The 57671-nt window shown below is 50.2% G+C and carries 45 protein-coding genes (2 of these 45 cut by a window edge); 32 read left to right on the top strand and 13 right to left on the bottom strand.

Annotation, left to right across the window (positions count from 1 at the left end; all coding sequences use genetic code 11):
- From C7U56_RS14075 to C7U56_RS13995, 17 genes are all read left to right on the top strand, one after another.
- Positions 1-848: the 3' portion of a DUF5711 family protein gene (locus C7U56_RS14075; protein WP_107001745.1), read on the top strand. Its footprint begins 436 nt before the window's first position; the window shows 848 of its 1284 coding nt (coding positions 437-1284); its start codon lies off the left edge, out of view; the stop codon is at positions 846-848.
- Positions 849-894: 46 nt separating this feature from the next.
- Complete coding sequence (gene tkt, locus C7U56_RS14070) at positions 895-2880, top strand: transketolase (protein ID WP_022360014.1); 1986 nt, start codon at positions 895-897, stop codon at positions 2878-2880.
- A gap of 229 nt (positions 2881-3109) precedes the next feature.
- Complete coding sequence (locus C7U56_RS14065) at positions 3110-4054, top strand: ROK family glucokinase (protein WP_107001744.1); 945 nt, start codon at positions 3110-3112, stop codon at positions 4052-4054.
- Between the two features lie 330 nt (positions 4055-4384).
- Positions 4385-6091, top strand: coding sequence for a putative manganese-dependent inorganic diphosphatase (locus C7U56_RS14060; protein WP_370824217.1), 1707 nt, complete (start codon positions 4385-4387; stop codon positions 6089-6091).
- A gap of 94 nt (positions 6092-6185) precedes the next feature.
- Positions 6186-6461, top strand: coding sequence for a type II toxin-antitoxin system HicB family antitoxin (locus tag C7U56_RS14055; protein ID WP_107001743.1), 276 nt, complete (start codon positions 6186-6188; stop codon positions 6459-6461).
- Positions 6462-6473: 12 nt separating this feature from the next.
- Positions 6474-7160 (top strand): flavin reductase family protein, encoded by a 687-nt coding sequence (locus C7U56_RS14050; protein ID WP_333489860.1) that lies wholly within the window; start codon positions 6474-6476, stop codon positions 7158-7160.
- Positions 7157-7693, top strand: coding sequence for a shikimate kinase (locus C7U56_RS14045; RefSeq protein ID WP_022360009.1), 537 nt, complete (start codon positions 7157-7159; stop codon positions 7691-7693). Before C7U56_RS14050 ends, C7U56_RS14045 begins: the two co-directional genes overlap by 4 nt.
- Positions 7694-7889: 196 nt before the next feature.
- Positions 7890-9170 carry a DUF1576 domain-containing protein gene (locus C7U56_RS14040; protein WP_107001742.1) on the top strand — a complete coding sequence of 427 codons (1281 nt, stop codon included), beginning with the start codon at positions 7890-7892 and terminating at the stop codon, positions 9168-9170.
- A gap of 101 nt (positions 9171-9271) precedes the next feature.
- Positions 9272-10951, top strand: coding sequence for a potassium/proton antiporter (locus tag C7U56_RS14035; RefSeq protein WP_107001741.1), 1680 nt, complete (start codon positions 9272-9274; stop codon positions 10949-10951).
- Between the two features lie 263 nt (positions 10952-11214).
- Complete coding sequence (locus C7U56_RS14030) at positions 11215-11766, top strand: TetR/AcrR family transcriptional regulator (RefSeq protein WP_181357261.1); 552 nt, start codon at positions 11215-11217, stop codon at positions 11764-11766.
- A gap of 360 nt (positions 11767-12126) precedes the next feature.
- A complete protein-coding gene (locus C7U56_RS14025) occupies positions 12127-13248 on the top strand; it encodes an efflux RND transporter periplasmic adaptor subunit (RefSeq protein WP_227589701.1) in 1122 nt (373 codons plus the stop codon).
- Positions 13245-16295, top strand: a complete 3051-nt coding sequence (locus C7U56_RS14020; RefSeq protein WP_107001739.1) for an efflux RND transporter permease subunit — start codon at positions 13245-13247, stop codon at positions 16293-16295. The genes C7U56_RS14025 and C7U56_RS14020 overlap by 4 nt, the downstream gene beginning before the upstream one ends.
- Before the next feature lie 88 nt (positions 16296-16383).
- Positions 16384-17043, top strand: coding sequence for a TetR/AcrR family transcriptional regulator (locus tag C7U56_RS14015; RefSeq protein WP_107001738.1), 660 nt, complete (start codon positions 16384-16386; stop codon positions 17041-17043).
- A gap of 2 nt (positions 17044-17045) precedes the next feature.
- Entirely contained in the window at positions 17046-18287 is a 1242-nt protein-coding gene (locus tag C7U56_RS14010; RefSeq protein WP_181357260.1) for a TolC family protein, read from the top strand.
- Positions 18288-18398: 111 nt separating this feature from the next.
- Positions 18399-19607 (top strand): TolC family protein, encoded by a 1209-nt coding sequence (locus C7U56_RS14005; protein ID WP_107001736.1) that lies wholly within the window; start codon positions 18399-18401, stop codon positions 19605-19607.
- A gap of 316 nt (positions 19608-19923) precedes the next feature.
- Positions 19924-21351: an APC family permease gene (locus C7U56_RS14000; protein WP_107001735.1), complete on the top strand. Its 1428-nt coding sequence runs from the start codon at positions 19924-19926 to the stop codon at positions 21349-21351.
- A complete protein-coding gene (locus C7U56_RS13995; protein WP_107001783.1) occupies positions 21351-22661 on the top strand; it encodes a M18 family aminopeptidase in 1311 nt (436 codons plus the stop codon). The genes C7U56_RS14000 and C7U56_RS13995 overlap by 1 nt, the downstream gene beginning before the upstream one ends.
- A 146-nt stretch (positions 22662-22807) precedes the next feature.
- Here the strand turns inward: C7U56_RS13995 and C7U56_RS13990 are convergent, their stop codons facing one another.
- Positions 22808-23728 (bottom strand): LysR family transcriptional regulator, encoded by a 921-nt coding sequence (locus tag C7U56_RS13990; RefSeq protein ID WP_107001734.1) that lies wholly within the window; start codon positions 23726-23728, stop codon positions 22808-22810.
- A gap of 211 nt (positions 23729-23939) precedes the next feature.
- On the opposite strand from C7U56_RS13990, the gene C7U56_RS13985 reads away from it, so the two are divergent.
- The 3 genes from C7U56_RS13985 (at position 23940) to C7U56_RS13975 (ending at position 27302) form a co-directional block, all read left to right on the top strand.
- A complete protein-coding gene (locus C7U56_RS13985) occupies positions 23940-24803 on the top strand; it encodes a DUF6282 family protein (protein WP_107001733.1) in 864 nt (287 codons plus the stop codon).
- A 13-nt stretch (positions 24804-24816) separates the two neighbouring features.
- Positions 24817-26130, top strand: coding sequence for an SLC13 family permease (locus tag C7U56_RS13980; protein WP_107001732.1), 1314 nt, complete (start codon positions 24817-24819; stop codon positions 26128-26130).
- Positions 26131-26303: 173 nt separating this feature from the next.
- On the top strand, positions 26304-27302 hold the full coding sequence (locus C7U56_RS13975; RefSeq protein ID WP_107001731.1) for an isocitrate/isopropylmalate dehydrogenase family protein: 999 nt from the start codon (positions 26304-26306) through the stop codon (positions 27300-27302).
- Between the two features lie 141 nt (positions 27303-27443).
- On the opposite strand, the gene C7U56_RS13970 is transcribed toward C7U56_RS13975, so the two are convergent.
- Both C7U56_RS13970 and C7U56_RS13965 read right to left on the bottom strand, forming a co-directional pair.
- Positions 27444-29117 (bottom strand): AAA family ATPase, encoded by a 1674-nt coding sequence (locus C7U56_RS13970; RefSeq protein ID WP_107001730.1) that lies wholly within the window; start codon positions 29115-29117, stop codon positions 27444-27446.
- A gap of 136 nt (positions 29118-29253) precedes the next feature.
- A complete protein-coding gene (locus tag C7U56_RS13965; RefSeq protein WP_107001729.1) occupies positions 29254-31251 on the bottom strand; it encodes a LacI family DNA-binding transcriptional regulator in 1998 nt (665 codons plus the stop codon).
- 377 nt (positions 31252-31628) lie between these two features.
- Between C7U56_RS13965 and C7U56_RS13960 the strand changes: the two genes are divergently transcribed.
- The 5 genes from C7U56_RS13960 (at position 31629) to C7U56_RS13940 (ending at position 37823) form a co-directional block, all read left to right on the top strand.
- Positions 31629-32657 carry a sugar ABC transporter substrate-binding protein gene (locus C7U56_RS13960; RefSeq protein ID WP_107001728.1) on the top strand — a complete coding sequence of 343 codons (1029 nt, stop codon included), beginning with the start codon at positions 31629-31631 and terminating at the stop codon, positions 32655-32657.
- Positions 32658-32756: 99 nt separating this feature from the next.
- Complete coding sequence (locus tag C7U56_RS13955) at positions 32757-34265, top strand: sugar ABC transporter ATP-binding protein (protein ID WP_107001727.1); 1509 nt, start codon at positions 32757-32759, stop codon at positions 34263-34265.
- Positions 34265-35251 carry an ABC transporter permease gene (locus C7U56_RS13950; RefSeq protein WP_107001726.1) on the top strand — a complete coding sequence of 329 codons (987 nt, stop codon included), beginning with the start codon at positions 34265-34267 and terminating at the stop codon, positions 35249-35251. Before C7U56_RS13955 ends, C7U56_RS13950 begins: the two co-directional genes overlap by 1 nt.
- A gap of 36 nt (positions 35252-35287) precedes the next feature.
- Positions 35288-36763 (top strand): glycoside hydrolase family 32 protein, encoded by a 1476-nt coding sequence (locus C7U56_RS13945; RefSeq protein ID WP_107001725.1) that lies wholly within the window; start codon positions 35288-35290, stop codon positions 36761-36763.
- A 97-nt stretch (positions 36764-36860) separates the two neighbouring features.
- Entirely contained in the window at positions 36861-37823 is a 963-nt protein-coding gene (locus tag C7U56_RS13940; RefSeq protein WP_181357259.1) for a carbohydrate kinase family protein, read from the top strand.
- 116 nt (positions 37824-37939) lie between these two features.
- Here the strand turns inward: C7U56_RS13940 and C7U56_RS13935 are convergent, their stop codons facing one another.
- From C7U56_RS13935 to bsh, 8 genes are all read right to left on the bottom strand, one after another.
- The gene (locus tag C7U56_RS13935; protein WP_107001724.1) at positions 37940-39694 is read right to left on the bottom strand and encodes a [FeFe] hydrogenase, group A; all 1755 of its coding nucleotides are present in this window, start codon (positions 39692-39694) and stop codon (positions 37940-37942) included.
- Positions 39688-41529, bottom strand: coding sequence for an NAD(P)-binding protein (locus tag C7U56_RS13930; protein WP_107001723.1), 1842 nt, complete (start codon positions 41527-41529; stop codon positions 39688-39690). Before C7U56_RS13930 ends, C7U56_RS13935 begins: the two co-directional genes overlap by 7 nt.
- Before the next feature lie 366 nt (positions 41530-41895).
- On the bottom strand, positions 41896-43083 hold the full coding sequence (locus tag C7U56_RS13925; RefSeq protein WP_107001722.1) for a DnaJ C-terminal domain-containing protein: 1188 nt from the start codon (positions 43081-43083) through the stop codon (positions 41896-41898).
- A 158-nt stretch (positions 43084-43241) separates the two neighbouring features.
- Positions 43242-43760: an Hsp20/alpha crystallin family protein gene (locus C7U56_RS13920; protein ID WP_022360671.1), complete on the bottom strand. Its 519-nt coding sequence runs from the start codon at positions 43758-43760 to the stop codon at positions 43242-43244.
- A 294-nt stretch (positions 43761-44054) separates the two neighbouring features.
- Entirely contained in the window at positions 44055-45413 is a 1359-nt protein-coding gene (locus tag C7U56_RS13915) for an MATE family efflux transporter (RefSeq protein ID WP_107001721.1), read from the bottom strand.
- Entirely contained in the window at positions 45403-45855 is a 453-nt protein-coding gene (locus C7U56_RS13910; protein ID WP_107001720.1) for a MarR family winged helix-turn-helix transcriptional regulator, read from the bottom strand. The genes C7U56_RS13915 and C7U56_RS13910 overlap by 11 nt, the downstream gene beginning before the upstream one ends.
- A 284-nt stretch (positions 45856-46139) precedes the next feature.
- A complete protein-coding gene (locus C7U56_RS13905) occupies positions 46140-46580 on the bottom strand; it encodes an FKBP-type peptidyl-prolyl cis-trans isomerase (RefSeq protein WP_022359593.1) in 441 nt (146 codons plus the stop codon).
- A 193-nt stretch (positions 46581-46773) separates the two neighbouring features.
- Positions 46774-47748 (bottom strand): choloylglycine hydrolase, encoded by a 975-nt coding sequence (gene bsh, locus C7U56_RS13900; RefSeq protein WP_107001719.1) that lies wholly within the window; start codon positions 47746-47748, stop codon positions 46774-46776.
- 333 nt (positions 47749-48081) lie between these two features.
- Here bsh and C7U56_RS13895 point away from each other — a divergent pair, with 333 nt between their 5' ends.
- From C7U56_RS13895 to C7U56_RS13885, 3 genes are all read left to right on the top strand, one after another.
- Entirely contained in the window at positions 48082-49233 is a 1152-nt protein-coding gene (locus C7U56_RS13895) for a M20/M25/M40 family metallo-hydrolase (protein ID WP_107001718.1), read from the top strand.
- Positions 49234-49641: 408 nt separating this feature from the next.
- Positions 49642-49911: a hypothetical protein gene (locus C7U56_RS13890; protein ID WP_022359590.1), complete on the top strand. Its 270-nt coding sequence runs from the start codon at positions 49642-49644 to the stop codon at positions 49909-49911.
- A 59-nt stretch (positions 49912-49970) separates the two neighbouring features.
- Positions 49971-50246: a hypothetical protein gene (locus C7U56_RS13885; protein WP_107001717.1), complete on the top strand. Its 276-nt coding sequence runs from the start codon at positions 49971-49973 to the stop codon at positions 50244-50246.
- A 109-nt stretch (positions 50247-50355) separates the two neighbouring features.
- On the opposite strand, the gene coaBC is transcribed toward C7U56_RS13885, so the two are convergent.
- The gene (gene coaBC, locus C7U56_RS13880; protein ID WP_107001716.1) at positions 50356-51549 is read right to left on the bottom strand and encodes a bifunctional phosphopantothenoylcysteine decarboxylase/phosphopantothenate--cysteine ligase CoaBC; all 1194 of its coding nucleotides are present in this window, start codon (positions 51547-51549) and stop codon (positions 50356-50358) included.
- A gap of 602 nt (positions 51550-52151) precedes the next feature.
- On the opposite strand from coaBC, the gene C7U56_RS13875 reads away from it, so the two are divergent.
- Positions 52152-52775: an ECF transporter S component gene (locus C7U56_RS13875; protein ID WP_107001715.1), complete on the top strand. Its 624-nt coding sequence runs from the start codon at positions 52152-52154 to the stop codon at positions 52773-52775.
- 6 nt (positions 52776-52781) lie between these two features.
- Positions 52782-53546 (top strand): type III pantothenate kinase, encoded by a 765-nt coding sequence (locus C7U56_RS13870; RefSeq protein ID WP_107001714.1) that lies wholly within the window; start codon positions 52782-52784, stop codon positions 53544-53546.
- 389 nt (positions 53547-53935) lie between these two features.
- Here C7U56_RS13870 and sstT read toward each other — a convergent pair whose 3' ends face one another.
- Positions 53936-55159 carry a serine/threonine transporter SstT gene (sstT, locus tag C7U56_RS13865; protein ID WP_107001713.1) on the bottom strand — a complete coding sequence of 408 codons (1224 nt, stop codon included), beginning with the start codon at positions 55157-55159 and terminating at the stop codon, positions 53936-53938.
- Positions 55160-55576: 417 nt separating this feature from the next.
- Between sstT and C7U56_RS13860 the strand changes: the two genes are divergently transcribed.
- Together C7U56_RS13860 and murC are read left to right on the top strand one after the other, a co-directional pair.
- Positions 55577-56086: a QueT transporter family protein gene (locus C7U56_RS13860; RefSeq protein ID WP_107001712.1), complete on the top strand. Its 510-nt coding sequence runs from the start codon at positions 55577-55579 to the stop codon at positions 56084-56086.
- A 225-nt stretch (positions 56087-56311) separates the two neighbouring features.
- Positions 56312-57671: the 5' portion of a UDP-N-acetylmuramate--L-alanine ligase gene (gene murC / locus C7U56_RS13855; protein WP_107001711.1), read on the top strand. Its footprint extends 32 nt past the window's final position; the window shows 1360 of its 1392 coding nt (coding positions 1-1360); it begins with the start codon at positions 56312-56314; the stop codon falls past the right edge of the window.

Raw genomic sequence — 57671 nt, 5'->3', positions numbered from 1 at the left:
ATGCCGTGATCGGGGACCAGCAGGGCAATGATATTTATATTGTGGACAAGACCGGAAGCCAGGGACAGGCGACGACGCTTCTGCCGATCCTGCGCGTCAGCGTATCGGCATACGGCATCGTGGCGGCGCTGGTGGAGGACAGCAATGCTTCGTATGTGACCTTTTTCAAGAAAGACGGCAGCGAGCTTGACTGGGCGATCAAGACGGTTATGTCGGGAAATGGTTACCTGATGGACGTTTCCTTATCGCCGGATGGTACGCAGGTCATGCTTTCCGACCTGTATCTGCAGGACGGGGCACTCAAAAACCGGATTGTATTTTACAATTTCTCCGAATATGGAAAGAATTATCCAGACCGTCTGGTCGGAGGTTTTGATGAGCTGGGAGACAGCATCTGTCCGCGCGTCCGGTTTCTCGACGAGGATCACGCGTGTGCATTTGCGGATGATCAGGTGGCATTTTTCTCTTTGGAAAATGTAACAAGCCCGGCGCTGGTGCGCCAGGCGGAGATCGACGGGGAAGTCCGTGGCGTGGCATGGTCGAAGGACTATGTGGCGGTCATCTCGGACAACACCGAGGGCGGAAGTGAGAGCCGTTTGAGCATGTTTAAATCCGATGGAACCGCTATGGGTACGGCAGATTTCTCGTATTCGTGGCGTAACATAAATATACAGGGCGATTTCGTCATCCTAAATAACGAAAATTCCTGTCGGGTCTACAGTCTGTCCGGCAAGGAGCGGTTTGCCGGGGAGTTTGATTTCTCTGTGGCGCAGGTAACACGCGGCCGCGCGTTCAATTCATTGATTATCAGCGGCGGCGACCGGATGCGCGAGATCCGCCTCAAATAACACACGTTTAGTTTTTAAAATTAAGATACATAGCAGGAGGTTACTTATGAATCAGATTGACACATTATCCGTAAACGCGATCCGGATTTTATCCGCAGACGCAATCCAGAAGGCAAATTCCGGTCATCCGGGACTTCCGCTGGGATGTGCAGCAGCGGCTTATGAACTGTGGGCACATCATATGAACCATAACCCAGCTAACCCGAAGTGGGAGAACAGAGACCGTTTCATCTTATCCGGCGGTCATGGTTCCATGCTGCTGTACTCTCTGCTGCACCTGTTTGGCTACGGAAATCTTTCCAAAGAAGATCTGATGAACTTCCGCCAGTTAGATTCCAAGACTCCGGGACATCCGGAATATGGTCATACCGTTGGCGTTGAGGCGACGACCGGTCCGCTGGGCGCAGGTATGGGTATGGCAGTCGGCATGGCGATGGCTGAGGCACATCTGGAAAGCGTATTCAACAAAGAAAATTATCCGGTAGTTGACCATTACACCTATGTATTGGGCGGCGACGGATGTATGATGGAAGGCATTTCCTCTGAGGCATTCTCTCTGGCAGGTACCCTGGGACTTTCCAAGCTGATTGTTCTCTATGATTCCAACCGCATTTCCATCGAGGGAAGCACCGACATCGCATTCCGTGAGAATGTACAGGAGCGTATGCAGGCATTTGGTTTCCAGACGATCACTGTAGAAGACGGCAATGATATCGACGCGATCGGCAAGGCGATCGAGGCTGCAAAGGCAGATACCGAGCATCCGTCCTTTATCACCATCAAGACGCAGATCGGCTTCGGCTGCCCGGCAAAACAGGGCAAGGCGAGCGCACACGGCGAGCCGCTGGGCGTGGAGAATGTGGAAGCACTCAGAAAGAACTTAAACTGGCCGAGCGAAGAGCCGTTCTTCGTACCGGAAGAGGTATACAAAAACTACTCCGAGATCGCAGAGCAGAAGGCAGAGGTAGAAGCTGCATGGAACGTGATGTTTGCCGCTTACTGCGAGGAATATCCGGAGATGGAAGCGCTCTGGAACCAGTATCACAATGCAAAGGCGGGCGAGGCGCTGAAAGATGACGCCGGATTCTGGGCAAAACAGGAGAAACCGGAAGCAAGCCGTGCGATCTCCGGACGCCTGATCAACTACATCAAGGATGTTCTGCCGAACCTGTTTGGCGGTTCTGCTGACCTAGCACCGTCCAACAAGACTAACATGAAGGATGCGGGCGACTTCTCCAAGGAGGACAGAGCTGGACGTAACCTGCACTTCGGTGTCCGCGAGCTTGCGATGGCAGCGATCGGAAATGGCATCATGCTGCACGGCGGTCTGCGTGCGTATGTATCGACCTTCTTTGTATTCAGTGATTACTGCAAACCGATGGCAAGACTGTCTGCACTGATGGGCGTGCCGCTGACCTATGTATTTACGCATGACAGTATCGGCGTTGGTGAGGATGGACCGACCCATGAGCCGATCGAGCAGATGGCAGCGCTGCGTGCGATGCCGAACTTCCATGTATTCCGCCCGTGCGATGCGACCGAGACAGAGGCAGCTTGGTACAGTGCTGTTACTTCCGAGCACACACCGACCGCACTGGTGCTGACCAGACAGAATCTGGAGCCGATGGCAGGCAGCAGCCGTGAGGCATTAAAGGGCGGCTACATCATCGACGACTGCGAAGGCACACCGGAGTTAATTCTGATTGCCAGCGGTTCCGAGGTAGCTCTGGCGGTTCATGCAAAAGAGACTCTGGCAGCAGAAGGTCAGAAAGTCCGCGTTGTCTCCATGCCGTGTATGGATCTGTTCGAGGAGCAGAGCGAGGAGTACAAGGAGTCCGTACTTCCGAGAGAAGTACGCCGCCGTGTAGCAGTAGAGGCGCTTGGAAGCTTCGGCTGGGACAAGTACACCGGCTTAGACGGCAAGATCATCGCGATGGAAAGTTTCGGCGCCAGCGCACCGGCAGGGCTTCTGTTCAAGAAGTTCGGCTTTACCGTTGAGCATGTGGTAGAGGTGGCTAAGAGCCTGAAATAATGCTGATTTTGGTAAAAAAATAAGATAAAAGACAGGCACCTGTCTGTCGGCAGAAAAGAATGCGGTACCGCTTAAGCAGAAATGCGCCTTTCTCCGGCAGGCAGGTGTATTTTGCTTTCCAAACCTTGCAAAACGGGGATGCATTGCGTATAATAAGAGCCAGCGCAGAAAAAAGATGAGGGCATAGAAGAAAGGCTGCCGGTGCAGCCGTAAGGGAAGGGATCCAGACATGGAAAAAAAATGTATTGGGATAGACGTCGGCGGAACGACGGTTAAGATTGGTATTTTTGAGACGGACGGAACGCTTGTTTATAAGTGGGAGGTTCCGAGCCGCAAGGAAGAGAATGGGGCGTACATTCTTCCGGATGTAGCCGCTTCGATCAGGAAGAAATTGAACGAGCAGGGAATCCCGATGGACGCCGTGATCGGCGCAGGTATGGGATTTCCGGGTCCGGTGCAGCCGGACGGCTATGTGGAGGTCTGCGTCAACTTGGGATGGCGCGATCTGAACCCGCAGAAGATTTTGAGTGAGTTATTAGATGGAATGCCGGTCCGCTCCGGTAATGATGCTAATGTGGCGGCGCTCGGCGAGATGTGGCAGGGCGGCGGCAAGGGCTGCCATGATATCGTGATGGTGACGCTGGGAACCGGTGTCGGCGGCGGCGTGGTACACGATCAGAAGATCGTTGCAGGACGCCACGGACTGGGCGGCGAGATCGGTCATATCCATATCCGCGAGGGCGAGAAAGAAACCTGCAACTGCGGCGGACACGGCTGTCTGGAACAGGTAGCGTCCGCGACCGGTATCGCCAGGGAAGCGAGGCGGAAGATGGCGGCAAAGCCGGATGCGTCGGTGATGCGTGCCTACGGTGATGCGATCACCGCAAAAGATGTGCTGGATGCGGCAAAAGCCGGGGATGCACTGGCGCTGGAGGTTATGGACACCGTGTGCTATTATCTCGGATGGGCGCTGGCGACTATTTCGATGACCGTGGATCCGGAGATTTTTGTCATCGGAGGCGGCGTGTCAAAGGCGGGGACTTTTTTAACGGATTGGATTGACCGCTATTACCGTGAATTGACCCCGATCTCTGAGAATAAGGGCGAGGTTCGCCTGGCAACATTGGGAAATGACGCAGGTATCTATGGGGCGGCGAGACTGATCTTAGATTAGGCGCCTTGTTTTGAGTGACAGAGTGCAGGGTAAAGGGTCTGGACGTTTGAAGGAAATAGAGATAGAAAAGCGTTCAGATATGCCGAAAATATGCTGTAGACAAGAGGAGACCCCGGAGCGGTCAAGCATCCGGGGCAATTATGAAAAATCTATGTGCAAAATCACTATAAAACAAATTTGAAAAGTGAAATCTTTTATGCTTTTAGTATAAAAATAAGATATGAATAAAATATGAACACCGTGTAAACAGATTATGAAAATTGGAGATTTTGTACAAAAAAGTTTCACGAATCAGAGGTTTCTCTATCAAAACAGAGGATAGAAAGAAAAATGGCAGAATTTGCAGCGCACGGTGCGAATCAGGAGGAAAAAATGGCAGCGGAAAAAGCAAAGAAAACGATTGTAATTGGACATAAAAACCCGGATACGGATTCGATTTGTTCTGCAATCGGCTATGCGAATTTCAAAACACTTCAGACGGGCGGCGAATATGTACCGTGCCGTGCCGGAGAACTGAACCCGGAGACAACCTTCGTACTGGATTACTTTAAGGTAGATGTGCCGAAACTGATTAAATCCGTCAAAACGCAGGTCAAGGATATTGAGATCCGCGAGACTCCAGGTGTTTCCAAGAATATTTCCCTGAGAAAAGCATGGAACCTGATGCAGGAGGATGGTCTGGTAACACTTCCGGCTGTTACCGATAAGAATATACTGGAAGGTCTGATCACAGTCGGCGATATTACCCGTTCTTATATGAATGTATACGACAGCAGCATTCTTTCCAAGGCATGCACTCAGTATGCAAATATCATCGAGACCCTGGAGGGCGCGATTTTTGTTGGCGATGAGAAAGCGTACTTTGATAAAGGAAAAGTCCTGATTGCGGCAGCTAATCCGGATATGATGGAATATTATATTGAAAAGAACGACCTGGTTATCCTCGGCAACCGCTATGAGTCGCAGCTGTGCGCGATCGAGATGGGTGCAAGCTGTATCATCGTGTGTGAGGGCGCTGGCGTTTCCATGACGATCAAAAAACTGGCACAGGAGCGCGGCTGTACCGTCATCACAACTCCGTATGATACCTACACGGCAGCCCGTCTCATTAACCAGAGTATGCCGATCAGCTATTTCATGAAGACTGAGAAGCTGATCACCTTCGATACAGATGATTTCATCGATGATATTAAGGATGTGATGGCAAGCAAGCGTTTCCGTCATTTCCCGGTACTCGATAAAGAAGGCAAATACAAAGGCCTGATTTCCCGCCGTAACTTACTGGGTGCGCGCGGCAAGAACGTGATTCTGGTCGATCACAATGAGCGCGGCCAGGCGGTAGACGGCATCGAGAATGCCAATATCCTGGAGCTGATTGACCACCATCGTCTGGGTACTGTGGAGACAGTCGGACCGGTCTTCTTCCGTAACCAGCCGCTCGGCTGTACGGCAACAATCATCTTCCAGATGTACCGCGAACAGGGGCTGGAGATCGACAAGACCATCGCAGGTCTGCTCTGCAGTGCGATCATCTCCGATACGCTTCTGTTCCGTTCTCCGACCTGCACACCGATGGATCGGGCGGCAGCGGTTTCTCTGGCTGAGATGGCAGGCATCAAGCTGGATGAGTTCGCAAACCAGATGTTTGAGGCAGGCAGCGAGTTAAAGGGCAAGAGCGATGCAGAGATTCTGTATCTGGATTTCAAGAAATTCTCAGCTGGAAAGACAAACTTCGGCGTCGGTCAGATCAACTCCCTGAATGCAGAGGAGCTTGGAAAGCTGAAGAACCGTATGCTGCCGTTTATGGAGAAGGCGCGTGAGGACGAAGGTCTGGATATGCTCTTCTTCATGCTGACGAATATCCTGACGGAGACGACCGAACTTCTCTGTGTTGGACAGGGGGCGGCACAGGTTGTGGCAGATGCGTTCCACGTAGGTGATGCAAATGAAGAGCTGAAGCAGACGGCAACACTGCCGGGCGTTGTTTCCAGAAAGAAACAGCTGATTCCGGCACTGACAGTGACACTGGAGCAGTAAATCAGGTGACAGTGCGCGGACGGGATTGTTTCATACGGAAAATCCAGTGATAGTTCGTGCAGGGCAGGAAGGTCGGACGGAAAGGAAGGATACCATGACATTTGTATATCCGGCGGTTTTTACGCCTAAGAAAGATGGAAAAGGGTATGATGCATATTTCCCGGATTTGGAGTGCTGCGAGGCGGAAGGTCCGGATCTGGAGGATGCGGTGGAAAATGCGCGGGAGGCAGCGTACAACTGGATCAGCCTGGAGCTGGAGGAAGAGGGCGATCTGCCGGCACAGACGCATATCGATGATATGAGCCTGCCGGAAGGAAGCATGGTGAAACAGATCATGGTCCGGATCAAACTTCTCCCGGACAACGATTAAGAGGATATAGGGATGGCACAGAAGAGAGCGGCTGGAAAGCCAGAAGAGCGTCGCCGGGGAGGAGCAAGGCAGAACCCGGAAGGACAGTTGAAAAAACGGATGGAGACCCGGAACACTCCGGGACCGCGCGCCCAGTGGAAGCCGGGCAATATGATTTATCCGGTTCCGGCGGTGCTGGTCACAGTGGCGGACTGCGAAGGAAACAGCAACATCATCACGATTGCCTGGACGGGCACGATCTGTACGAACCCGCCGATGGCGTACATTTCGGTGCGCCCGGAGCGCTATTCTTACCATATGCTGCGGGAGAGCGGTGAGTTTGTCATCAACCTGGCGACGGAGTCGATGGCGTATGCGACCGATTACTGCGGCGTCCGCTCCGGCAGGAATGTGGATAAATGGAAGGAGACAGGGCTCACACCGGTTCCGGCGCAGACGGTGAAGGCGCCGGTGATCGCCGAAAGCCCGGTCGCGATCGAGTGCCGGGTGACCGAAGTCAAGGAACTGGGGTCACATCATATGTTTCTGGCAGAGGTAACGGGTGTCAGCGTGGACGAGCAGTGGCTCAACGAGCGCGGCAGCCTGGAGCTTGCAAAGGCGGAACCGATTGTGTATTCGCATGGCGGCTATTATGGGCTTTCAGAGCTTCTTGGAACATTTGGATGGAGTGTAAAGAAAAAGAAGAGGTGCCAAAGATGAAAAATAATGTAACCTTGATTGGTATGCCGTCCGCAGGAAAGAGCACGGTCGGAGTGCTTTTAGCAAAGAGACTGGGCTATTCCTTTATAGATGTGGATCTGCTGATTCAGGAACAGGAAGGTAAGCGTCTGCGCGAGATCATCGAAGAACAGGGACTGGACGGATTTCTCGATGTGGAGAACCGCGTCAACGCGGGGGTGGAAGCCGAGCAGGCGGTCATCGCACCGGGTGGCAGCGTGATCTACGGAAAGGAAGCGATGGAACATTTAAAATCCATCGGACTGGTTGTCTATCTGAAAATCACCTATGACGAGCTGGTAAAACGCGTCGGCGATGTCAAGGACCGCGGCGTGGCGCTGAAAGACGGCATGACACTTCTGGATCTCTACCATGAGAGGATCTCGTATTTTGAGAAATACGCGGACATCACGATCGACGAGGAAGGTAAAGAGCTGGGGGCGGTGGTTGATGAGCTGCGCGAAATATTGGAAGAGCGCGGTTATGTGCTGGGAAGTGCGCCGGAGGAAGAGTAACAATTTCACATGAGAATGGGGGCAGCCGGTTCTGTCGGACGGGTTTCATAACGGGTTACAGTGAGAAAAAAATCAGTTGCAAAACAGTTGAAAATCCAATACAATAGAATAGTAACCATTTTTATAGAATGTTAACAGTCGGGGGTGCAAAGATGCGGAATCTTTTTTGCATCCCTTTTTTGAAAGGTGTGCGTATATGACTACAGTGAAATCTCTGTCCAGAGAGATGAAATTCTTTCTTCTGGCACTGATTCCGATCTATTTCATTTCAGTGGGGCTGATTATACAGCCGTTTGACTCCATTGTGACTGGTATCTATGAAATCATAAGGGAACCGGATTTCCTGATCACCGATTATATTGCGGTCGGCGGCATGGGAGCCGCGTTTGTCAATGCCGGGATGATGGCGCTTATCAGCATCTACTTTGTCTATAGTCTTGGGATGGAGATGGACGGGCATACGATCACATCCTGCTGTCTGATGTTTGGATTCTCTTTGTTCGGAAAAAATCTGATGAATATCTGGGCGATTTTTCTGGGTGTATTTCTCTATGCAAAATATCATAAAATGCACTTATCCAACTATATTTATGTCGGCATCTACGGAACGAGCCTGTCTCCGATCATCACACAGCTGATGCACGTGGTGGAGCTGCCGCTCTGGCAGCGCTTCTGTGTGACGATTCTGGTGGGAATCTGTATCGGATTCGTGCTTCCACCGCTCGCGACGCATTCCCACTATGCCCATAAGGGATATTCCCTTTATAATGTGGGATTTGCCTCTGGTATCATTGCGACGGTCCTGGTCTCCACGTTTAAGTCCTTTGGAATTGAGACGGAGGCGCGTCTTATCTGGTCCTCCGGCAATGATGCGATGCTTTTAGGGCTGCTATTTGTCCTGTTTGCAGGCATGTCGGTGGTGGCAGTGCTGTGGCGCGGAAAAGATACGCTTTTAGGCTATGAAAAACTCCTTGCGACAACGGGAATCGGCGGTACCGATTACCTGCTGGAATTGGGCGGTGCGGTGACGCTTCTCAACATGGGACTCAATGGTCTGTTTGCGACCTTCTTTGTGCTGGCAGTCGGCGGAAACCTAAATGGACCGACGATCGGCGGAATCTTTACCATCGTCGGATTCAGTGCGACTGGAAAACATTTGCGGAATATTTTCCCGATCATGGCGGGCGTCTGCATTGCGAGTACCGTCCGGGCGTGGGATATCACGAATCCGTCGGCACTTCTGGCGCTGCTCTTTTCCACGACGCTGGCGCCGATCGCCGGAGAGTTTGGAATTTTATGCGGCGTGTTAGCCGGTTTTCTGCACGCGTCGGTGGCGCTCAATGTCGGGATCGTGTATGGGGGCATGAACCTCTATAACAATGGATTTGCGGGCGGTATCGTCGCAATGTTCCTGGTGCCGGTGATCCAGTCGATCCGCGACCGGAGGGCGCGGGCGAAGGGAGATCTGTCGCTGTAAGATTTCCTCTTTTTAATGGAATCTTAACACGAAAGAGGCATAGAGATATTGTATCATTATAAAAACACCACATTTATGATACCTACTAAACATAGAAAGGAATGATACATATTTCAACTTCATTTGCGCTTCTGGTCGTAGCGATTATTATCCTTGTCTGCATCGCGGGAAGCCGTCTTTCGGGGCGGCTGGGGGTGCCGACGTTGTTTATTTTTATTATGCTGGGAATGCTGTTTGGATCGGACGGTATTTTTAAGATTCCATTCGGCAATTTTGCACTGGCGGAACAGGTCTGCTCGGTGGCACTGATTTTTATCATGTTTTACGGCGGGTTCGGCACGCGCTGGAGTGAGGCGAAGCCGGTCGCGGGGCGGTCGATTTTGTTATCCTCGGTGGGTGTAGTGCTGACGGCGCTTTTGACCGGCCTGTTCTGTCATCTGGTGCTTAAGATGGCACTGATGGAAGGAATGCTTCTCGGCGCAGTTCTTGGATCGACCGATGCGGCATCCGTGTTCTCGATCCTGCGTTCGCGCAAGCTGAACCTCAAATACGGCACGGCATCCATGCTGGAGTTAGAGAGCGGAAGCAACGACCCGTTTGCGTACATGATGACGGTGATTCTGCTGTCTGCGATGACGGGGAGTGTGAGCGGCGGTTCGGCGGTTCTGCTTTTGATCCGCCAGCTCGCATTCGGGCTTTTGACCGGCGCGGCGATCGCGTTTCTGGTGACATGGCTTTTAAAGCGGTATGCCTTTTATGGCGAGGGATTTGACACGATCTTTGTCTTTGCGGCGGCAATCATTTCCTACGCGCTTGCATCCCAGATTGGCGGAAATGGCTACTTAAGTGTGTATTTGACCGGTATTATCCTCGGAAATCAGGAGCTGAAGAACCAGAAAGCGCTGGTTGGCTTCTTTGATGCGTTTACCGGTATGATGCAGATGCTTCTGTTTTTCTTACTGGGACTTCTGGCGTTTCCTTCGCAGATGCCGTCGATCGTGCTTCCGTCGATCGCAATCGCATTGTTTTTAACATTTGTGGCGCGTCCGGCGGCGGTTGGCTTGCTGCTCGCGCCGTCGAAACCGCCGATCGGGCAGTATCTGGTTATTTCCTGGGCGGGTCTGCGCGGTGCGGCATCAATCGTATTTGCGATCATGGCGACGCTCAGTGAGGGATATATGAAATATGATATATTCCACATTGTGTTCTGCGTTGTTTTATTTTCCATCATTTTTCAGGGTTCGCTGCTTCCGAAGGTGGCAGAAAAATGTGACATGATCGACAACTCGACCGATGTCATGCGGACGTTCTCGGACTATACGGGCGATATGCAGATTCAGTTCGTGCAGCTTCCGATCGGGGACAATCATCCGTGGAAAAACCGTAAAATCTGTGAGATCGAGATGCTTCCGGGTATGTTAATCACAGTGATCCGGCGCGGCGCGCAGACGATTGTGCCCAAAGGACAGACTGTAATTCAGGAAGGGGATACCGTCGTCTTGGGTGCAGAGGGCTTTACGGACAGCCAGGGAATCCTTTTAAAAGAGATTTTGATGACACCAGATCACCGCTGGTGTGGTAAGAAGATCGCGGAGGCGCGCTTCTATAAGAATACGATCATTGTGATGATAAAGCGGGGCAGCCAGATCATCATTCCAGACGGCGGTACGCAGATACTGGAAGGCGACCGGGTGGTTGTATACTCGCAGAAACTGCCGCAGGTGGAAGGGCGTGTGAAACACGAAATCGGACCGGCCGTATCGGCTGCTGTTCACAAGTAAGCACGTTTGCGTGAACAGTAACGCGGATTCATCGTTACTGTTCACGGGTAGGCACTTTTGGAACCGAAAGTGCCGTAAGAAAACGTGGTGGCAGCAGGAATTTGCCGTATTTGAATGCGAAGCCACGGCAAATTCCGTTACTGGGCACGCATGCGTGAACAGTAACGATTCATCGCAGGAACATGGAAATTTCAGGCAATACTTGCAGTTTGTTGAATTATAAACTATACTTAAACAACAACGGTTTGCCGGAGGAAAAGAGTATGCAGCAGGGAAATACGAAGGAACGGATTGTAGAGGCTTATATCGAGCTGGAGTCGGAAAGACCGGTCGAGAAGATCACGGTCACGGCGCTGGTCGAGCGGAGCCGGATCACAAGAAAAACATTTTATTATTACTTTAAAGATATATATGATTTGATGGAATACCGGATGGAACGCGAGATGAAGCGCGTCATGGAAGAGACGATGAGCCAGCCAGATCCGGAGAAGGCGCTGACACAGCTGTATATGTATATCATGGAAAATCAGAAGCATATCAGGGCATTGTCCGAGTCGGTACAGTTCATGGCGCTGCGCCGTCAGATGGGAGAAAAGGTGTACCAGTATTTTTATAACCATCTGGAGCGGATTGGTATGTTTAAGAACCTGACGATGCCGGAGGCGGCGATGGCGGTGCAGATCATCATTTTCTCGGTTATGGGAGTTGCGTTTGACGCGCCGTTTAAGGATGAGGCGGATGTGAAGGAGCGCGTCGCCACGTTCATGAGCGTGATCCGCAAATGCACCGGGCGTGACCCTATGCAGGTCCGTTAGGAAAGCAGGTTTCCGGCAGTTTTGAGAATTATTGTAACTGTTCAGTAGGTCTGCGCGTGACTGTGAAGGTACTGAACAGTTACGAATTATTATCAATTAGAAAATGGAACAAGGAAACGCAGGAGGAATCAGCGGTATTTGGTTGGTTTTTTCTGCGTTTTTGCTGTCATGTACCCGGAAAAAACGGTCAGCGGCAGGAGAATTCGGGTGCCATGAAAAAAAGATGAACATGGATAGATACATTTTGGCGAATTTGTGTACACACCTGTCCGAACTTGGGAGTGGCAAAGTGTATACGAGATGAGTAAAATATAGACTGAGAAAAATTTTTACCAAGAACAAGCATAGATGGAGGAAATTATGAAAAAAAGAGGAAAGATTCTGGCGCTGGCTGCGATTGTAGTTGTTGGCGCTGTCGTTTTGTCCCGATGCGGTCATAAGAATACGGCGGTGGAATATGAATCCCGTCCAACCGTAAGAGTAGAAAATCCGGTTCGTCAGGACATCAGCTTGTACACGGATCTGACCGGACTGGTAGAGCCGCAGTCCCGCGCGAGCGTCATGCCGAAGATGAGCGGCGAGGTGCTGGAGGTTTACTTCCAGGCGGGTGATACGGTCCAGGCAGGGCAGGCGCTGTGCAAGATCGATTCCGACGCGTTGACAGCGTTAAAGCTACAGGTGGATGCGGCTTCCGTTGCCTTAAAGAATGCGGACAGCAATTTAAGCCGTACCCAGGCGCTCTTTGCTGATGGTTTTGTCTCCCAGGAGGCGATGGAGCAGGCACAAAACAGCGCACAGAATGCGAAGATTTCCTATGAATCTGCGAAGAACCAGTACGATCTGCAGGTGAAATACACGACCGTGACGGCGCCGATCGACGGTGTGATCGAGTCCCGGAGCGTCGAGCCGCATGATCATGTATCTCCGGCAGGCGAGATCTGCACGATCTCCGGTGCCAGCCAGTTACAGGTTAAATTCGGCATCACCGAGAAGATCCACCAGACGATGGAGTTGGGCGACAGCGTGACGCTGGAGAAAAATGGTGCGGATTACACCGGTACTGTAACCGAAATCGGATCTATGGTCAACGAGAGCAGCGGCCTTTATGACGCGCGTGCGATGGTGCCGGATGCAGCAGGTCTTACGAATGGTTCTCGCGTAAAAATGACGGTTATCATGGACCATGTCAGCCAGGTGCTGACCGTTCCGGTCGATGCAGTCAGCTATGACAACGGTGCCCCGTTTGTATATCTCTATGAGGATGGAAAAGCGGAGAAGACCGAGATCGAAGCAGGTATCTATGACGATGAAAATATGGAAGTAAAATCGGGTCTGACGAGTGACAGCCAGGTCATCGTGAGCTGGAGCAACGAGCTGGTGGATCAGGGAGAAGTCCTGTTAGCACAGGATACCGATGGCGCGCAGACAGACGGAAACAATGAGACAGCAGCGGAGACGACAGAGGCAGGTGACAAAGAATGATTCGACTGACAAAACTCGCACTGCGGCGTCCGGTTACCATCATTCTCTGTCTGATTACCATCGCGTACTTCGGCCTTCAGTCCGTCATGGGCATGAAGCTGGAACTGACGCCAGAGATGGAGATGCCGATGTTAATCATCGCTACGGTGTATCCGGGAGCCAGCCCGGAGGACGTAACCGATCTGGTTACCAAGAAAGAAGAAGATGCGATCACATCATTGGACTCGGTCGATAAGGTACAGTCCATTTCCCGTGAAAATGTATCGATCGTCATTGTCCAGTATGAGTACGGTACCAACATGGATACCGCATACATTAACCTGAAAAAGGCGATAGATGGCATTCAGAGCGATCTGCCGGACGATGCCAACGATCCGAATATCATGGAGCTGGATATCAACTCGATGGCGACGGTTACGCTGGCAGTCAGCGGCGACGCTGATCAGAACCTTTATACATATGTAGATGACAAAATTGTTCCTGAGTTTGAGAAATTAAGCTCGGTCGGCGAGGTTTCGATTGCCGGCGGTCAGGATAGCTACACCCGCGTGGAACTGATTCCGGAAAAACTGGCACAGTACCACCTGAATATGAATACGGTTGCACAGTTAGTCGGTGCCGCCGATTTCACGATCCCGGCGGGCGATGTCCGGGTTGGAAAACAGGATCTCGACGTCAGTGTCGGCAACGAATTTAAGAGCACGGAAAGTCTGAAAAATGTCGTACTTCCGCTGGCAAACGGTGAGACGATCCATCTTTCTGATATCGCAAATGTCTATGAGGCGCTGGAGGATGCAAGCTCGATCGGACGTTACAATGGCGAAGATGTTATCTCCCTGGGAATCAAAAAACAGCAGAGTTCCACCGCGATCGAGGTTTCCAACCAGGTAACCAAGAAGGTGCAGGAAATTGAAAAGCAGTATCCGGGTCTTAAAATCACCGTGGTAGATGATGCCAGTGACACGCTGAAACAGTCTTTAAGCAGCGTAATCCAGACCCTGATCCTGGCGATCATCCTGTCCATGATCATTCTGTTCTTATTCTATGGCGATTTGCGTGCGTCGGTCATCGTAGGTACGTCCATTCCGATCTCCGTTGTATTGGCGATCATTTGTATGGCGGCGATGGGATTCTCAATGAATATTATTTCCCTGACGTCGCTCGTTCTCGGTGTAGGTATGATGGTTGATAACTCGATCAACGTCCTCGACGGATGTTTCCGGGCAAAGGAAAAACTGGATTTCTATGATGCGGCGCTGGAAGGTACGCGCACGATGATCGGCTCGATCACCGGCGGTACGCTGACAACCTGTGTTGTATTTATTCCGCTTCTGATGTTAAATGGTATGTCTGGACAGCTCTTTACACAGCTCGGGTACACGATCATTTTCTGTATGACGGCTTCCTTATTCTCAGCAGTCATCATCGTGCCGCTCTGCTATATGTTCTGGCATCCGGTTGAGAAGGATCATGCGCCGGCAGGACGTATAATCAAAGGCATCCAGGGCTGGTATCGCAAGCATATGCCGCATGTCATCAAGCGCTATGCGCTTGTATTCGGAACGACTGCAGTGCTGGTTGTCCTGTCCATCCTCATGGCGTCCAGACTGAACCTGGAGCTGATGTCTTCGATCGATGAAGGTATCGTCACGATGACGATCAAGACGAAACCGGGTTATTCGGTATCGGCGATCCGTGACACTGTGCTCGATCTGGAAAATATGGTAGAGACAGACGAGGATGTGGATCATTACCTGATGACATATGGAAACAGTGGTGTCAGCATGACTTCCGGAAGTGATGTGACGCTGAATGCCTACTTAAAAGATAAGAGAAAACTTTCCACGGACGAGGTTATCGAGAAGTGGAGATATGCGACACAGAACTACGTTGATGCGACCATTACCTTGGAACAGGGCAGCAGCAGTATGAGCAGCAGCATGAGCAGCGGTGATTCAATTGAGGTGGATCTGCAGAGTACCGATTACGACACCCTAAAGAAGGCAGCGGATGATCTGGTAACTGAGCTTCGCAAGCGCGAGGATGTTATGCAGGTACATTCTTCTGTTGAGAATGCGGCGCCGGTTATCAAGGTAAATGTGGATCCGGTTAAGGCAGAGGCAGAGGGACTGACCCCGGCCAGCATCGGTTCGATGGTATACAGTAATTTAAGCGGTGTGAAAGCGGCGACGATCTCCGTCAACGGCAATGATCAGGACGTGAAGGTAGAATTTGCGCCGGATCGCTACGATTCCATCGCGAAACTGCAGGGCATGATGATCACGACGGCGACGGGTAATACGCTTCCGCTGGAGGATCTGGCAGAGATCTACTACCAGGATAGCCCACAGGAGATTTCACGAAAAGAGAAACAGTACCAGGTATCGATCACGATGCAGGCACAGGCAGATTATAAGAAGACGGCTGAAAAAGATGTCAAGAGCTTCGTGCAGAACTGGGAATTCCCGTACGGCGTTGAGATGGCGACCAATAGCCTGGATGAGTCGATGGGCGAGGAGCTTTCCGCGTTGGGAATGGCGCTTGTCACAGCGATCTTTCTGATTTTCATTGTCATGGCGATCCAGTTTGAGTCCCCGAAATTCTCCCTGATGGTTATGGCAACGATCCCGTTCAGTTTGATCGGTTCCTTTGGATTCCTGTTTCTGGCGGACTGCCCGATCAGTATGAACTCCATGCTTGGTTTCCTGATGCTGGTCGGTACGGTTGTAAACAACGGTATTTTATACGTGGATACGGTGAACCAGCTGCGGATGGAGATGCCGTTAGACGAGGCGCTGGTAGAAGCCGGTGCGATCCGTGTACGCCCAATCTGCATGACGACACTGACGACCATCATTGCGATGATCCCGAACTGTCTGGCATTTGGTAAGGCGGGCAAGATGATGCAGGGCTTAGCGCTTGTAAACGTCGGCGGTCTGGTTGCGGCGACGATCCTGACGCTGGTACTGCTTCCGTCCTTCTACCGGGTGGTTTATAACATGGGAAAAGGCAAAGAAGATGAGTATGATAAGCTGGACTGCGACTAAGGAAAAGCAGGTTAAGCAGTGAATCTGTCAGGCGGCGGACCCGGGGCGGGGAAGCTGCCTGTACGGATAGAAAAAGGGGGAGAAGAAGATGCCGTCGGAACGATTTAAGCGATTGCCGGAGGAAAAACAGAAGAAAATCCGGGACGCGTGTATGGCTGAATATACGCGGACAACGATAGAAAAAGCATCGCTCAACCGTATGATAGAAGATGCCGGGATCTCCCGGGGCAGTTTTTATACGTATTTTGACAGTAAATGGGATGTTTTAGGATATCTGTGTGAGAGTTTTATCAATGAATTTTATGAGTGCGGCGTGCGCTGCCTTGAAGAGGCGCAGGGGGACATCTGGGAGATGTTAGGGCAGTTTTTAAACGGTTCGCTTGCCCTGTGCCGCGATGAGAGACGCACCGATTTCATCCGCAACATCATGGAGTGCAGCAGCCGCGAGGCGCTGATCTTTGATATATTCAGCTCCGATCCGGACAGTCCACGCGCCGTGCGTGGACGGAAGCTGGAACGTGCCGCCTATGAGTCGTGCGTGGGAAAATCCTTGCGGAAGATGGGCTGGGAGGAATATATGAGTTTTTTCCGCATGGCGATGATGGCGATCGCGATGGAGATCAAGAGCTTTCACGACGGAGTTCCGGAAAACCGTATCCGGGAACGGTTTGCCCTGACACTCGGCATCCTGAAACGGGGCGCTGGGATAGAATCGGGAGCGGGCGCGCAGAGCGCCGAAAGGAAATGAAGATGAGTAAGATGAAGAAAAACAGGAAAAAACTGTTTGCCATTCTTTTACAGGCGGCGTTAGTCAGCACGGCTATGACGATGCCGGCATATGCGGCTAAAACGCCGGGGATCGGCTCAGATGCGCTGGTTGGCGACGATGCGACCGGTCCGGTGCTGACGGGCGGCAATACCGAGGTGGAGGAGGAAACTTCCCCGTACACCAAAGAACAGCTAGAGGATGGGACGCTGGAATATGGCGAGATCGCATGGCGAATCGAGGGGTACAACAGCACGTACTTAAACCTGCGTTCCCAGCTCTACAGCCAGACGACCAGCCAGTCGGCGGGAACTGCCCTGGCGGCAGAGGCGAGCGCCCTCATGGAAGATGCGATGGACCTGAAGTCCGACGATATGGATGCGGAGACGAGAGAGCTGTTTGAGGGCTACAAGGCGGCAGCGAGAGAGCTGCGCAAACAGGGGGCAAAGCTTACGAACAAGGAGCTTTCCGGCACCTATGCCCGGACCCTGCGTCAGACAAAGAATAAGTTAGTCAAGGCGGTGCAGAACTTGCTCATCCAGTATGAGGAACTGCTCCCGCAGGTGGAAACAGCGAAAAAGAATGTGGAAATGTGCCAGGTAAATGCCGATGCCGCACAGAAGATGCAGGCGCTCGGCCGTGCTTCCGCGCAGGAGGTCCTGACGGCGCAGAAGGCGCTGCAACAGGCCAATTCCAGCGCCCAGCAGGCAGAAAACGGGGCATTGCAGCTCAAACAGAATATTTTAATGCTACTTGGATTTGGCGCGGATGCGCCGGTAACCTTTGCGGATGTGCCGGTTCCGGATGCGTCCCGGATCGCGGCAATGGATCTGGGTACCGATACACAGGCGGCAGTCAGTGCGAATTATGATCTGATGTCGGTACGTGCAAATAAGGCAACGGGTTCTTCCAACCGTACGGTCAAAAAAAGAAACGTTGCTTATACCGAGGATTCGGTGGCGATCACAATCCAGAACCTCTATGCGGCGGTAGTATCCAAGAAGCAGGCGTATGACAGTGCAGCAGCCGGATATCAGGCGGCCGCGCAGAGTTACGAGGCGGCAAAGCGCCAGAACGCACTGGGAATGCTCTCAAGAGCCAATTATTTGGGGCTTGAGTGTTCCTGGCTCAGCAGCGTGGCATCGTATAAGACCGCCGAGCTGGAATATACCAAAGCGGTGGAAAATTATGAGTGGGCAGTTAGAGGCCTGATTGTAAGCAAGTAGTTCGTCAGGAATTTGCCGTATTTAAATGCGAAGCCACGGCAAATTCCGTTACTGGACACGTATGCGTGAACCGTAACGTGAATGGGAACAGAAAGGAAGTAGGAACCGGAAATGAAACATAGAAGAAGGAAAACGGCGCTTCTGAGCGCAGCGGCAGCAGCGGTTCTGGCATTGCAGGGATCATTTGCGGCGCTGGCTGCCAGCCCGCAGTTCGCCTACGATGCGGATACATGGGCGAAGCTTCAGGACAATGTGATGGAATACAGCGAGCTGCCGTATCTGGTACAGGAGTACAACCCGACGTATTTAAACAACCAGACAACCTATCAGGCAGGACGCGATACAAAGAATGCGAAGGAAGTGCAGGATAAGCAGTACAATCAGGCAAATGACCTGTATGACAGCGCGGATAACCTGCGGGATCAGGCAGACCAGATTGAGGATTATCTGGCAGTGCCGGGCATGGCAAGTGCGTATGCCAGCCTGATGTCTGCATCGGTGATGGTCGAGCAGAATGCATTAAAAACGCAGCAGTCGGCCGATTCCTCCTACCGCGACAGCGAGATGGACCGTCTGGACTATATGAACAGCCAGGATGCGGTCGTGGTACAGGTAGAGGCAGCGTTTGCGGCGTATAATCAGGTCAAAAAGACAATTCCGCTGATGGAGAAATCGCTGGAACTGCAGGAACTGACACTGCAGATGACTCAGAAACGCCAGCAGCTCGGTCAGGCGACCCAGATTGATGTGTTAAATGCACAGAAATCGCTGCAGTCGCTTCAATCCACATTGACACAGACGAAAGCGGGGCTTCAGACCCAGCACCAGCAGCTCTGCGTCCAGACCGGCTGGACCTATGACGCGGAACCGGATATCCAGGATCTGCCGCAGGCGGATCTTGGACGGATCGCGGCAATGAACCTGGCGGCGGACACACAGACGGCGCTCCAACAGAACCTGTCCTTACAGTCCAATAAGCGCGGCTATGCCAATATGGCAGAAGGTTCAGCTGATAAGAAAAACATGGACCGCACCATCAAGAACCAGGAGCAGACGATCCGCTCCAGTATGCAGACACTCTACAACGACATCATGCAGAAGCAGACAGCCCTGCAGCTTGCCGATGCGTCTCTGGCAGCAGAGACGCAGGCGATGAATGCGATGCAGAAGAAGCTGGAGCTTGGCATGACGACCCAGATGGAGTACAAGAGCGAGGAAGTCTCCGTACTGGAAAAGCAGATCGATAAGGAGACAGCTAACATGAACCTGCAGCAGGCGATCGAGACGTATGAGTGGGCGCTGAAAGGTTACATGAAGTAGGGACAGAAGTTAAGTTTCTGGCACTTCCTCTGCGCGGGGGTTAACGTGGCGCTGGAGGAGCTGTGTATATCGAAAATGATATAATAAAATATTTATAAAACAAGAGGCAAAAAGCGGCGTTTTCTTTCGAATCGCCGCTTTTTTTGGGGAAAAAATAGGTGCATATTGTATGGATTTAACAAAAAATAGCCACAAACTACAGAATACTACCGATTCGGACTGGAAAATACTGGGTTAATAAAAAAATACTTTTGACAATTAACGCAGCATATGAGAAAATAAAAAAGATACTTTCAGTAAGGAGAGAAAATAAGATATGAACAAATCACAACAAAACAAAATCAAGTGGTATATGCTTTCCTTTATGTGTTTCTCCACCCTCTGGGGATTTGGAAACGTTTTAAATGGTTTCGTATACTTCAATGGAACACAGGTTATCTTCTCCTGGATTCTGATGTTCGCACTGTACTTTGTACCGTACGCACTGATGGTCGGAGAGCTTGGTTCCGCATTTAAGAATTCGGGCGGCGGTGTCAGCTCCTGGATTCATGAGACAACCGGCGCGAAGGCTGCATACTACGCAGGTTGGACCTACTGGGCTTGCCATGTCACCTACATCGCATCGAAGGGATCCGGCGGTCTGAAAGCGCTGAGTTGGATGATTTTCCAGAACGCAGAGAAGTATGCGTCCTTTAACACGAAAGCGGTTCAGTTAGTTACCTTTGCGGTACTGCTGTTCTTCTGCTGGGTTGCAAGCCGCGGCTTAAACCCGTTAAAGAAACTGGCTACCCTGGCGGGAACCAGTATGTTTGTCATGAGTATCCTGTACATTCTGCTGATGTTTGCTGCACCGGTCATCAATCCGAACGGTGGTTACCTGTCGGTGGATTTCAGCTTGAAAAACCTGATTCCGCATTTTGATTGGAAGTATTTCAGCAGCTTGTCCATCCTTGTATTTGCAGTCGGCGGCTGTGAGAAGATCTCCCCATATGTAAACAAGGTAGAGGATCCGTCCAAGGGATTCCCGAAGAGTATGATTTTTGCAGCGATCATGGTAATCGTCTGCGCGATCTTCGGTACAATCGCGATGGGTATGATGTTCGATGTATCCTTGGTTGAGGCTAATTTTGACTCTTACAATGCGAATGGACAGTACTGGGCATTCCAGAAACTGGGTGAGTATTACGGCGTTGGAAACCTGATTATGATCATTTATGCAGCCTGCAACGCGATCGGCCAGTTCTCGACGCTGGTAGTCAGCATCGATGCACCGCTTCGTATGCTGCTTGACAACGAGGATGCGCGTCAGTTCATCCCGACCAAGCTCTTAAAGAAAAACAAATTTGGCGCTTACGTCAATGGTATCTGGATGGTAGTCATCCTGTCCGGTTCCATCATTCTGGCTCAGGTTTTGGTTCCGAATGCGGATACGGTTCTGCGCCAGCTGACACAGCTTAATTCGGTTACCATGCCGATGCGTTATCTGTGGGTATTCTTTGCGTACTTCATGCTTCGCAAACATTCAGATAAGTTTGAGCGCGAGTATCGTTTTGTGAAGAACAACGGAGTGGCACTGGGCTTTGGCGCATGGTGCTTTATCCTGACCGCAGCCTGCTGCTTATTAGGTATGTACAAACAGGGTGATCTGTACACAACCATGCTGAATGTCATCACACCAGTCGTTCTGGTAGCACTGGGACTGATTTTACCGGCGATTAAGAAGAGAGAAGGGAAGTCTGCATGATGAATGCTGCGAAGGAATTATTGACTTTTATTGAGAACAGCCCGAGTATGTTTCATTCGATTGAGACGATCAAGGGAATGCTGGATGAGGCAGGTTTTACCTATCTGCCGGAGAGAACCCGCTGGGACGTGAAACAGGGAGGAACGTATTACACGATCCGCAACCATTCCAGTATCATTGCGTTCCGCGTCGGAAAGGAACTGGGCGATTACCATTTCCAGATGTGCGCCTCCCACAGTGATTCACCGACTTACAAGATCAAGAATGTACCGGAGTTAAATGGTCCGGGCGAGTATCTGCGTCTCGATGTAGAAGCATACGGCGGCATGATCGACAGCACCTGGTTTGACCGCCCTCTGACTGTCGCAGGCCGTGTGCTGGTAAAGGACGGTCAGGGCGTGAGCGCGAGACTTCTGTACATCGATAAAGATCTGTTCATCATTCCGAACGTAGCGATTCATTTCAACCGTGAGGTGAACAATGGATACAAATACAACCGCCAGGTTGATTTATGCCCGCTGTTTTCTGCCGGAGCGCTGAAAAAGGGCGCGTTTGACGCGATGATCGCAAAAGAGCTTGGCGTGGCCGTGGAAGATATTTTAGGCAAAGATCTCTTCCTTGTAAACCGTCAGCCGGGTACGATCTGGGGTTATGCGGACGAGTTCGTTTCCAGCCCGAAACTGGACGACTTACAGTGCGCTTACGTTTCCCTGAAAGCATTTCTGGCGGCGAAGAATGAGCGCGATGTCAGCGTATATTGCTGCTTCGACAATGAGGAGGTTGGTTCCAATACGAAGCAGGGTGCGATGTCCACCTTCTTACAGGATGTCCTGCACCGCATCAACGGTGCGCTTGGCAAGACGCCGGAGGACTACTATCAGGCAGTTGCCGGTTCTTTCCTCGTAAGCTGTGACAACGCACACGCCGTTCACCCGAACCACGGGGAGAAAACGGATGCGGTCAACTGCTCCTGGATGAACAAAGGTATCGTCATCAAGGAGAGCGCGAACCAGAAATACACCACGGACGCATTCAGCCGTGCGGTATTTACGAATGTCTGCAATGAGGCAGGTGTTCCGGTTCAGGTGTTTGCAAACCGCAGTGATATTTTAGGCGGTTCCACCCTTGGAAACCTTTCCAACACGCAGGTCAGCGTCCATGCCGTCGATATCGGTCTGCCGCAGCTTGCGATGCATTCCTGCTACGAAACGGCAGGTGTGAAGGACGTTGAGTACGCAATCCGCGCACTGACGAAATTCTACCAGACCACTCTTCAGATTGAAGGGGCAGAGCGGGTTTGCTTTGAGTAAATATAGTTAAAAGAACAGCCGCTTCGCGAAGGATGAAATGAATCGCGGGGCGGCTGTTTTTGATAGAATGAAAATGGTTAGAAAACGGAAAAACGGTAAATCCAGCAGCGCTGAAACGTTTTGTTTTGATGTTTAATTCGCGAAAATTATTTCCGCAGCAGCTCCGGCGCCATCTCCTGAAACAGCTTCGCGAGCGCCATCGCCGCCCGCGAGCGGTATTTTCCAGCGGGCCAGGCGAGCGCCAGATCGAGGAAAATACCATCTTTCCCGATCCGCAGATAGCGGAACTCATCCCGCATGATGCGGCAGGAACAGTAGGTAAACGCGAGTCCGACCCCCTCCCGCGCCATCGCCGCAGCAAAGGAGGCGGAGAGGTAGGTGTCGAGTCCCAGCGGTTCCACGCCAGCCTCGCGCAGGGAGCGGCGGCCAGTCCGTCCGAGGACGGTGCTGGGCGGTCCCAGAATATACTCAAATGGTGCGGTGTCCTTTAGGTCAATCCACATCTGTTCCGGCTCCGATTCACATGGCTTCGCAAACGCCATGACCGGGTGGTCGGCGGTGGTGGCGATCATGATCTCATCCCGCATCAGGAAATCCACACCGTGTTTGATCCGAACCGGCGGCGCGGCGATCAGCGCCAGATCTAAAAGCCCCTCTAAAATCTTATTTTCCAGATCAATACTGTCCATCTCACAGATCTCCACATGAACCCGTGGATACAGGGCATGGAATTTTTTCAGGACCGGCGGCAGCAGGTAGGTTCCCCGGTAGGTACTGATGCCGAAGATGACAGTGCCGCCCTTTAAATTTTCAATATCCGAAGCCTCGCTGCGTGCCTCCTGGTACTGCTGTAAAATCTGTCTGGCATGGAAAATAAATGCCTCCCCGGCAGAGGTTGGACGGACCCCGCGGGCAGTACGGACGAAAATCGGCGTCCCCAGATCCTGTTCAAACAGGCGGACCGCCTGGCTTAAGCTCGACTGCGCCATAAACAGTTTTTCAGCCGCGCGGGAGATGCTTCCCTCGTTGGCGACGGTTACGATATAGTCTAGTTCCTTTAAATCCATGAAAATCTCCCTTACGAGGTATCGAAATTTCCGATATCTGGTATAACAAATCTTGCCTTTCTCCTATAACAAAAATAGTATAAGATAAAAACAAGCAAAAATCAATGGCAGAGACTGAAGCAGCGGCTGGAAAATCGAATAGGAATCCGGCGAGGGAACGCAGCTTTGAAAAAGTCTCTGTGGACGATTATAAATAGGAGGAATAAGCAAGATGAAACAGGATTTAATGAAGGGTGTTATCGACATGCACGTTCACACGAATCCGGATCTGCGTCTGCGGGCGTATGATGATTTCGAACTGATGGAGGCGGCGATCCGGGTTGGGGCACGCGCTATCGTCATCAAGACGCATCAGGGAACCACGATGGATCGGGCGTATCTGTGCAACCGCCACAACGAAATTGTACACGGGGAAACGAACAATTTTACGATGTTTGGCAGTATTACCTTAAATAAGGTAGTCGGCGGCATCAATCCGAAGGCAGTCGATGTGGCGCTTCGTCTGGGTGCTAAGGTAGTATGGCTTCCGACCCAGTCGGCAAAAAACCATATGCAGAAGATGAATCAGGATCTGAGCCAGTGCGTGGAAGTGGTGAAAGATGGTAAAATTGTACCGGAGCTGCGTTCAGTGTTGGAGCTGATTCGTGACCACAACGCTGTACTGGGAACCGCACATATTGCACCGGAGGAGATTTTCACTGTTGTGGAAGCTGCCCGGGATATGGGAGTAAAAAACATCGTTGTAACCCATCCGGAATGGTGGATTGTAGGCATGAGCCATGAGGATCAGCTTCGTCTGGTAAAGGATTATGACGTTATCTTAGAGCGCTGCTATGCACAGAACATGGGTGGCGGAAAGTACAAGAGCAATCTGGCAGATAACCTGGAGCTTATCAAAGAGGTTGGCTATAAAAATGTCATGGTTGATACCGATGGCGGTCAGACAGAAAATCCGCATTGGGAGCTGGCACTGGCGGAATATATGCAGTATCTGGTAGATCATGGAATTCCGGAGGAGCAGGTGTACCATATGACACACACTATTCCGGCAAAACTGTTGGGCATCGAAGAATAGGGGGACGCATCACATGTTAAGTGCAGTTTTGGTGGCATCCATTGCGGTTGCCGTTATATTGGGATATAAAACGAAAATCAATACGGGATTTTTCTGTATTGCCTTTGCATATTTGATTGGTTGTTTTGGCATGGGATTAAAAACAAAAGAACTGATTGGCTTCTGGCCGGTCAGCACCATGTTCGTCATCCTGTCAGTATCACTGTTTTACAACTTTGCAGCTGTGAATGGAACCCTTGAAAAAATGTCGGCCAGTCTTCTCTATATGTGCCGTAAATTTCCGGGTATGCTTCCCTTTGCATTATTTTTTGTAGCAGTTGTACTTTCTGTTATGGGTGCTGCATACTTTACCGTTCTGGCATTCCTGGCACCGATTACCATCCTTATCTGTGAGGAAGCAAAGATGGACAAGCTGACTGGTGCGGTGGCGATCAACTGCGGTGCACTGGCAGGCGGAAACTTCCCCACAGCTTCGCTGGGCGTCGTATTCCGCGGTCTGATTGATACTGCTTATGAAGCAGAACCGGCATTTGAAGCAACGAATTCCTTTGTAGATGAAATGAAAATTTTTGGTTTCGCGATTGTATTTTCCCTGATTCTGATTGCAATTTTCCGCTTCGGTTTCAAGAGCAACCGCGGTATCGGAAAAGGCGTAACGTTCAATCGCCCGGAGCCGTTTGACAAGAAGCAGAAAACAACCCTGCATTTAATGATTCTGATGATGGTAATTGTCCTGGTATTCCCGCTCTTAAAGATGGCAGTTCCTGGTAATGAACTGATTGGAAAAATTGCTGGAAAGGTTGATGTAGGACTGGTGGCATTCTGCTTTACCATCATTGCACTGCTCTTTGACCTGGCACCGCAGAAGGAAGTGATTGCACGTGTTCCGTGGAACACCATCCTCATGATTGCCGGAGCCGGTATGCTTATCGCCGTTGCAGTTCAGGCCGGTACCATTGATGCATTATCCGCATGGATTGGCTCTAACGTTCCGACAGCCCTGATTCCGCTGGCATTCAGCTTTGTAGGTGCATTTATGAGTTTCTTCAGCTCTACAACAGGTGTTGTAGCACCGGCCCTGTTCCCGCTGATTCCGGGACTTGCGGCAGCAACCGGATTAAATCCGGCAGCACTCTTTGCCTGCACGATTCTTGGTGCACAGAGCAGTGCGATCAGCCCGTTCTCATCCGGCGGCAGCCTGATTCTTGGTTCCTGCGGAAACGAGGAAGACCGAAATCACTTATTCAACCGTCTTCTCTTTGTAGCAGTACCTATCAGCGTTATCTGCTGTGCGGTATATAACCTGATTGTAGCAGTTGTTCTGTAAGGGAAATTTGATTAAGAAGTTGTTTGTTCGAAAAGCTGTCAGCCTGTTCTGGCAGCTTTCGATGAAATATGAAGATTGGAAGTAACTGTTCAGTAGGTCTGCGCATTTACTGCGCGTGACTGTGAAGGTACTGAACAGTTACGATTTGGAAAATCAAGAAGGAGGATAAAGAAATGAGTCATAAAATTACAGTATTTCGCGGCGATGGTATCGGACCGGAGCTGGTTGATAATGTATTAAAAATCTTAAAAGCGGCAGATGCTCAGCTGGAATATGAAATTTTCAATGTTGGTGAGGATGAGTGGAAACGCAATGGTGCCTTGATTCCGGAGGAAGCATATGCTTCCTTCGAGCGCACCAAAGTACTCTTAAAATCCCCGATTACGACTCCGGTTGGAAAGGGCTTCCGCTCTTTGAATGTAACACTCCGCGGACAGTATGACCTGTATGCCAATATCCGCCCGGTTAAGTCCAACGCAGCAGTGAAAACGCCATTTAAGAATGTGGATATCGTGATTTTCCGCGAGAATACAGAAGGACTTTATGTCGGTGTGGAGGAGCAGGTAAATCCGGATACGGTTCATGCAATTAAGATTGTCACAAGACAGGCCAGCGAGCGCATTATCCGCGATGCATTTGAGTATGCGAAAAAGAACGGACGGAAGAAAGTAACCTGTATTCATAAGGCAAATATCTTGAAAATGTCCGATGGCATGTTCCTTTCCATCTTTAAGGAGATCGCAAAGGAATATCCGGAGATTGAAGGCGATGATAAAATCATCGACAATACCTGCATGCAGCTTGTTATGAACCCGAATCAGTTTGACGTTATGGTAATGCAGAACCTGTACGGAGATATTCTTTCTGACCTGTGCAGTGGTCTGATCGGTGGACTGGGACTCGTTCCATCCAGCAATATCGGTTCTGACTATGCGATGTTCGAGGCCGTACACGGCAGCGCACCGGATATTGCAGGTAAGCACCTGGCAAACCCGACCGCATTCCTGTGGTCTGCCTGCATGATGTTAGAGTATCTCGGTGAAAATGAGACAGCCGGACGCATCCGCAAGGCAGTCGATGAGGTACTGGCAGAAGGCAAGCACCTGACAAGAGATCTGCATGGAACTGCAACCACCGAGGAATATGTGGACGCAGTGATTGCGAGACTGTAAGAATTTAATAAGTGAAGATGTAAGAAGGGGCTGTTGCACAAACCGTGCAGCAGCTCCTTTTGGCTATAAAATAGGGTTATCGGCCAGCATATTTGTAAATGCGACAGACGCCCTATTTGTGTATAAAAACAGATGCCAGCATTATTTACCTATCCCCTTTACCATACACCGTTTCTTGAAGAAAGAAATTCCATAACAGAAAATTTCATCATAATTTCCCTCAAATTCTTTTGCATACATGCGTTCATCGATCTGGCGCAGGGCATTGTCACAGTCATCGCTGAGTTTTTTCAATGTTTTCGAATATTTCGCCTCAAAAATCGCCATTCGTCCACCGTGCAGATCATATACAATCACATCGCTTCGTCCTTCACCGTGTTCACGGTTTGATTCTACGACATATCCGGCTCCGGCAAAAATTCCGGCTAAAAAGGCGTGATAAAAATCTTCTTTATAATCATGGTAGCTGATTGTCATACGCAGCAGGGCATTCATCTCCTGTGTGAGCAGGTCGGTGTTGCCGTGCCATACAGCACAAAATAATTGTTCCCGATTCCAGGTTTGGGCGCTGTCGTTAAACCATTTTAGAATGGTACTTTCGAAGATTTCCCGGATTTCGGCATTCGGAATCATCAGGGCAGTTAAACCATCAGGAAGATTATCGATGCGAGCCTGTGTCAGGTAGCCGGTGAGATACAGGATACTCCACAGATTATCTTCGGAGGAATGGAGGTAATCATATGTCAGATTTTCCTCCACATGCTGGAGAATATAACCGCCAGACAAAAGAGTCTCCAGTTTCATTGTGATATTGCTTCCGGCATAGTCGATGAAAGAACGGATGATTGCATTATCACTGGTATTCTTCCAGTAGCCGATGGGTTTAGCCTGTGGCTTTTTCTGGCAGTCGAGGAGGTAATTCATCACATCCCATGGACAATAGACATCCGAAGCACCGAAGTGATAACCGTCGTACCAGTCTTTGATTTGAGATGCTCGTTCAATCATGCCGGCATCTGAAAGAAGTTTCTTCATATCGACCTGGGTAAATCCAAAATATTCATCCAGTGACGAAGATGAGATTGTATCAGAAACAAAGTTGTTGGTTCCTGTAAAGATACTTTCCTTTGCGATTTTCAGACAGCCGGTAATGGTGGCAAAACGCAGGGTACTGTTATCTTTCAGTGCTGTACTCATGAGAGATTTCATCAGTTCCAGCATCTGGGGATAATAACCATTTGCGCTGGCTTTGGCAAGCGGTACATCATATTCATCCAGAAGCAGAATGACGGGCTTCTGGAAATGTGCCTGCATCATACGCATCAAGAGCAGAATGCTGGTTTTTAACATAGTATCCGTCGGTTTTCCATCGACAATATCGGCAAGCTGTATAAACTCTTTCCGATCATTTTCATTAACCGAAGGGCTGTCTGCCAGATAGCTGTGTTCATTGCAGAGACGGGCAATCTGGGAGCGGAGCATATCCCTGGCAGAAGCATAATCCAGTCCGTCTACATCCTTAAAGGTCAGAAAGAGCGTTGGAAATTGATTCATCCATGCCTGGCATAGATCTGGACGAGATTCGATTTGAAGTCCGGTAAAAAGATTCTGGCTTTTTTTTCGAATATCAAAAAAATTGGCAAGCATACTCATCGCCAGTGTTTTTCCAAAACGACGCGGGCGGGTAATCAGGGTGACTTCCGAGTTATTCGTCAGAAGATCAGCGATCAGCCCGCTTTTGTCAATATAATAATAGCCGTTTTCGCGCAGCTTTTTAAAATCAGAAATACCAACAGGGATTTTTAAGGGTGTCATCGACGATGCTCCTTTCGGAAGATACGGAATTGTTACGAATAACTTTATCATATCATGGGGGGAGGTGGTTGGCAAGATTTTAAAAGAAAGCGGGATGCGCCCATATCCGGAAGAGGTGTATAGGTTTGGAAAATAACTACTGACCCATCTGCTTCTCCCCCAGCTCCTCCGGCAGTGCCTCAAAGAAAATATCCTTCCAGGCACGTTTCAGCTGTTTTTCATGAACTACATAGGGCTGCACTCCAATATATTTAGGAACGTTATCACTGACCAGGGATTTGGCGACTGCAAGAGCGGCCGCTTTTCCCTGGTCATATGGTCTCTGGGTGCTGAGTCCTTTTACAAATCCTTGATTCATTTCTTCTGCAATCTCAAAATCCAGATCTGTGGTAAAGACAGCAATATCTGTCCGGTTCAAAGCTTTTAGGGCCTTGATGGCGAGCAGGGCGGGGCGGTCCCAGCTCACATAGAGCGCCTGAATATCCGGGTGCTCGTTTATCATCTCATAGCATACCTTGTAGGCATTTTCAATTTGAATAAATCCCTTTCTGGCAGTGATTTCAATGTCGGGATAGGATTCCCTTAATATTTTTTCGGCACAGTTATCACGCTCGGTAGTGCCATAAAACATGGCACCGTGGATGATGAAGCCGACTTTGGCGTGCGGTTTTTCTTTCAGATATTCACCGATCATGCGCCCTGTATTGGTGCCATTTTCCCGCTCATTGACGGAGATACAGGAGACGTAATTGTTCCGGCTGAAATTCTGCGGGACATTGCTTAAAAAGACCAGCCGCGTCATTTTGGACAATTCCTGAAATGCCGGACCCGTCTGGACATCGTCGGTGGGGATGGCGATGACGGCGTCTGGGTGCTGCATTTTGATGCTTTCGAGCTGCATATTCTGGAGGGCAGGATCAAAATGGGCGTCCATGGTGGAAATAATATCGATTCCGTACTGTTCCAGTTCATCCCGGATGCCTTTCTGATGCAGGGCAGCCCAGGCGGTTCCAGTGTAGTGGAAGGAGATGGCGACGCGGTAATTTCCAGTTCGCAAAAGCTGTTTTTCCTCCTTGGAGAGGCGGATGCTGTCCGGGGAGACGGCGTGTTCACCGAGCGGACCGTTGTCGATGATCCGGGTGGAATCACGCAAAATCAGCTCTACATCTGCATAGCGGGTCAAAGGCGCGCCGGAGAGGTGGTTGATCTCGTCAAAGAGTGCCTGCGAGGCGAGTTCTGCCATCTGGTCGATGTCCCGGTGGATGCAGGATAGCGGTGGGGCGGTCAGCTCGCACCAGAGCATATCGTCAAATCCGATGATGGAAATATCGCGCGGACAGTCTTTTCCCAGCTCCCGCAGCGCCTTGAGAAGAAACATAGTCAGCCGGTTTCCACCGGCGATGATAGCGGTGGGGAGATACCGGGTGATGCTTTTCTGAATATTCAGGCTGATGGTATCACTGGACTGATACAGATTGATCTCCGCGATGCAGGAACTGCTCAGGGTATGGTTGGAGGAGAGAAGCGCCCGCTCATATCCGGCAATCTTGTCCTGTTTGGCGAGGCTGTCTGTTTTTTCTACCAGAAACAGCACATTTTCGTGTCCGCTCTCAAAAAAATAGGAAGTAGCGGAGTGAAATGCTTTGGTGTAATCAAAAAGGATCCGCGGTGTGACATCGTCATCGATGAATCGTTCGACACAGACAAACGGGATACCGGATTCATAGAGAAATGAATAGGCAGCCGGATTACTGCTTACTGGGGAGAGAAAGATGCCGATGGTCTTGGCACTGGAGATTAAGTTTTGCAGGATGCTTTTCTCCTCTTCCGGGCTGTCGTTGGTGACGGCGGTGTAAAACTGATAGCCTTGGCTGGTCGCGTAGGATTGCAGCTGATTGCACAGATCGCAGTAGAGCGCGCTCTTGATATTTGGAAAGACAGCGACAATCTGTGAACTGCGTCCGCTGCGGATTTTACGCACCTTTTTTTTGATTTTTTCAGAATATCCACTTTCTTCAATAATAGCTTCGATTTTATCCACCAGTTCCGGGCTGACATAGCGCGTATGGTTGATAACATGGGAAACGGTGGCGATGGAGACGCCTGCCTTTGCGGCGATTTCTTTGATGGTCATAAAACTCCCCCTTTCTGGTACGGATTTAGTCCGGCTGTTCCTGCGCGGCTGGATTTGAATTTGCCGCAGTTTTGTGTTTCTGTTTTTTGATTATAGCACAAAAATAGGAGCAAAACGATAAGGTAAATATAATTTACGTAAAAAATTAGAAAGAGCGGTAGAAGTGCATAAATATCAATAAAACAGGATGAATATATCGCTGAAATTAGTGCAATATGCCACAAGAGTATTGACGAAAGGGCATGGAATAGAGTAATATCTAGATATCAGACAGGGAGACTCCTTCCAGAGAGAAAATTTTTTACGTAAAAAAGAAAACTATAACAATCCGTTTGAAATGCACTAAACAGTGATGAAGTAAGAGGAGGATCAGATTTATGAAAAAAAGTCTTAGATTTACAGCAGCAGGTCTTTCAGTTTGCATGATGGCAGCAATGCTGGCAGGATGCGGCTCTTCCAGCAGTACCGATACAACAGCGGCAGCCGATGCTTCTGAGGCAGCGGCAGATACGCAGGGGGCTGAGGCAAAGACCAGCGATTTATCGTTTGCATTCTGTACGAATACTTTAAACAATACTTTCCAGAGTTCCATTGATGCAAAGCTCAGCGAGCTGTGCAAGGAAAACGGCATTTCCTATACCTGCCTGGATCCGGATTATGATTTAAACAAGCAGCTCAGCCAGTTATCTGACTGTGCAAACAGCGGTTACGATGCAGTGTTTGTTATCCCGGTTGACTCCGCAGGTATTACCTCCGGACTGGCTGAGATTGCAGATGCGGGTATTCCGATTTTCAACGTAGATACCGCGGTCATCGATGATGATATCGAACAGTTCGTGACACAGTTCGTTGGAACCAACGCATATATGGCAGGCCAGTTAGTGGGCGAGCAGATGACGAAAGATTATCCGGATGGCGCAAAGATTGCAGTTCTGGATTTCCCGTCCAATGAAAGCTGCGTGGATCGTGTCAATGGTTTCCTTGAGGGCCTTGGCGATCAGAAAGATAAATTTGAGATTGTAGCACAGCAGGATGGCGGTGCAGCGCTGGATCAGTCGATGGGACTGGCTGAGGATATCATCACAGCAAACCCGGATCTGGAAGCATTCTTCTGTATCAATGACCCGTCTGCCCTGGGTGCAGCAGCAGCTATCAAGGCAGCAAACAAGACCGGCGAGATCGGTGTATATAGTATCGATGCATCCCCGGATGGAAAACAGGCACTCTTAGACGGTGAGTTCACCGCAGTTGCATGCCAGGTTCCGCTTCAGATTGCAGAATATGCATTTGACGCAGCTGAGAAATATGTAGGCGGCGATACCGCAATCGATGAGAAGAAAGTATATCTGGATTCTCATCTGGTAGAGAAAGAAGAGGCAGAGAAGACTCTGAACGACTGGCAGTAATGAACTGCGAGAAAGCTTAACAGTTACGTGAAATAAAATAAAACATGGAAAATGCGGCGATGGGGTTCATTGCCGCATTTCTAAAAAACGGAGGGTTCTATGGGAAAAACAATTCTGGAAATGATAGATATCAAGAAAAGTTTTTCCGGGATCTATGCATTGTCAGGGATCAATTTTTCCCTGGAAATGGGCGAGGTTCATGCGCTTCTGGGAGAAAATGGAGCGGGTAAATCAACGCTTATCAAGGTCCTTGGAGGAATTTATAAACCGGACAGCGGAACAATCAAGATTAATGGTCAGGAAGTTGAGATAAATGGTGTTTCGGACGCCCAGGAGAAAGGAATCGGAATCATACATCAGGAGATCGTCCTGGTTCCGTATCTGACGGTCGCGCAGAACCTGTTCCTGGGACGGGAAATCAAGACGAAATTCGGCACCGTGGATATGCGGGAGACGAACCGCCGGGCAGGCGAGATGCTGGCAAACCTCGGGGTCAATATCCACCCGGATACGCTGGTAGAATCTTTGACGATCGCCCAGCAGCAGATGGTTGAGATTGTAAAGGCGGTATCCTTCGACGGACGGATCATCGTCATGGACGAGCCGACGTCCTCCCTTTCCAATGACGAGGTAGAACAGTTATTTGGAATCATTGAGAGATTAAAAGCAAAACAGGTAAGCATTATATATATTTCCCACCGTATGGAAGAACTGTTCCGGATCTCGGATCGGGTTACCATCATCCGCGATGGCGCCTATGTGGGAACGAAAAAAACATCGGAGACGAATGCGAACGAGCTGGTAGCCATGATGGTAGGACGGGAGTTAGAGAGCTTCTATGCCAGAGATTACAACGATCTGGGACATGCAGAAACGGCGTTGGAAGTGAAGAATTTAACCTGTGAGGGTGTGTTCTCAGATATCAGCTTCCGGGTAAGAAAGGGAGAGATCCTGGGATTTGCGGGTCTGGTCGGAGCCGGACGAAGCGAGATCATGGAATGTATCTTTGGAGCCAGAAAATACCAGAGCGGAACCATTCTTTTAAATGGAAAGGAAGTCCGCTTCACGACACCGATCCAGGCAATCAAGGCGGGCATCGGACTGGTGCCGGAGGATCGGAAAAAACAGGGACTTGTCCTTGGCAATACGGTCGGTTTTAACCTCACGCTGGCATCGATTGACTCTTATATTAACGGAATTGCCATCAGCGACCGGAAATGTCAGGAAGTGATTGATTATTATAAAGAAAAGCTTCATATCAAAGCAGTGGCAGACCGGGTGGAACTGGTGGAAGCGGGAAGTCTTTCCGGCGGAAACCAGCAGAAGATTGTCCTTGGAAAATGGCTGGCAATCAAGCCGGATGTCCTGATTCTGGACGAGCCGACGAGAGGCGTCGATGTCAATGCGAAGTTTGAGATTTATTCCGTTATTAATGAGCTGGCGAAGGCGGGTATCGCCGTTATCATGGTATCCAGCGAGCTGCCGGAGATCATCAATATGTGCGATAACGTATGTGTCATCAAGGCGGGAAAAATGACGGGAATGCTCGGAAGAGAAGAACTGGATCAGGAGAGAATCATGCAGTATGCAGCAGGAGGCGAAGAGTGATGAACGGAAAGAAAAGTACAGCAGGCAATTCGGTACTCTCGGTATTTACCGGAAATACAGGAATTATTGGAGTGCTGGTTATCTTATGTGTGGTAGTCGCACTGGCAACCGATAAATTTTTGACACCGAGCAATATCATTTCAGTGCTCAGACAGATTTCCATTAATACATACATTGCACTGGGAATGACGTTGATTATTATTCTCGGACACATCGATCTGGCAGTTGGCGCGATCGTAGCGATGAGCGGAACTCTGACCGTAGGATTTGTAGTTAATCAGGGACTTCCGATTGGCGTGGCGATTGCGGCTGGCATCATCATCGGTGTTGTGGCTGGTCTGATTGATGGTATGGTTGTATCGAAATTCCGTGTTCCGGCATTTATCATTACGATGGCAATGATGAATGTCTGCAACGGTATCGCGTATGTATATTCGGGCGGACAGTCCACCCGTATTACGGATAAGTTTTTCATTGCAATCGGAACGGGTTATCTGTTTAACATTATTCCGCTGCCGGTTGTCTATATGGTTATTTTAATTATCGTATTTAGTTTTCTGCTTTCTAAAACAAAATTTGGTACCTATGTCTATGCAATCGGCGGAAACCGTGAGGCGGCGCGTCTCTCTGGTGTTCCGATCAAGAAAGTCGAGATCATCGTGTTTACATTGTCGGGCGCCCTGGCGGCGTTTGCAGGTCTGGTTCTGGCATCGAGAATGTATTCCGGACAGCCGTCCGTCGGAAGTGGCTATGAGATGGATGCGATCGCAGCCTGTGTCCTCGGCGGAACCTCGATGGCAGGCGGACGCGGACGTATCAGCGGCACAGTATTTGGTGCGATGGTAATCGGTATTATTTCCAATGGTCTGAATCTGATCGGTGTCAGCTCCTACTGGCAGCTGATTGTAAAGGGTCTGATCATTGCCTGCGCGGTTGTACTGGATTCCCAGAAGGGCAATCTGGCACTCCTCAGAAAAAAGAAATGATTCCAAGAGCACATTTAGAAAGGCAAGGAGAGAAGAATGGACTTTTTCAGAAAAATGTCATTTGCGGATTCGACCGGTGACGCGATTCCGTTTTATCATGAAGGTAAATATCATATTTTTTCACTGACATCCCCGCCAGGAACCACGGTATATCCGGCGAGACTGCGTACTACATGGAGCCACTCTGTTTCGGAGGATCTGGTGCACTGGGAGGAGCTGCCGACAGCACTGTATCCGGGCGAGGGCGATGAGCCGGATGCGTCCGGCGTGTGGACGGGATCGGTTATCTACGGCGAAGGAAAATATCACGCATTCTATACGGGTTACTGCCTGACGGCAGAATATCAGCAGACGATCTGCCATGCGACGAGCGAGGATGGTATCACCTGGACGAAGGACGCGGCAAACCCGGTTATCACGCCGATGATAGAGTTATATGAAAAGCTGGACTGGCGTGATCCGTATGTATTTTATAATGAGGAAGATAAATACTACTGGATTCTGATCTCGGCGAGACGGCTGGATATGCCGGTGACAAGACGCGGCTGTATCGTCCTGTACCGCTCGAAAGATCTGGTAAACTGGGAGTATTATGGTCCGTTGTATTCGGCAGGCAATACGAATTGTCCGGAATGCAGCGAGATGTACAAGATAGGCGATACCTGGTATCTTTCCTATTCCCGCTTTTCCGAGTTTGTCAACACGATTTACCGCACTTCCAAATCTCCGTTTGGACCGTGGAAAAAGCCGAAGAAAGACGGCATCGGCGGACGCCGCTTCTATGCAGCTAAATCCATGCAGGATGACAACGGGCGCCGTTTCTACTTTGCCTGGGCGCATGACCGTGCAGAAAACAGCGATCGCGGCGAGTGGTACTGGGGCGGCACGTTCTGTATTCCGCATGAGGTCGTTGCAACGGCAGACGGACAGCTGGACGTGAAGCTTCCGGAAGAATATGTAAACTGCTTTAAAGAGAAAGTTGACTGGAAATACCTTCCGGTCATGGGAGAATACAAGCTGTATGGAGATACAACGGTTGAGCTGGATGGATGCGGGACAACCTCGTATGGTTTCCTGGAGCAGCCGGAAGAAAAGTTCCTGTTTACCGGCACGGTGATCCCGAAAGAAGCGAATGATTCCTTCGGAATCCTGTTGAAATCCGACTGGGAGGCAAGCGGCTGCCTGTTCTTAGAGTTTGATGTGGCGATGCAGCGAGTATCCCTTCTGTCCCTGCCGATGGGAGTTGACCCGTTCTGGGAGCAGTCCTGTCAGGCAGTTCCGAAGGCAACCGAACCGGGACCGGATGGCGTTCGGGTGGCTGAGAAGACCTTTGAGATTAAAGATGGACAGGCAATTGATGTAAAGATTTCGGTCGATCATGATATGGTTGAGGTGTTCGTGGGCGAGCAGGTGGCGTTTACCTATCGTATTTTCCGGAAACCGGAGTACGAGCTCGGTCTGCTGGCGCAGGACGCGAAAGTAGAATTTGCAAATATCGCGATTCGGAAGTAAAATTCCTTGTGAGAGACGAACGGATGTGGCTGTCCGCCTGTGAGAGGGCTGGATGGCGGCACCATTGATATAACTTGTAATACGGAGGATGATTCGTATGAGAATAAAAACAGACATCACAGCGCTGGGAGAGCTTCTGATTGATTTTACTCCAGCAGGTGTTTCACAGCAGGGAATGCGTCTGTTTGAGCAGAATCCGGGAGGTGCGCCGGCCAATCTGCTGGCGGCTGCTGCGAAATTTGGAAGGAAGACAGCATTTATTGGCAAGGTGGGTAAGGATATGCACGGCGATTTCCTGAAGGAAACCCTGATCCGGGCAGGTATCAATACGGACAACCTGATTCAGGATGAAAAGTATTTTACCACGCTTGCATTTGTAAGCCTGAAAGAAAACGGGGAGCGCGAATTTGCCTTTGCGAGAAAGCCGGGGGCAGATACGAATCTGTGCATGAAAGAGATCGATCCGGAGATCCTGGAAAATACGAGAGTATTTCATGTCGGTTCCCTGTCGCTGACCGATGATCCATCCCGGACGGCAACCTATGAGGCGATCAATATTGCTAGAAACAGCGGTGCGGTGATTTCCTACGATCCGAACTACCGGGCGGCGCTCTGGAGTGATCCGGAGACCGCACAGCTTCGGATGCAGTCGCTGATTCCCTATGTAGATATGATGAAGATTTCGGATGAAGAAACCTCGCTTCTGACCCCGTATCAGGACCCGGAGGAAGCGATTCAGTATCTGCTCCGTCAGGGGGTGCACCTGGTGGCAGTGACGCTCGGAAGAGATGGCGCCCTGATCGGCAATGAAAATGGAATCGTAAAAGCGGAGGGCTTTTCCTCCCATGCGGTCGATACAACCGGCGCTGGTGATTCCTTCTGGGGAGGTTTTCTCGCCTCCTATCTGCAGGAAGAAACCTCGCCGGAACACCTGACCCGGGCGCAGATGATTCAGTTTGGCAGGGTCGGCAACGCAGTGGCAAGCCTGTGCGTCGAACGCCGCGGCGGAATCTCGGCAATTCCGGAGATGGAGGAGATTGAAGAGAGGCTGAGAGGCTAGAAGAAAAGATAGAGTAAGTAGTTGGTAACTAGCCTCAGATTGGTCATCTGTGAATGACACAAAACCCCAGAGAGCGGCAACTCTCTGGGGTTTTGTTGTGTGACTGTTTGGATATATTAATATTCCTCCACATGCAGCAGATGATGTGCACGATCGGATAACGGAGCTTCAAGATACTCGTCATACAGTGTCTGAACCGCCTTGTTTTCATGGCTGAACCGGATGGCGCTGCGGGCGTCGTAGCCGCGCAGGCACTGGTCGCGGTCTGCGCAGTCCTTCGGCTTATTCTGGAAGGATGGGCGGATCGGCTGGCCGCCGCCGTTGATGCATCCGCCTGGACATGCCATGACTTCAACGAAATCATAGTGGCATTCGCCGCGTTTTATCGCCTGAATGAGGCGTCTGGCCTCTCCTAGGCTGCTGAGAGCTGCACAGTGCAGCTTCACACCCTTGATATCGATCTCCAGTTCCTTAAAGGAGCTGATCTGGCGCAGAACCTTCAGCGGACTCTGTTCGCCGATCTCCGGATTTTCACCGGTTACGGTGTGGTAAGCGGTACGAAGAGCTGCCTCCAGTACGCCGCCGCTGGCACCGAAGATAACACCGGCTCCGGTTGCTTCGCCGAGAGGATCGTCAAAATCGCACTCCGGAAGTCTGGATACATCGATATGATCAGCCTTGATGAGACGGCATATCTCACGGGTGGTCAGAACATAATCAATATCCTGTCCGGTTCCGGCGCTGTCCATGCCCGGAATAGTCAGTTCGCGTTTCTTGGACATACACGGCATGATGGAAACACAGGTGATATTTTCCGGTGCAATGCCTTTTTTCTGTGCAAAATAAGTTTTGATGACAGCACCGAACATCTGCTGCGGGGACTTGGCAGTGGAAAGCTGCGGCAGAAGCTCCGGATACTGGCTCTTTGCAAAGCTGACCCAGCCAGGGCAGCAGGAGGTGAACATTGGCCAGCTGTATTTATCCGGCTGCTGTAAACGGGCTAAAAGCTCGTTGCTTTCCTCCATGATGGTCAGATCGGCTGCAAAGTCAACATCGAATACATAGTCAAATCCAACGGATTTTAAGGTGGATACGAAACGTCTGTCAGTGGCAAATTCCGGGGAAAGACCAAATTCTTCACCCCATGCGGCACGGACAGCCGGAGCGACAACCGCTACGGTTACCTTGTCATCATTTGCAAGTTCACCGTGGATACCATTGATGGCTTCCACATCATCCCGCTCCTGGAGAGCGGCCGTCGGGCAGTGGGTAACGCACTGTCCGCAGAGAGAACAGTCGGATTCTTTGATTTCCAGATTGTGGGAAACATCGACGGTTGTATGGGAACCGGTTCCGGACACATCCCAGATATTTAAGGTCTGGATCTTGTCGCAGATCTGGACGCAGCGCATGCATTTGATACATTTTCCCGCATCGCGGATCAGTGGAAAAGTAGAAGTCCAGATCATTTCCGGATATTCGTTTTTATAACGGTCAACAGTCAGGTTCAGATCACTTGCCACCTGTTTTAATTCACAGTTGGAACTGCGCACACAGGTGGGACAGTTGGTGTGATGCTGGGAAAGAAGCAGTTCCACGTTGATCTTGCGGGCTTCGCGGACCCGCGGGGAGTTTGTGAGAATCTCCATACCTTCCTGAACCTGGTTGTTGCAGGAGGTAACGAGATGGTGGATTCCCTTCACTTCTACAACGCAGACACGGCAGGCACCGATCTCGTTGATATCTTTCAGATAGCAAAGATAAGGAACGTGAAAACCGTTGTCGCGGCAGGCGTCCAGAATCCGGGTTCCGGCAGGAACCTGCAGCGGTATATTATTAATTTTGATGGATACAAGATTCGTATTTACCATGATGTGGTCCGCCCTCCTTTGAAGTTTCCATAACCGAAGTGATCACAGCGCAGGCAGCGTCTGGCTTCCTGGCCAGCCTCCTTGAGGCTCATGCCGCATTCGGTAAGTGTAAAGTCACATTTGCGTTCTCCGGCAGGACGCTCTGTCAGGTTGACACGTCCGCAAGGAGTACGGTCGGAGAGATCCGGTTCCGGAATCTTCACATCGCAGGTAATCTCGTGGTTGTAGCCGAGATACTGGTCGATGTTGGCTGCGGCTACCTTGCCGGCAGCGATTGCACGGATCACGGTTGCCGGTCCGGTTGCACAGTCGCCTCCGGCGAAAATACCCGGCATATTCTGAATGGAGGTCCATCCGGTTGCCTGGATGATGCCCCATTTTGCGTCGATACCCTGTTCTACGAAGTAACGGCTTTCGATGCCCTGCCCCACAGCTGCGATGACGATATCACATTCAACCGGGATAGAGTCGGTGCCGATAGCCTTCGGTGAAGGACGTCCGCCGCGGATTTCTCCCGGCATCTGCTGGCTTACCCAGAGAGCTTTTACCTGGCCGTCCTCGTCTGCTTCAATCCGCTCCGGTGCGTAAAGTTCCATGATCTCTACGCCTTCAGCCATGGCACTTTCAACCTCTTCCGGAAGAGCTGTCATATCAGCTTTGCGGCGTCTGTAGGCAACTGCCACCTTGTCTGCACCCAGGCGGACAGAAGAACGGGCTACGTCCATGGCTACGTTGCCGCCGCCGATGACACAGACCTTCTTTCCGGTAAGATCCGGATATTTGCCGTCGCCGATAGCACGGAGGAATTCGACAGCGGAGATAACACCGCCGGCATCTTCTCCCTCAATACCAATCTTTTTATCACTATGAGCGCCGATGGCGATGTAGATAGCATCATATTCTTTGCGGAGTTCATCCAGAGACAGCTGTCCTGGATCGTTTCCGACCGAAGTTTCAAGACGGACTTCCACACCGGTTTCCAGAATGACATTGATATCATCCTGCAGGCGCTCTCGTGGCAGGCGGTAGCTTGGAATTCCGTACAGCAGCATGCCGCCGAGTTTCTTGCGTTTTTCAAATACAGTGGTCTGATGTCCCATCAGCTGCAGATAATAAGCAGCGCTCAGGCCGCTGGGGCCGCCGCCGATGATCGCGATGCGCTTGCCGGTGGAGGTTGGACAGACCGGTGCCGGTACATATCCTGCCATATCCACAGCTACACGCTTGATACCGCGGATATTGATAGAATTATCCAGCATGTTGCGGCGGCAGCGGGACTCACATGGATGTTCGCATACCAGCGCACAGGCGGTTGGGAATGGGTTATCCTTGCGGATCAGGCGGACTGCATCGGCATAGCGTCCTTCACCGGTCAGGGCGATGTAACCCGGAATATCAACTCCGGCCGGGCACAGAGCTACACAGGGAACCGGCTGATCAAGATTACTGCGGCAGCGGTTGTGTAAGATATGTTCCATAAAATCCTCTTTGAAGCCGTCCAGTCCTTTTAAAACCATCTGGGCAGCGGTATAGCCGATGGCACAGTCAGCCGTGCTTTCGATGACACGGGCTGTTTCCTCCAGCATGGTTAAATGCTTCATGGTTCCTTTTCCGTTCAGGATGTCCTCCAGAAGATTGGAGAGCTGCGCGAGACCGATTCGGCAGGGAACGCATTTGCCGCAGGTCTGTGCATGGCACATTTTTAAAAATGCAGCGGTCAGGTCGACAGGACAAAGACCTGGCGGGCTGGCGATGATGCGCCGTTCCAGATCTTTGTAAAGCCCTTCTACGACATTCTGAGCCTCGCTGTTAGTAGGTATAACGAGTCTGCTCATAAGGTATAAACTCCTTTCATAAATGTGAAATAAAATGCGTTATATTTTTCGATGCAATTATGTGTTTACTATAACATAAAACGAGCGAAAAATACAAGATATTTATTGCAAAATATCTAAAAAAAGAAATGAAAGTGAGGTAAAAACAGATAAAATAGATAAGAAAGATAGGTATAAAGTGTGAAAAAATGTTGAATATATAGCTGCGGTAATTTCATGACAATTAAAAAGTGATGAAATTGTGGATTGCCTACAATTAAAATATCATATTTATGAAAATCACAACCATATATATGAAAATAATGGGGCGAAAATTCTATGATATTTTTGACTTTGCAGACGTTCAGTAAAAAACGGCAGGAGCCGTCAAGCTGCGCTCCTGCCGTTGGGTCCGCCCTGACTGTTTTTGTTCAGTCCGCAGGCGTGTTCAAATTCGCGAAGTTTCTGTTCTGCCTCGGGGGTCAGATGGTTCGGGACATCGATCTGGACCGTCACGTACTGATTGCCATGGATGGACGGATTCTTCATGGAAACAACGCCTTTTCCCTTTAATTTAATCTTGGTTCCCGACTGCGTCCCGGCTGCGATCTTGCACAGGACATTGCCGTACAGGGTGGAAACCAGCGCCTCACCGCCGAAGACTGCGGTGGTAAACGGAATGCGGACGGTCGAGTAAACATCCATCTCCTTGCGCTCCCATCCCGGTTTTTCTGCCACGGTAATGTTAAGGAGCAGATCACCGGCCTCACCGCCACCGGTTCCCGGCATGCCTTTTCCTTTCAGACGGATAGATTTACCGGTATCGATGCCCGCTGGGATGTGAACCTGTAAAGACTGGCGCTTGCCAGTCTGTGGGTTCTGCAGAGTGATGAGCTTCTCGCAGCCGGATACGGCTTCATCAAAGCTTATGGTTACATCGGACGTGAGGTCAGAACCTTTCTCACGGAAATCGGCGCTGTGAAAGCCCTGACTGCCGCCGAAGCCGCCAAAGCCAGACCCGCCGCCAAAATGAGCGCTAGAACCGCCAAAACTGGAACCACCGGTAAAATGAGTCCCAGAGCCGCCAAACCCGGAACCGCCCGTGAAATGTCGGCTGCGGGAACTGCCGCCCGAACTCTTGCCGTGGAACATGCCGCCAAACATATCTCCAAAAATGTCACCCATATCGTCCATGTCATCCCCGGTAAAATGGTATTCTGCATAACCGCCCGGACCGCTCTGATAGTGCCAGGAACCGCCCTGACCGGTACCGCCAAAGCCGGAGCCAAATGGACCATTTCCAGAAGCGCCGGCACCGCCAGCTCCGCCGTATGCGGCGCTGTTCGGGTCAAATGCGGCGTGACCGAAGCGATCGTAGAGTTTCTTTTTTTCTGGATCACTTAAGATCGAATAGGCTTCGTTGACATCCTTAAACATCTGCTCTGCCTGGGGATTACCGGCATTGGAATCCGGGTGATACTTTTTGGCAAGTTTCCGGAATGCCTTTTTGATCGTCTCCGCACTGGCGTCCCGCTTTATCCCCAGTATGTCATAATAGTCTCTTTTCTCTGCCATCGATTATCACCTCCGTAGATGCAGTGATTTAAGTTTCAATTATTTAGGTTATGATAAAAGATTGGGTATGATAGAAGCTGCCGCATCCCTGCGACAGCTTCTGAACCTATCTGGCTGCTGGCAACACAATGTGTGAGCCGCAGCTGCCTATCTGATTATTAACCTTCGATGGAAACGAAATGCTTCTCTTCAACCGCTTTCTTTTCCAGCTCTTTCGGGAAGGTCAGGGTCAGAGTGCCATTTTCAAATTTGGCATGGATATCCTTTTCCTCCAAGTTCTCGCCGACGTAGAAGCTTCTGCTTACATTGCCGCTGTAGCGTTCCTGACGGATATATTTAACGGTTTTCTGCTCGGCTTTAGCGTCCTTCTTGGAAGCATCTGCTTCTGCGGTCGTTGCATCTTTCTGATTCTCCTCCGGCATATCTTTCGATGTAACTTCTTTCGAACCGCTGACGGTCAGATAGCCATCTTTCAGCTCAATCTGAAGTTCGTCTTTCTTAAATCCCGGCAGGTCGATGGAAACTTCATAATCCTTATCGGTTTCCTTGACATCCGTCTTCATCAGCTGGGAAGAGGAAGCGCCATACAGTCTCTGGTTAAAGCTCGGGAAGGAAAAATCCATCCAGTTATCAAAGTTATCAAATACACTATTATTAAAAATACTCGGCATATACATAAGTCATCTCTCCTTTTAGTTATCTGTAAATGTCTTTGTAGTTATCATCTATGTAAAAACATTGGGAGGAAAAGGGGAACTCATTCATTTCCTTGTCCTTTCCTTTGTTCTAGCTGTAATATAACACACATAATTAGCACTGTCAAGAGGTGAGTGCTAATTTTCTGTGAAGTTTTTGTGAACAACGCAATTATTCACGGGCAGGCACTTTTGGAACCGAAAGTACCGTAATGATAACAGGCAGACACCTTCGCTCTGAAAGTGCCTGCCTGTTACGGAGCAGTTCCTATGTTTTTATATGATTTCTTCCACTGGCGGGTGCTGCTGTTTCCGGGTCCAGTAGATATAATATCCGATATTTAGTACAATGCCGACGATCGTAGAAACGGGGGCTGCGAGACCGATCTTGGTCAGGCTGGCGTCCGGCTGGATACTCATGAAATACGCTAGCGGGAGGCGCACCAGAAGCGTCTGGATGAGTCCCTGTGTCATAACCCAGAGTGTCTGGTTATTTCCGTTGAAATATCCGATCATGCTGAACAGAACCGCGGTCACGATGGACTCAAGTGCGAATCCTTTCAGGTAATCATAGCTGTTCTGGATGACCGCCGCATCCGTCGAGAAGAAGCCGGACAGGATATCGCCCTTTAGGAGAACCAGGGTAAAGACGATACAGCCGACGCACAGACCGACGCCGATTCCCGTAAAAAGGGTGTGCTTGGCACGCTTGACTTTCCCTGCCCCTACGTTTTGGGAGACGAAGGAAGCCATCGACTGCATCAGGGCGCTCGGGACGAGCATGGCGAAATTGACGATCTTGCAGGCTACACCGTAACCGGAGGATGCCTCCAGTCCCAGGCGGTTGACGAACGCGCACAGGGCTAAGAAGGAAAGCTGGGTTAAAAATTCCTGGAGCGCGAGCGGCAGCCCGATGGAAAGAAATTTCGGGCACTGGGTGTTGAACCGGAAATCATGCCGGGTGATCGTAAATGGCAGTGTTTTCTTAATTAAAAGAAGAATCGCAAATACGACGCTGAGCGCCTGCGCGGAGATGGTCGCGATGGCGGCGCCGACGGCGTCCATATGAAGACCAGCTACCAGTGCGAGGTCGCCGATCACATTGACGATGCAGGCAACCAGGACAAAGAGAAGCGGCGACTGGCTGTCACCGAGCCCGCGGAAGATGGCGGACAGCAGGTTGTAGGCGACGATGAAGAAAATGCCGCCTCCGCAGATGCGGATGTAGCTGGCGGTCAGATCCACCGCCTCCTCGGGCGCCTGCATGAGAATGGCGATCGGGCGGGCAAAAAAGACCATGACGACGAATAAAACGGCGGAAATGAGCGTAAACACGATCGAAGCTCCGCCGACAACCGCGCCGATCTGCTGCGGTTTCTTTTCACCGAGATAGCGGGCGATCAAAACCGTGATACCCATAGCGAACTGGATTACGACGAAGGTGACGAGGTTTAAGACCTGGCTGCCGGTGGAGACAGCGGAAAGGCCGGAAGTCGAACCGAACCGTCCAACCACCAGCAGATCGACCGCGCCGTATGCCGCCTGCAGAATCAGTGCGCCGAGTACCGGAATCATGAAGGCAATCAGTTTTTTCAGAATACTGCCTTGTGTAAAATCAGCTTTATCATTGTTCATGGGAATCCCTCTGTTTGCACATAATCTGATAAAATGTCTCCATCGTCTGAACCATCTGGCGGGCATCTTCCTCAGAGATGATATCTAAAGATGGGGCGAGCGCGCTGAAATATTCGGCGTCATACGTCTGTGAGAGCGCCCTGCCCGCTTCGGTGATGGAAATGTAGGTGATGCGTCTGTCGTCCGGCGAGGTTTTCTTTTGCAGATAACCACCCGTCTCCATCTCCTTGACGGTCCGGGTCACGCCGGGGCGCGGCAGGTTCAGCGCATCGCTGATGTCCGATATTTTCACGTGGACGCCGTTTCGTTCCAGCGACTGGATGACATCCAGATATTGAATATAGGAGGAAGTGACTCCCTTCGGCAGCGGCGGAAGCATATCCCGGATCCGCTTGCCCTGATAACAGGCGTCCAACATCCGCTTGATTGTTTCGATGGTCATATAGAAAGTCTCCTTATCAAATAGTTGCTTGCGATAATTACCATAGATAATTATATAGGGAAATGAGAAGTTGTCAAGAAAAAAATACCGCCAGCTCCCGGGATGGGCGCTGACGGCGCGTGTTGTTATAATGTAAGGGCAGTTGTGTTGCTGTTTGTATGTAGGTGGGCAGCAACACAGAATGCAGCGGCGTGGCATTTTATGAAGTATGAAAAATTTCCATAGCCGCAATGTGTTTGGATAGTACGTTCACTTTCCATGGTATTTACCATAAATAATAGTAATTACTTTACTTCAACTAATTCGATCTTGAAGTTCAGCTCCTTACCAGCCATCTCATGATTGGCGTCAAACGTGATATTTACCTCATCCTTTGCGATAACCTTTACCGGGAACGGCTGTCCCATCTGGTTGGTTAAGTAAACCTGCTGACCTACCTGCAGTTCCTCGGAACCCGGCAGTTTGGCAATCTCAAGCTCCAGAATTGCGTTCGGATCCGGCATGCCGTAAGCTTCCTCCGGCATCAGGTGGATCTCCTTTACCTCGCCGACTTCCATATCAGCGACAGCGGCATCGAAGCCCTTGATCATCTGACCGGCGCCGCAGACGAACTCCAGCGGTTCGCCGCGATCGTAGGAAGAATCGAACTGTGTGCCATCGTTAAAAGTACCTCTGTAATGTGTGCGGCAGGTTTTGCCGACGTTGCGTCCTGTGATTTCAGACATTTTAAAATCCTCCAAATGATATTGATATGCGGTAATGGACAATTTTCCTCAAACGGACAATTTCCAGTGATTTCAGATGCATATTTATCAGTATACTAGAAAACAAGGCGAATGGGAAGAGAAATGTTGTCTCTCCGGTACCGATATTGTCAGTTTTTGCAACGAGGATGGGGCAAGCTGGAAGCAGAGAAGATCAGTTCTCCCATCGAATCTGCTCCCCCTGCACCAGCGGAAACCGCGAAAGCGTCTCCCCGTCCAGGTTCTCCCGGTTCATATCCACTGCCGTGATCTGATGGTTTTCATATGTCGTGTAGTAGTAAATCCCCTTATCCGCATTGCAGCAGGAGGTGTAGAGTGTGATTTCATATTTTTCATCGGAGACCTCGCAGCATCCGCGCTGCTGGTCAACCGAACCTAGGATATGGAAAAACTGGCTGACACTTTCTAGTTCGGATGCGCCGGAGCGGGCATTTGATTTTGTAAAAGCGACCCGTGCAAACCGGGAAGCGGAGGAGAGGTCTCCCGGAAGTCCGAGAGCGCCCATGCCGCGGCTGTAGGTTGTAAGCGGCAGATCGGCAGAAAATGTATTCTGCGGCTGCTTCGGGGACAGGTTCATGTAATTGTTGAGGGAGAACAGCTGCTGCGGGAACGGCGGATTGTTTGTCAGGACACCCACCGGATTGTCGTAGATATGCAGTCCGTCCGCCATCGGCTCGATGACGATGCATTCATTTTTATCGGCAAGAATCCAGTGAAGCTGCGCCGGGGCAAACTGCTCGTTGAATGGGGTGTCGGTCAGTACCATTTGGGCGAGGCGGATGCGAGCCTCTTTCACGGACGCGCACTGGCTGAGAATCCAGGGGATGAACTCAAACTGTGCGATGTTGTCATGATCCTCCTGCGGTTTCTGGTAGGAGGCATTGCCGACGAAATTTAGTCCCGCCATGCAAAGCCCCTTCTCATTAAAAGCATCATAATAAAGCGGATAATCCCCTGCCACATGTGCCATGCCGATGATGGCATAGTGGGTCGAAACCGCGCTTGCGTGGCGGAAAGTAAGTGGATAGTTGCGAGGTGTGACGGTTACTTCGTCCCCGTAAGAAAATTCATAATCTAAGGTTCTGCCGAAGTAGAAATCGGCGGTTTTGTAGGTTGCGGCTGTACACATGGTCATTTCTCCTTTTTCTGTTTCAAAGTGTGTGGGTCAGATGGTGTTTATCAATGTTCTATTTATTTGTTGTATGCTTTATACTCAACTGCATCATTGTAAAAGTGGAAATGAATCTTGCTGTTTTTAGTATATTTAGTATATCAAATTTTTGAGAAAAATATAGAGGAAAAGCGGATATGGAAATAGAAAGAGATTGGTCAGATCATTTTAGGACTTAAAGTGAAAGGTAAAATCAATCTGCTTCACAAATGTATTGTCTGGGTATATAATAAGGGGCATAAACAAATAGAAATGATAGGCAAATAAATTTTTTTACAGGAGGACTCACCCATGGCTGATCCAGATAGAATCCAGATAAACGTAGCCCGCATCCGCGCTGAATTTGATGAGCTGGCGCGGATCGACTCAGAAAGTTTCGGGGAACGCGAGATGGCGGAGCGCTTGAAGGAAAAGCTCGCAGAGCTGGGAATCCAGGCAAAGGAAGATGACACAGCCGAGAAAATAGGAGGCAATGCGGGAAATCTGTTTGGAACGTTAAAGGGCGGGATGTCTGGCACGCCGATCCTGCTGTCCGGGCATATGGACACGGTCGCGCCGGGAATCGGAAAGAAGCCGGTTTTTCATGAGGACGGAACCATCACTTCGGATGGAACCACCGTGCTTGGCGCGGACGATCTGACCGGGGTAATCGCCATCTTAGAAGGCATCCGTGCCGTGCAGGAGGCAGAAATCCCGCACCGGGATATCGAGATCCTCTTTGCGGCGGCGGAAGAGCCGTTTACAAGAGGAAGCTCGGAGTTCGATTTCAGCCAGATGAAAGCGAAGGAATCTTACGTTTTGGATGTAACTGGACCAGTCGGGACAGCGATCCTGCAGGCACCGACGATCCTTTCCTTTGAGGCGGCAGTCAAGGGGCGCGCAGCGCACGCTGGATTTGAGCCGGAGAAAGGCATCCACGCGATTCAGACGGCGGCCCGCGCGATCGCCGCGTTACGGCTGGGACATGTGGATGAGGAAACAACCCTGAATGTGGGCTTGATTTCGGGCGGTTCGGTTGTGAATGCCGTGCCGGAACTCTGCACCTGCCGGGGCGAGATCCGCAGCTACAGCCATGAAAAGGCAATGGAGACCCTGGAAGATGTCCGTGCGGTGTTTGAAACCGCTGTCAAAGAGGCGGGGGCAGAGCTTTCTTTCACACACCGCCTCCATGTCAAAGCCTTCCATCTGGAACCGGACGCGCCGGTGGCAGTTCATTTTGCCGGGGCCTGCCGCACCCTGGGAATCGAGCCGAAATTCGGCAGCACCTTCGGCGGCAGCGACGGAAACACGATGATGCAGCACGGAATCCCATGCGCGGTGCTTTCCTGCGGTATGTACGAGGTTCATTCCGTGCGGGAGTATGCGAAGGTGGGGGATATTGTGAATGGGGCGAGATTGATCGCGGAACTGATTACGCAGGGGCAAGAAGCGAGTATAGAGTAAAACTGAAAAATGTTGACATAGCCGAACGGCTTTATTATTTCACCAAAACAATTATATAGCCGTTCGAACAAAAAATAGGGTGATTTGGAATGAAAATAACATCGACAAGCGCTGAATGAAATGTCCATCCAGCTTATGGAAGAAGGATATCCAAAGGCAAGGGATATTCGAGAGCAGATATTAAAAGAGGGCGGATATTCTCATTTATAAAAGTATCGTTCCATTTTGGTAGAGTTATTTTTGTAACTATTTTGTAAGAAAAGTAAGAAAATGTCTATATATTTTGGAACATAAATCTGATATTATTAGAATAAATAAGAGATATGTCTGGTTTTGCAAAAATAAAGAGAGGTTGCTGTTTTGTGAGATTTCAGCCCTGTCAGGATAGTGAATCGAGAGGTGATCGATATGAAGAAAAAATTCTGGCTGATATTATACCATTTAGGCGGTTCGGTGGTACTTTTATTGTTACTGTACACGTCTCTTCAAGGCTTGACAACAGTGACCTTATGTTTAGCGATACCGGTATTGGCAGCAAGTATTATAGAGGCAAAATTTGAATGGAAATTTTTACGAGAGAATCCGGAAATCAAAAAGGATACAACCTATCGGATCGCAAAAACACTCGGATATCTTTGTGGTCTTATTTTGGTGGTAGGAGTATGGCCTCGTCATTAGAACATTTTTGCTTAATAAAAGACTCTGTTACACTTGGATTGAATCGAGAGGTGATCAATATGAAGAAAAAATTCTGGCTGACATTATACAATATAGGCGTCTCTATTTTATTCTTACTGTCATTGTACAGTTATGCAAAAGGCATGGCAGGCTTTTCTTTATTTTTAGCGCTGGCAGTTTTTGGAGAAATTGCGGCAAGGGCTTTTATTGAATGCAAATACTTGCAGGAGAGTCCAGAGATAAAAGAGGATACAGCTTATCGAATCACGAAAGTATTGCGATTGCTTTCTGAAATTATCTTGATCATAGGAGTATGGCGGATTCGTTTTAAATAGCCACATTCTAAAAATAACGCTTATGATATATTCCATATTCAATGAAAGAGGAGGCATCCGTCCATCAACCTCGGTTGCTTCCTCTTTCTCTATCTATTTCAATCAAAATCTATTTCATCATATCGCGTAAAACCGTCAATATCTCCATCGCCGCCGCTTCCTTACTCATCTGCTCCAGATGGCGGGTCTGCTGCTTATCGATCAGCGTGATGACGTTTGTATCGGTGCCGAATCCGGCGCCGGCTACCTTTAAGTTGTTGGCAGCGATCAGATCCAGATTTTTGCGTTCCAGCTTGCCGCGTGCGCGTTCCTCGAGCTGGGAGGTTTCCATCGCGAAGCCGCAGAGCAGCTGTCCCGGACGTTTGTGTGCGCCGAGGTAGCTTAAAGTGTCCTCAGTGCGCTCCAGCGCTAGGCTCAGATCGCCGTCGGATTTCTTGACCTTTTCATCAGAAACGACTGCCGGACGGTAGTCAGCGACGGCTGCCGCCTTGATGATAATGTCCTGTTCCTCACTCCGGGAGGTGACTGCCTCAAAGAGGTCGTGTGCGCTTTTGATACGGATAGTATCGACAAACGGAGGCGGGGTCAGCGAGGTTTCGCCGGTAACGAGTGTCACGTCGGCACCGCGCAGCATCGCCATCCGTGCCAGCGCATAGCCCATTTTTCCGGTCGAATGGTTCGTGAGGTAGCGCACCGGATCGACCGCTTCCTGGGTCGGACCGGCGGTCACAAGGATCTTCTTTCCAGCGAGATCCTTCGGGTAGGCGATCGCGCGGAGAATATATTCCAGGATCAGCCCCTCATCCGGGAATTTGCCCTTTCCGGAATCGCCGCAGGCGAGCAGACCGCTTGCCGGTTCGATGATGGTAAAGCCGTAATGTTCTAACAGGTGGAGATTATCTTGGGTAATAGGATTCTCATACATCCGTGTGTTCATCGCCGGAGCAATGATGTGCGGGCACTGGCAGGCTAAGAGCGTGGTCGTCAGCATATCGTCGGCAAGTCCGTGTGCCAGCTTGGCGCAGACATTGGCAGTCGCCGGGGCGATGATCGCGAGGTCGGCTTTCTTTGCCAGTTCCACGTGCTCTACTTCAAATTTAAAATTCCGGTCAAAGGTGTCCGTCAGGCATTTATTGACGGTCAGGGTCTCAAAGGTAAGCGGTGTGATAAATTCCATCGCATTTTTAGTCATAATCACGTGTACATCCGCGTGCTGTTTCTTTAAAAGGCTGGCAAGGTTCGCCGCCTTGTATGCGGCGATTCCGCCGGTTACTCCCAAAATAATCGTTTTTCCAGTTAACATGATATATATCCTTTCGGTTTGTACTCTGGTTTTCTGGGTCATTTTCGAACAGCATAGCATCTGGAGGAAAAATTGTAAACCCTTTTTGGCTTCCGTTCTCTGCCAGATTCTTTGGTAAGCGCATATAACAGGAGAGGAAAGAAACATGTATTTTGTGAAAAGACAATAAAAAACAGTACATATTCTGGTAGAATTGTTGGTTGTATGTTGAAAAGTGATGTGATATAGTGTGGAAGTGTCTGCTGGCTGACCTGGTTTTCACTGGATGTGAACAGGGACAGGCGGCAGCAGTTGTATTGTATCCCATAGAAAACAGGCACCGAACGTGCTGGCAGCAAATCTGCGGAAAGCGGCAGAAGAAAGAAACTTCTGCCGGAATGTGCGTATCTGCATACGGATCTGTATCTGAGATGGAGAATCATACCGGAAGAGACGGGGAATTAAAATGCCCTGGCTCGCGGCTTTTCTGGATGGTATCGCCGGAAAGAACGGAATTTGTAAGGATTTTATGCACATGATATTGGCGCAGGTAAGCGGCAGTCTGGTGAACAGAAGGTGCAGCAGGTTTTTCGAGCGGGAATAATAACAAGGAGGAAAATTTCATGAACACAACAAACAACACATCTAAACTTGTCATCTTAGGTCTTATGACCGGCATTCTTCTGCTGATGGCGTACACCCCCCTCGGATATCTGAATATTGGACCGCTGGCGATTACATTTAATGTGATCCCGGTTGCGATCGCGGCGATCACGCTGGGACCGGCAGGCGGCGCAGCGATCGGTGCAGTCTTCGGCATGACCAGCTTTTTACAGTGCATCGGCATCGGCGGCAGCAGTGCGATGGGTGCGATGCTTTTCAGCATTAACCCGTTTCTGGCATTTGTACAGAGATTCGTTCCGCGTATGCTGGATGGTCTTCTGTTAGGCTACATTTTCCAGTTTGTACGCCGCAGAACCGATGCCTACATGGCAAGTCTGGTAACCGGATTCTGTTCCGCGTTTTTAAATACAGTTTTCTTTATGACGGCTTTAGTCGTCCTGTTTGGCAATACCGAATATATGCAGGGGCTGATCGGCGGAAAAAATATCATCCTGTTCGTATGCGGTTTCGTAGGAATCAATGCAGTATGCGAGATGGTATCGTCCACAATCATCACCGGTGCAGTCGGTGCAGCGCTTTATCGGGCAAAATTTGTACCGGCTCTGGAAAAAAGCAGGGGGTAAGACAGTATGATTTTGGCATTGGATATCGGAAATACGAATGTGGTTCTCGGTTGTATTGCGGATGGGGAAATCCTCTTTACCGAGCGGATGGCGACAGACAGTGGGAAAACAGAGCTTGACTATGCGATTTCCCTGAAAATGGTGCTGGAGCTGCGGGAAATCAAGGTAAGTGAGATCACCGGCGCGATCATCGGTTCGGTAGTACCGCCGGTTACATCCCTGATGCGGGAGGCGATCCGCAAGGTGACGGGGCAGGAAGCGCTGGTCGTCAATGTGGATATGAATATCGGTCTGGAAGTGCTGATGGACAATCCGTCCTCCGTCGGTACCGATCTGATCGTCGGTGCCGTCGCGGGAATCAACCGGTATCCGGTGCCGCTCATTCTGATCGATATGGGAACGGCAACCACCATCTGTGTGGTGAATGAGAATAAGCAGTACATCGGCGGCATGATTCTGCCGGGAATAGGTGTATCGATGAATTCCCTGACCAGCCGGACCGCCCAGCTTCCGCGCATCAGCCTTGATCCGCCCAAGCGCCTGATCGGCAAGAATACGGTTGAATGTATGCAGAGCGGCGCTCTCTATGGCAATGCGTCCTGCATCGACGGCATGGTAGACCGGATTGAAGAGGAACTCGGCCAGAAAGCCACCGTTGTAGCCACCGGCGGTCTTGCCAGAAAAATCATTCCGCTGTGCCGGCATCAGATAGAATTAGATGATGAATTGTTATTGCGGGGGTTGTGGATTATCTATAAGAAGAATAAATAAGATAAAAGCGGCTGGAAAAAATCTAGCCGCTTTTAAAATGCAATTAAAAAAGATGCAGAAGCACAAATATAGTGCGAGTGATTAATTTCTGTGTTATACTGATACAGCTACCACCCCTAGACAGGTGCGGAAAGGGGGTGTACTGTGTGGGAGGAATACTGTCATTCGTGCTCTCTGTGATAGCCAGCATTGTGGCTTACTATATTTGTAAGTGGCTGGATGGAGATGAGTAGGTAGCAAAGGTTTAAGCCTCCTTTTCAAAAAAGGCGAGCCCCCGGTGTCAGCACACACCGGGGGCTTTTTGTGTACTCTGTGAGTACTGTCATTCGTTTGCCTATTGGCATTATAGCATATGGAAAAATTGATTTCAATATGCATATAATATAATTTTAATAGGTAATCTCCCGTCCTTCTTTTCTCCACTCCCTAAACTGTGCCGCTGCGGAAAGCAGAAGATCGCAGGAAGAGTTGAGTGCTGTCTCGACCGAATCCTGTACTACGCCGATGATAAATCCGACACCGATGACCTGCATGGCCACATCGCTGGAGATGCCAAACAAGGAGCAGGCAAGCGGAATTAAGAGCAGGGAACCACCGGCAACACCGGATGCGCCGCAGGCGGAAAGTGCCGACAGGACGCTTAAAATGATGGCGGTCGGAATATCCACCGGAATTCCCAGCGTATTGGCTGCCGCCAGCGTCATGACGGTGATGGTAACAGCCGCACCGTTCATATTGATGGTCGCACCGAGCGGGATGGTAACGGAGTAGGTATTTTTGTCCAGTCCCATTTCCTCGCAGACTTTCATGTTGATCGGGATATTTGCCGCTGAGCTCCGGGTAAAGAAGGCGGTGACCGCGCTTCGTTTCAGACACTTGAAAATCAGCGGGAACGGGTTTTGGCGGATGCACCAGTATACGAGAATCGGGTTGGTTACGAAGTAGATAAACAGCATCGAGCCAACCAGCACAGCGAGAAGCCGTCCATATTCGGTAAATACCTGTAAACCGTTGGTGGATACAGTGTCAAACACAAGTCCGAGAATACCGAACGGGGCAAAGTTGATGATCCAGGTAACAACCTTGGACAGTGCCGCCGCAAAATTGTCCATAATTTCTTTCGTGCGTTCGCTGGCGCCGCGCATCGCCACGCCGAAGAGAACCGCCCACGCCAGGATACCGATGTAGTTTGCCTCTGCGATGGAGGTGATCGGATTTCTTACGACATTTAATAAAAGTGTCTGCATAACTTCTGCGATTCCCTGCGGGGCAGAGGTTTCTTCTGCAGCCTGTGCAAGTGTCAGGGTGATCGGGAACAGTTTACTTGCGACGACCGCGATCACAGCGCCGAGCAGTGTGTTGAACAGGTAAAGGCAGACAACGGTGCGGATGATGCCGCCGTGGCTCTGCTTTGCCTGGCAGAGGGAACTGATAACAAGGAAAAATACAAGCAGGGGCGCGATGCCCTTTAATGCGTTGACAAATAGATTTCCAAGGATTGAGATTCCGACTGCCTGCGGAATCACCATTCCCAGAACAGCGCCGAGAATCATGCCGCCCAGAATTCGTTTAGGCAGGCTGATGGCTGTCCAGCGTTCATAGAGTGCTTTCATAAAATACATACTTCCTTTGTGATGATGAAATGGGGTTGACGAGTGTCGGGGAGCTGATTCAAATGTGCAAATGCAATATCTCCCGAATGATTCAACTGTCTGTGCAGCATCCGGCACAAAATCATGTGGATTCTATTATACAGGAGATAGAAAGAAAGGGAAAGTGCTTTTTTATGGCAGAGTGATAGAGAAATAGAGAAAAAATTTTTGCCCGTGTTCCGTGTGGCCAGTGGCAGAACTTGCAGTGGCGATAAGCGAAAAGAAAACTTGTATTTCTATCTGCTCTATGTTATACTCATACCCGTTGCAAAGCCCGCAAAAACAAGGTCTTACAGGGCTGCCGCCGATTTCCGGCGTAAAATGAATCGAGTGTTCGTGACCTTCCACTCGTAAAACAAAACTAAAGGAGAATTGAATATGAAAGAAAACAACCTGAAAAACACGTATTTTCTGGCGTATGGCGCGGCGATCGCGGCCATCTACGTAGCGCTGACGATGGCATTCCAACCGATCAGCTTCGGACCAGTGCAGTTCCGTATTTCGGAAGCACTCTGCATCCTGCCGTTCTTTACCCCGGCAGCGATTCCGGGACTCTTTGTCGGATGCTTTTTATCCAATCTGTTCTGCGGGGCAGCCGGACTGGACATCGTATTTGGCAGCCTGGCAACCCTGATCGGGGCAGTCGGCTCCTATGCGCTTCGCAGAAGCAAGGTTTTAGTATGTGTACCGCCGATCCTGGCCAACACGATCATTGTACCGTGGGTGCTCCGGTTTGCATACGGCTCTGAGGATCTGATTCCGTTCATGATGCTGACCGTCGGGATCGGCGAGGTGCTGGCAATCGGCGTGCTGGGAAGCATTCTTCTGGCGGCGTTAAACCGTTATAAAACCATGCTGTTCGGCAAGTGTCTGGCAACGGGACGCTAAGAAAAAGACATAACTTAAATGATATAAAAGATGCATGTTACAGACGGATCGCAGTGCGATGGCTGGCGTGTATCTTTTATTTTTTTTTGCCTTATATTGACAATTTCATGTAAAAGAAGTTAAATTAAAAGGACGTGAAAACACAATGCCTCGCGGTTCCATATCGTTTTTCTATGGCGTCTGCGAAAACAAAAACCGCCTGCGGCGGGGAAGGAATGCACAAATATGAGTGAGAATGTATATCAGATTGATTTTAATAAACCAGAATCCGTCCATTTCATCGGAATCGGCGGTATCAGCATGAGCGGACTGGCAGAGATTTTGATGGACGAGGGATTCACTGTGTCCGGCTCGGACGCACACCGTTCGGAGCTGACCGATAACCTGGAGGCGCGCGGCGCGAAGGTATATATCGGACAGAAAGCGGAGAATATCCAGGATGGCATCGATGTGGTAGTCTACACGGCGGCGATTCACCCGGATAACCCGGAATTTCAGGAAGTAAAACGGCGCGGCATCCCGATGCTGACCCGTGCGGAACTCTTGGGCGAGATGATGCGGAACTATAAAAATGCGATCGCGATTGCCGGAACACACGGCAAAACGACGACCACTTCGATGGTGACGGAAATTTTCTTGCAGGCGAAAAATGACCCGACGATCTCGGTCGGCGGCATTCTTCCGGCGATCGGCGGCAATATCCGTGTCGGCGGACCGGAATTTTTCGTGACAGAGGCGTGTGAGTATACCAACAGCTTCCTATCCTTTTACCCGACGATGGCGGTCATCCTTAATATAGAAGAAGACCATCTCGATTTCTTCAAGGATCTGGCGGATATCCGCCGCTCCTTCAAGCTGTTTGCCGAGCGCGTACCGGCTCAGGGCGCGGTTGTTATCAACGGCGATATCGAGAACTATCAGGAGATCATAGAAGCGGTAAAAGGCAAGGTCATTACTTTCGGTCACAGCCGCGGCAACGATTACAGCGCTGGTGATATCCAGTATGACGCTTACGCGCATCCGTCCTTCGACCTTTATATCGGCGGCGAGAAGAAAGAGCGCCTGACGCTCGGTGTGGCAGGTGAGCACAATGTATATAATGCGCTGGCAGCTATTGCAGTTTCCCTGGAAAATGGCATCTCCATGGACGCCATCCGCGTGGGACTGGCACATTTTACCGGAACCAACCGCCGGTTCGAAAAGAAGGGTGAGGTAAATGGATTTACCATCATCGACGACTATGCGCATCATCCGCATGAGATCGAGGCTACCTTAAAGACGGCGCAGAACTATCCACACAAGACACTCTGGTGCATTTTCCAGCCGCACACCTACACGCGGACGAAGGCATTTCTGCCGCAGTTTGCCGAGGCGCTCTCACTGGCAGATAAAGTCATTCTGGCGGATATCTACGCGGCGCGCGAGACGGACACGCTCGGCATCAGCTCAGAGGATATCGTGAAACTTCTAAAAGAAAAAGGAAAAGAAGCATGGTATCTGCCGACGTTCGATGAAATAGAAAAATTTGTCATGGAACATTGTACACAGGGCGACCTGTTGATAACCATGGGCGCCGGAGACGTTG

This window comes from Clostridium fessum, from assembly GCF_003024715.1.
Taxonomy (GTDB): domain Bacteria; phylum Bacillota; class Clostridia; order Lachnospirales; family Lachnospiraceae; genus Otoolea; species Otoolea fessa.
This window is presented reverse-complemented; position numbering and strand designations above follow the sequence as displayed.

Coding starts and splice junctions, on each gene's coding strand:
- tkt (WP_022360014.1), top strand. CDS start 895: ATGAATCAGATTGACACATTATCCGTAAACGCGATCCGGATTTTATCC.
- C7U56_RS14065 (WP_107001744.1), top strand. CDS start 3,110: ATGGAAAAAAAATGTATTGGGATAGACGTCGGCGGAACGACGGTTAAG.
- C7U56_RS14060 (WP_370824217.1), top strand. CDS start 4,385: ATGGCAGAATTTGCAGCGCACGGTGCGAATCAGGAGGAAAAAATGGCA.
- C7U56_RS14055 (WP_107001743.1), top strand. CDS start 6,186: ATGACATTTGTATATCCGGCGGTTTTTACGCCTAAGAAAGATGGAAAA.
- C7U56_RS14050 (WP_333489860.1), top strand. CDS start 6,474: ATGGCACAGAAGAGAGCGGCTGGAAAGCCAGAAGAGCGTCGCCGGGGA.
- C7U56_RS14045 (WP_022360009.1), top strand. CDS start 7,157: ATGAAAAATAATGTAACCTTGATTGGTATGCCGTCCGCAGGAAAGAGC.
- C7U56_RS14040 (WP_107001742.1), top strand. CDS start 7,890: ATGACTACAGTGAAATCTCTGTCCAGAGAGATGAAATTCTTTCTTCTG.
- C7U56_RS14035 (WP_107001741.1), top strand. CDS start 9,272: ATGATACATATTTCAACTTCATTTGCGCTTCTGGTCGTAGCGATTATT.
- C7U56_RS14030 (WP_181357261.1), top strand. CDS start 11,215: ATGCAGCAGGGAAATACGAAGGAACGGATTGTAGAGGCTTATATCGAG.
- C7U56_RS14025 (WP_227589701.1), top strand. CDS start 12,127: ATGAAAAAAAGAGGAAAGATTCTGGCGCTGGCTGCGATTGTAGTTGTT.
- C7U56_RS14020 (WP_107001739.1), top strand. CDS start 13,245: ATGATTCGACTGACAAAACTCGCACTGCGGCGTCCGGTTACCATCATT.
- C7U56_RS14015 (WP_107001738.1), top strand. CDS start 16,384: ATGCCGTCGGAACGATTTAAGCGATTGCCGGAGGAAAAACAGAAGAAA.
- C7U56_RS14010 (WP_181357260.1), top strand. CDS start 17,046: ATGAGTAAGATGAAGAAAAACAGGAAAAAACTGTTTGCCATTCTTTTA.
- C7U56_RS14005 (WP_107001736.1), top strand. CDS start 18,399: ATGAAACATAGAAGAAGGAAAACGGCGCTTCTGAGCGCAGCGGCAGCA.
- C7U56_RS14000 (WP_107001735.1), top strand. CDS start 19,924: ATGAACAAATCACAACAAAACAAAATCAAGTGGTATATGCTTTCCTTT.
- C7U56_RS13995 (WP_107001783.1), top strand. CDS start 21,351: ATGAATGCTGCGAAGGAATTATTGACTTTTATTGAGAACAGCCCGAGT.
- C7U56_RS13990 (WP_107001734.1), bottom strand. CDS start 23,728: ATGGATTTAAAGGAACTAGACTATATCGTAACCGTCGCCAACGAGGGA.
- C7U56_RS13985 (WP_107001733.1), top strand. CDS start 23,940: ATGAAACAGGATTTAATGAAGGGTGTTATCGACATGCACGTTCACACG.
- C7U56_RS13980 (WP_107001732.1), top strand. CDS start 24,817: ATGTTAAGTGCAGTTTTGGTGGCATCCATTGCGGTTGCCGTTATATTG.
- C7U56_RS13975 (WP_107001731.1), top strand. CDS start 26,304: ATGAGTCATAAAATTACAGTATTTCGCGGCGATGGTATCGGACCGGAG.
- C7U56_RS13970 (WP_107001730.1), bottom strand. CDS start 29,117: ATGACACCCTTAAAAATCCCTGTTGGTATTTCTGATTTTAAAAAGCTG.
- C7U56_RS13965 (WP_107001729.1), bottom strand. CDS start 31,251: ATGACCATCAAAGAAATCGCCGCAAAGGCAGGCGTCTCCATCGCCACC.
- C7U56_RS13960 (WP_107001728.1), top strand. CDS start 31,629: ATGAAAAAAAGTCTTAGATTTACAGCAGCAGGTCTTTCAGTTTGCATG.
- C7U56_RS13955 (WP_107001727.1), top strand. CDS start 32,757: ATGGGAAAAACAATTCTGGAAATGATAGATATCAAGAAAAGTTTTTCC.
- C7U56_RS13950 (WP_107001726.1), top strand. CDS start 34,265: ATGAACGGAAAGAAAAGTACAGCAGGCAATTCGGTACTCTCGGTATTT.
- C7U56_RS13945 (WP_107001725.1), top strand. CDS start 35,288: ATGGACTTTTTCAGAAAAATGTCATTTGCGGATTCGACCGGTGACGCG.
- C7U56_RS13940 (WP_181357259.1), top strand. CDS start 36,861: ATGAGAATAAAAACAGACATCACAGCGCTGGGAGAGCTTCTGATTGAT.
- C7U56_RS13935 (WP_107001724.1), bottom strand. CDS start 39,694: ATGGTAAATACGAATCTTGTATCCATCAAAATTAATAATATACCGCTG.
- C7U56_RS13930 (WP_107001723.1), bottom strand. CDS start 41,529: ATGAGCAGACTCGTTATACCTACTAACAGCGAGGCTCAGAATGTCGTA.
- C7U56_RS13925 (WP_107001722.1), bottom strand. CDS start 43,083: ATGGCAGAGAAAAGAGACTATTATGACATACTGGGGATAAAGCGGGAC.
- C7U56_RS13920 (WP_022360671.1), bottom strand. CDS start 43,760: ATGTATATGCCGAGTATTTTTAATAATAGTGTATTTGATAACTTTGAT.
- C7U56_RS13915 (WP_107001721.1), bottom strand. CDS start 45,413: ATGAACAATGATAAAGCTGATTTTACACAAGGCAGTATTCTGAAAAAA.
- C7U56_RS13910 (WP_107001720.1), bottom strand. CDS start 45,855: ATGACCATCGAAACAATCAAGCGGATGTTGGACGCCTGTTATCAGGGC.
- C7U56_RS13905 (WP_022359593.1), bottom strand. CDS start 46,580: ATGTCTGAAATCACAGGACGCAACGTCGGCAAAACCTGCCGCACACAT.
- bsh (WP_107001719.1), bottom strand. CDS start 47,748: ATGTGTACAGCCGCAACCTACAAAACCGCCGATTTCTACTTCGGCAGA.
- C7U56_RS13895 (WP_107001718.1), top strand. CDS start 48,082: ATGGCTGATCCAGATAGAATCCAGATAAACGTAGCCCGCATCCGCGCT.
- C7U56_RS13890 (WP_022359590.1), top strand. CDS start 49,642: ATGAAGAAAAAATTCTGGCTGATATTATACCATTTAGGCGGTTCGGTG.
- C7U56_RS13885 (WP_107001717.1), top strand. CDS start 49,971: ATGAAGAAAAAATTCTGGCTGACATTATACAATATAGGCGTCTCTATT.
- coaBC (WP_107001716.1), bottom strand. CDS start 51,549: ATGTTAACTGGAAAAACGATTATTTTGGGAGTAACCGGCGGAATCGCC.
- C7U56_RS13875 (WP_107001715.1), top strand. CDS start 52,152: ATGAACACAACAAACAACACATCTAAACTTGTCATCTTAGGTCTTATG.
- C7U56_RS13870 (WP_107001714.1), top strand. CDS start 52,782: ATGATTTTGGCATTGGATATCGGAAATACGAATGTGGTTCTCGGTTGT.
- sstT (WP_107001713.1), bottom strand. CDS start 55,159: ATGAAAGCACTCTATGAACGCTGGACAGCCATCAGCCTGCCTAAACGA.
- C7U56_RS13860 (WP_107001712.1), top strand. CDS start 55,577: ATGAAAGAAAACAACCTGAAAAACACGTATTTTCTGGCGTATGGCGCG.